Origin of the sequence: Lederbergia galactosidilytica (assembly GCF_017873565.1) — a bacterium.
GTDB lineage: Bacteria > Bacillota > Bacilli > Bacillales > Bacillaceae_C > Lederbergia > Lederbergia galactosidilytica.
In genome coordinates this window covers 1-57,671 of record NZ_JAGGKH010000015.1, presented here as the reverse complement: position 1 = coordinate 57,671, position 57,671 = coordinate 1, and the positions used below count along the sequence as shown (strand labels likewise).

The window sequence follows — 57,671 nt, the reverse complement described above, 5'->3', positions numbered from 1 at the left end:
AGATGGTCGAGGAGTATGGTGGCGGTCCGATTATTACTTGGAAAGATACACGTTTTCAGGAATATGGTTTAACCTCATTATTAAAAGAAAAATGGCCTCAGGAAAAGCTTGAGGTCCATGAATGGAATTATGAAAAAGGCAGAGCCAATATTGATATAGCTGAGACTGCTAATATCGGGATCACAATTAGTGATATCACTCTTGCTGAGTCGGGGACTGTTGTCCAGTTTAGTCATAAAGATCGCGGGAGGTCTGTGAGCTTTTTGCCGTTAAAATCGATCATAATTATTCCCAAAAGCTCGATTGTTCCCCGGATGACCCAGGCAGCACAAATGATTAGAGAAAAAACAAAGAATGGTGAGCATCTAGCTTCTTGTATTAATTTTATCACGGGTCCGAGTAACTCAGCTGATATTGAAATGGATCTAGTCGTTGGCGTTCATGGGCCTGTAAAAGCGGCTTATATTATTGTAGATGATTTATAATTTGTAAATAATAATACCTGACATATAAGCACATTGGATAACCATTGGGACGAGTTCGGTAGATATTAATATAATTTAATAGAAGCATAAGTCACTTCTTTAACCGTAAAAGGGTATCTAATTTGTCGCTACTTCGACTGTTAGATACTCTTTTTACTGTACGGCCAATTTAAAATAGTCTTCATTTCTATTTGCGACGTATCCATTGGGATCTAATAGATGAAAATAAGTCAGGAATTATTTCATAAAACATTTGAAATCCGTTGACTGCTTATGCTATTCTAGACTTAATAAAGTTCTTGGAGAAAGTAGTCGTGATAGTTGTGAAAAAGAGTGGGGGATGACATTGGTTAGAAAAGGTGATGCCAAATTAATACGGGAATTAAACAGATCCATTATTTTGGATATCATTCGGAAACAAGGTCCTATCTCCCGTGCAGAAATTTCCAAGGTCGTACAAATTAGTCCCACAACAGTTGCATCTTGTATCAATGCTTTAATGGAAGATTCGCTAGTTATGGAAAGTGGAACAGGAGTTTCGAGTGGCGGGAGAAAACCAATACTTGTCCAATTAAATCCGAATGACCGCTTTCTTATAGGTGTGGCAGTGAATGCATCAAAAATAACTATTGCGGCATTTAATTTATATGCGACTGTTCAGAAAAAGATTAGCCATTCATTAAGAAATGAAACTTATTCAGATGTTTGCGATTTTTTGATTACACGGCTTAAAGATTTTTTGGCGGGATTTGAACAAAAAGATAATTGTTTAGGAATATCTATCACATTTCAAGGAATTGTTGATGCGAATAAAGGGGTTGTTGTTTATAATCCTAAATTAAATATGTCAAATGTTTCATTGAAAGATAAAATTGAAGCAGCTTTACATATCCCCACATACATAGATAATGACACAAATGGAAGCCTTTTAGCCGAAAAAGGTTATGGACATTATCAACAGGCTAAAAATCTAATCTATGTAACGATTGGTGATGGTGTAGGGGCGAGTATTCTAGTCAATGATGCGATTTATCGAGGCTATCTTGGTGGAGCTGGAGAATTTGGACATACTACGATTAATTTTAATGGACCAGTTTGTGAATGTGGAAATATTGGTTGTTTAGAAAACTATGTAAGTTGGCAGGCGACCCAATCTCGAATTGAAGAAGAACTTTCTCAAGGGAAACAATCGATCCTGTCAGACGTTCTAAAAAAGAAAGGACAACTTACAATCGAAACTTTTCATCAAGCTGTTTTACAACAAGATCCGTTGGCGTTATCCATTATGGATAATATTGCTTTCTATCTTGGGGTAGGACTTGTGAATATTATTAACTTATTTAATCCCGAAAAAATAATAGTTGGTGGAGAGTTAGCTAATAATAATCCTTATTTTATTCAAAAGTTAAATGAATTTGTTTTGAAACATTCTTTGGAAACGCATACCGAAAATTTCGAGATCTTACCAAGTTCCTTTGGTGACGATTCAGAAGTGATTGGCGCCGCATCTGTTTTATTGCATGATCTTTTCCATTCTACAATTCGTTAAAAGCTTTAAGTTAAAATAGGAACACGGCCACTAATAGATAAGTGAATAAAATAGTAGTCCTGAAACTGAATCGAATGGATTATTCCCATATAGCATGTTAAAAAGTAATTTTTTTCAGGGCTTTGAATATTTTTTAACAAGAGAGCTGAGTCAATTTCATAATTACTAAAGGAGCTGAATTGTTAGTCAATGTATTTCCTTAACTTAGTTGATTGGAGCGGAAGGTGACGACACCTGGGGATTAGCGTGACAGGTGAAATTCCGCAGGAATATATAGCGACGAGGAAGCTCACCGCACGCCCCCGGAAAGCGTCCACCTGAAGCGTAAATCAGCGTTGTTCGGATTTGAATACTAAAATCTCTATTATGAAATTGATTCAGCTAAGTAACTATTTTCATAAAACAATTATAAAGATTAATAGTGAGGTGGTATGGTTGATGAAAATTGCGATAGTTGGTATTGGTAAATTGGGACAAAGACATTTAGACAAATGGAAAAAAATAACAAGTGTTGAGGTTGTTGGGGTAGTTGCTAGAAATCAGGATAAACTCCGAGTGGTTGCTGAAAAATACGATGTGAAACCATTTACTAGTTTGGAAGAGTTACTGAATGAGGTGGACGTAGATATAGTAGATGTGTGTACGCCGACCGCTACACATGGTGAATTTGTTAAACAAGCGGCACAGGCAAAGAAACATATAATTTGTGAGAAACCATTGGCTTTAACAAGTAAAGAGGCCGAGGAAATGATTCAGGCATGTGAAGAAAATCAAGTTCAATTACTAGTAGGTCATACACTTCGCTTTTTCCCAGAATACGCGAATGCTAGAACACAAGTTAAAAATGGGAAGATTGGACAACCTGGTGTTGTTCGTCTTACAAGAGGAGTGCCTTTTCCTGCAGGAAGAGAATGGTATGCAGATGAAGAACAAAGTGGTGGCTTATTTTTAGATTTAGGCTCCCATGAATTGGATTGGTTGCAATGGACTTTCGGGGAAGTAACAAGAGTGATGGCCAAGCATGTAAAGCGTGATCAGCAGGATGAACAATTAGAATATGGCTTTGTTACATTAAGAATGGCTGATGGAACGATTGCCTATGTAGAGTTATCATGGGCGGAAACTCAATTTCAAGCTACATATGAATTAGCGGGTGACAAGGGAATGATCACATATGATCATAATGCGACAGTTCCACTTAGCGTAAACATGCGATCGACTGATCATGCTGTGCAAATGCCTAAGAGTTTGATGCATAAAGATCCTTATCAGCGCCAATTTGAGCATTTTCTTGATTGCATTGCTGGGAAAACTGAGCCAATTGTGACAGCAACAGACGCACTTAAAGCGATCGAAATCGCAGAAGCAGCTGTTCAATCTAGTGAAACAGGCCAACCTGTTACTTTAGTGGAAGGGGGACGTTAACATGAAAATTGGAATAATAAGTTTTGCTCATATGCATGCTGCAAGCTATGCCAATTACATTATCAACCATCCTGACGCAGAGTTAGCTTGCATTTGGGATGCAGACGAAGCTCGCGGGCAAGAAATGAGTGAAAAATTTAATTGTAAGTATTTTTCCAATTTGGATGAATTTTTAGGGACAGATATTGAAGCGGTTGTTGTTTGCTCCGAGAATGCCAATCATAAGGAGCATGTTGTAAAAGCCGCCAACGCGAAAAAACATGTTCTTTGCGAAAAACCAATTGCCACAGAAGTAGAAGACGCTAAAGCGATGATTACAGCTTGTGAAGAAGCTGGTGTTATTTTTGAAATTGCTTATCCGGTTCGTTTTGCACCTGGTTTTAAACAAGCGAAAGATTTAATCCAACAAGGTGCCATTGGGGAAATTGTGGCGATTACAGGAATGAACCATGGAAAAATGCCAGGAGGATGGTTTATTGAAAAAGAACTGTCAGGAGGTGGGGCTGCAACCGATCATATTGTTCATATTATGGATATCATTCGCTGGGTAATGGAAGAAGAAGTCAATAGTGTTTATGCAGAAATGGATACTCGTTTTTATGATATTGATGTAGAAGATTGTGGACTTGTTAGCCTAGAACTAGAGTCTGGAATTATCGTGTCCATTGACCATAGTTGGTCAAGACCGCAAACATTCCCAACATGGGGAGACGCAATTATTAAATTCGTCGGAACAAAAGGTAATCTTGAGGTCGATGCTTTTAAGCAATTTGCCCTCTATTATAATGATGAAGCTACTTCAATTACCCAACTTCCCTATGCGGAAGACATGGATGATGGATTAGTCAATGATTTTATCGCATGTGTGAAAGAAGGTAGTGCACCATCTATAACGGGAACAGATGGACTGCGCACTTTAGAGGTTGTCAAAGCTGCTTATCAATCACAGGAGCAAGGCAAAACGGTTTTAGTGGAGAGATAATAAAACGAGACTAATAGATTAAAAACTTTCGAACCTTCTTTTTGCGGGGGGCTCATCTAGAAGAGGTGTTTTCAATGAAAATTGGATTAAGTTCATACAGTTTATCACAAGCAATGAATGCTGGAGAAATGAGTATTTTGGATGCTATCCAATGGGTAGCTGACCAAGGTGGCGAGCATATTGAAATTGTTCCAATGGGGGAATTAGATTTAATAAAAAAGCCTGAACTCATTGAACAAATCAAAGACAAAGCAAATGATGTAGGGATCGATATTTCGCATTATCTCATCGGAGCGAATTTTATCACGGAAAGTCGCGAAGAGTTTGAGGCTGAAGTAGCAAGGGTTAAACAACATGTTGAGATTGCTCATCAATTAGGTGTTAAGCTTATGCGCCATGATGTCGCATGGCGTTCTGGGGACGATGCAACGATTGTCCAATTTGAGAAAGATTTACCTGTTCTTGTAGAAGCGTGCCAAACAATTGCGGATTATGCAAAACAATTTGATATAACAACAAGTATCGAAAATCATGGGCTCTATGTCCAAGCTAGTGATCGTGTTCAACGCTTAATCCATGAGGTAAATCGCGATAATTTCAAAACGACAGTCGATGTTGGAAACTTTATGTGTGTGGATGAAAATTCGGTTGCTGCAGTGAAAAAGAATCTACCATTAGCTTCCTTTGTTCACTTTAAAGATTTTTATTGGCGTCCGTCTTATCAAAATCCTGGAGACGGTTGGTTCCAAACAATCAATGGAAATTTTTTAAGAGGAGCCATTGTCGGGCATGGGGACATTGATATGCGAGAAGTGGCCAAGATTATCAAAGAGTCTGGCTATGATGGTTATATATCTGTTGAATTTGAAGGAATGGAAGATTGCAGAAAAGGTTCGAAAATCGGAATGGACAATGTCCGTCGATTTTTAGAAGAAGCTTAAGGGAGGAATTATAATGTCTAAAATTAAAATTGGTGTGATTGGTGCTGGCTCTATTTCTGAATCTCATTTAAATGCATATGCTAACAATGATAAGGTAGAGTTGTATGCAATTTGTGATTTGAATGAAGAAAGAGCAAAAGCAAAAGCGGAGAAATATGGAGCAAGCAAAACATATGTGGATTATCATGATCTGATGAATGATCAAGAAATTGATGCCGTTAGTATTTGTACTTGGAATAACTCTCATGCTGACATTGCGATTGCAGCCCTAAATAGTGGGAAAAATGTCTTGGTTGAAAAACCTATGACAACAAGCATGGAAAAGGCTTATGAAATGGAAGAAACAGTGAAGAGAACAGGAAAGAAACTACAAGTTGGCTTCGTTCGTCGCTATGCTTCCAATACGCAAGTTTTGAAAAAATTTATTGAAGAAGATGATCTTGGCGAAATATATTATGCGAAAGCAACATGTATTCGTCGACTAGGAAATCCAGGTGGATGGTTCTCTGATGTCGAACGCTCTGGTGGTGGGCCTTTAATTGATATCGGCGTCCATGTGATCGATGTTCTTTGGTATTTAATGGGTTGCCCAAAGGTAAAATCAATCTCTGGAAACACATATAATAAACTAGGAAATAGAAAAAATATTAAAAACCTTTCCTTCTATAAGGCGGCAGATTATGATCCAGACAAAAACACAGTGGAAGATATGGCGAATGCCATGATTCGTTTTGAAAATGGAGCTTCCTTGCTAGTAGATGTCAGTTTTACGCTCCATGCGAAACAAGATGAAATTTCCGTTAAATTATATGGTACAAAAGGTGGCGCAGAAGTGGAACCGAGTCTTGCCATTGTAACTGAAAAGTATGATACGATGTTAAATCTTGCTCCGCAAGTGGATAGTGTTACTTTTGATTTTGTCCAAGCTTTCCAAGCGGAAATCGATCATTTCGTCGATGTTTGTTTAGGTGAGAAGGAAACGCTTAGCCCAGTAGCAGATGGAGTGGAAATGACAAAAATTCTTAGCGGCATCTACGAATCTGCCGAAAAAGGTAAAGAAATTTATTTTGATTAATGGTTAACTAGTAAAGCAATTTCAAGCGGGTATTTATTCTTTGTATGAATAAATACTCGCTTTTTTATAAAGATTTTTACAGAATTGTTTAACGATAATGGACATACAGTAGGAAGAAGTCATATAATAGACTTATATATACATATTTTTAAATAGAATTTAAGGGGGGATAGGCTGTGTCAGTTATGCGCGTCATCACTGGATTGTGGCGAAATAGTACGGAAACAAGTGACAGGGCAAAAGATCCTAAATTGAAAACACGTTATTATAAGATTGGGAAGCGCAAAATATCTGAAACGATTACATCTGTTGTGAACAATAAAATGACGGGGTGGAATCTTACCCATTTCGATTATGATCGTGGCGAGATGCTCATTGAAAAACGGGGAATCCGTCGTAATCAAATCGTCATCACGATTGTCCAGGTGGAACCGTTACGTTGTAGTGTAGATATTGTATCAGCTTATGATGGACTGGGAGATTTAGGTGCCACTTATTTTTTAGTGCAGAAATTCTACGAAGCTTTAAACAAAGAAATTCCGCCTGTACAAAAAAATCAATAGGATTGAATGGCCAGTTCCAATTATACGGGAACTGGCTCTCACTTTATCTGCAACTACTATTAGTTGCAGATAAGGTTATTTTAAGTAAAAGGGCGTGACATACATTGTATATGACAATTGAAGAAACAGCTGATTACTTACAACTTAGCCCAAAGCTAATTGAAAAACTAATTCTCCAGCAGAAAATACGTGCATTACATGACGGTGAACAATACTTAATTTATAAAAATCAATTTGACACCCATTTGGATCAAATGGAAAAGTATAAAAAATTGCTTGCAGAATGGCTGGAAGAACCAATTCCAGAAGATTGGGATGCGAAAGATGAGGATTAATCTTTTTTTAAATGAAAATATGCTATAAGGAGAGGCGATATGATAAAAACAGTTTTATTTGATGTAGATGGTGTTTTGTTAAGTGAGGAACGTTATTTTGATGCATCGGCATTAACTGTGTGGGAAGTTCTATCTAGTGAGCAATATTTAGGATTATCTCCAAACGAATTTAAAACCCAATATACTGACAATGAAATCGATGAAATTCGTGCCCAAGTGTTTGTTCAAGATGAGGTACTTTCATTTTTAAAATCATGTGGGTTAAATGCTAACTGGGATATGATTTATTTAACGGCAGCTTATCAAATTATTCATCTATTAAAACAAATTAAAGCAACAGCGAAAGAGAGAATAACTCAGTGGGTAACCCATGAGATTAATCGGGATGTTTTATTAGAAATGAAAGAAGCTCTCGCTGAGACCAAACTTACTCTCAACTTTGGGGGCTTTCTTAAAGATTTTCAAGGCGCAGATGCCACTAAAGCTGGTTTATTTGCTCATTTAGACAAGATTGCTCAGGAAAAACTAGGAGTCGATTACACCGTTTTTGGAGAGCAGGGGGAGTTGTGGTCAACATGTGAACTTATCTCACAAGAATGGTATGTCGGTGATCAATATGTTCTTCAATCAACTGGACGGTCTTCCGTCCAACTTGGAAAGAAAGGCTTTTTGACTGATGAGAAGGTCTTGGCTGAGCCAGAAGCGATTACGGATTTATTTCAATCCCTTAAGGAAGCAGGTGTACAAATCGGAATTGGCACCGGGCGCCCAGAATTGGAAACAATCGAGCCTTTTCAACATTTAGGTTGGTTAAATCACTTTAATCCAAATAAGATTGTGACAGCAGATGACGTCCTAGCTGCGGAAAAAGTGACGGAAAATCACAAAGGTCTATCCAAGCCACATCCCTTTACATATGTATGGGCTTTGTCTAATAAACAGAAATCGATCCCTGAATGTCTTGCAACTGTCTTCCCTATCGAAAACGGGAAAGAAACATTGATTGTAGGAGATTCTCTAGCTGATTTATTGGCAGCCAGAACAATGGGCTGCAGCTTTGCCGCCGTATTAACAGGTTTATCAGGAGAAAAGGCGAGAGAGCAGTTTGAAGAATATGAAGCAGACTATATTTTGGACAATGTACTAGCGGTGAAGGACCTTGTATTGTCCCTTGTTGAAAAATAAACATTATGTATATTATGAAGGCCATTAAAGGGAAAGATCAGTGAAACTTCGATGATACTAACGCTTTTTAAACCCGAAACCAAGTAGATAGGCAAAAAATGAGTTTTGAGAAAGGTTCTATGAACGCCAAAGACCAGTCGGATTATGAATAACGTGTTCGTAGTAGTGCTTTAGAAACTTTAGAAGACTTAAGAGGCTTGAATCCAAGCACTTTCAAAGATTTGCTGTTCTGGGAAAAATCCATCTAAAGGGACGACAAGATTTAAGATGATAAAATGAAACCCCAATAATGTTGATTGAACAACATTATTGGGGTTTTATATTGTCGCATATTTGTCAAGTCTAGTGAATCAGAACTAATTCGGAACAGCTACTTTCTCATTTGGCAGTTCTAAATACTGGGCATCCTCAAGGCCTTTTAGAGCTTTTAGACCAACAAGTACATCTCCCTCAGCTTTTTTATCAAGTGTAAGAACCATGATCGCTTCTCCGCCAATGTCTGCACGTCCGACTTGCATTGTGCCGATATTAATATCATAATCTCCAAGTGTTGAACCAACACGGCCAATCATGCCAGGGATATCATGATGTTTGATATATAGTAGATTGCTTTCTGGGCGAACATCTACACGATAATCATTCATTTTCACAATTCGCGCACCGTAACCATTTAAGATTGTGGCACCAATATTTGCTTTATGATCTCCACGATGAAGAGTGACTTCAATGTAAGAAGCAAATCCTTTGCTCTTTGGATTTTTTGATACATTGGAAGCAACGCCTTGATCTTTTAAGAGGTGGTGGGCATTAATAAGATTTACTGTATCACCTAGATGATGGGTTAAGATCCCCTTCAAGATATTGCGTGTAAGCAGGTCTGTACTCTCCATTGCGATTTCACCAGCATAAGAAATTTCCACTCGTTCTGGAGCTTGTTTTAGTAGTTGAATGGCAAGAATTCCCATTTGTTCAGCTAAATCAATATAAGGTTGCAACTTTTTCTGGGTTTCTCCAGAAATTTGTGGCATGTTGACCGCATGGCGGATTGATTGAGTTTCAAAAATATCAATAATCTCCTCACTAACCTCATGGGCCACTTTTTCTTGTGCTTCTACCGTAGATGCACCTAAGTGAGGAGTGACCACTACATGGGGATGTTCAAGTAACTCTGTATTTGATGCTGGTTCTGTTTCAAATACATCAATCGCTGCTCCAGCAACTTGGCCAGAATTGAGGGCACGTACGAGAGCATTTTCGTCAATAATTCCACCACGCGCACAGTTAATAATGCGAACACCTGGCTTTGTTTTTGCCAAATATTCATCGTTAATCAGGCCTTTTGTTTCTTTAATTAAAGGGGTGTGGACCGTGATAAAATCAGCTTCTTGAGCAATTTCATCTAGAGAAGCCTTCGAGATTCCCATTTGATGGGCACGATCTTCTGTTAAGTATGGATCATATCCGAGAATGTTCATGCCAAAGCTAAGGGCACGATTGGCAACCTCTGTACCAATTTTTCCCATTCCAATGACACCGAGTGTTTTCTCGTACATTTCTACACCTTTAAATTTATTTCTTTCCCATTTACCTTCTGATGTTGAAGCATGGGCAGCAGGGATATTACGTGCAAGAGATAACATCATCGCCATCGTTAGTTCTGCTGCAGAGATGGTGTTAGCGCCAGGAGCGTTAATCACAATGATCCCTTTTTTCGTCGCTGCTTGAATATCGATATTATCAACACCAACTCCTGCACGGGCAATGACACGTAAGTTATCGGCATTTTCAAGGATATCTTCTGTTACTTGTGTTTGACTGCGGACAATAAGAGCATCATATTCGCCAATTATTCCTTTTAGTTCCTCTGGAGGGAGGCCTGGTTTTTTATCCACAGCAAAATTAGGATGTTCATATAGAGCGGTTAAACCTGTGTCACTAATTGCATCTGATACTAAAATTTTGTACATATTCTCTAATCCTCCTAGCTTTGTATTTTCACAAATGGTCTGTAAAAGATCTTTAGAAAAATGAAAACGCCCCCATAACAGACGCGTGCGCCTTGTTATGAGGGACGTAAGATCGTGGTGCCACCCTCGTTTACTGTATGAATAGACATAGACTCCTGTGTAGACAGGCGCTAGCGCTTTTCTATACAGCCTCGGGAAAGATAACGGTTAAGACCGGGCATCTGCCAGTTCAGAAGTGCTGGGCGATTTTGAGAAAAAGACATCGGTTTTCACCAACCACCGATTCTCTATAAGAATTTTCCTCAAGCCGTCTTCGTCTTCACTGTTCATATGTAAAGCATGCTGTCAAAATGGACGAATATTTACTGATTAAAACTTTTATCGTCCGCGTAAACTCTCATAAATTATACCTAAAATGCTTATGCTTTTCTAGTTTGAAAATATTTTGAATAAATATACAATGTATTTTACCATAGAACCAAAATGTTTCAAGAGGATTTTTACATACTCTGTTTTTTTTCGATAAATTTCAGCATGAACGGTGCAAGAATTCGCCAAATACAATATAGTATAGATAAGGATCATTGGAAGGGAGAAATGACTTTGATACGATTTGGTGTTATTGGAACAAATTGGATTACTGATTCAATGATTGAAGCAGCTCTACAAGTTGAAGGATTTCAATTAACAGCTGTTTATTCTCGAACGGAAGAGAAAGCTAAAGAATTTGCAGACAAATATGGGATTGGGCACGTTTTTACAGATACAGAAGAAATGGCAGCTAGTGATGTACTTGATGCTGTATACATTGCAAGCCCGAATTCATTTCATGCAAAACATTCTTTGACGTTTTTGAATCAAGGAAAACATGTTTTATGTGAGAAGCCAATCGCTTCTAATCCTGAGGAATTGGAGGAGATGATTCAGGCGGCCACAAGAAATCAGGTTGTTTTAATGGAAGCATTGAAAACAACTTTATTACCGACCTTTAAAGCAATCCAAGAAAATTTACATAAAATTGGTCAAGCGAGAAGATATGATGCAAGTTATTGTAAATATTCTTCTCGGTATGATCGTTATCGGGAGGGGACTGTGTTAAATGCCTTTAATCCTACATTTTCGAATGGCTCATTAATGGATTTAGGTGTGTACTGTTTATATCCTCTAGTTGTGTTGTTTGGCGAGCCTAAATCGGTTAAAGCGAATGCTGTGATGTTGGATTCTGGTGTTGATGGGTCAGGTAGTTTGCTTTTGCAATATGACGATTTTGAAGCAGTTGTAACACATTCGAAAATAATCAATGCTTATCGCCCTTCAGAAATTCAAGGGGAAGAGGGAACGATTATAATAGACGAAATATCGACACCTAGCAAGGTTATGATAAGGTATCGTGATGGACGTGAAGAAATGTTGGGTCAAGCACTAGAACATCCTTCCATGTATTATGAGGTTGAAGAATTTATTCAGCTGATTCAAAATGGAGAGCTGGAATCGAAGGTAAACTCTCATAAAAATTCGATGATCACAGCACGTATTATGGTAGAAGCTAGAAAACAAGTGGGGCTTTTATATCCAGCAGACCAGCGATAATGTTTCTTTCATTTAAAGAAAGTTGGTGATTAGAATGAATAGGGAAGAAATGCTAATTCAGAAATGCTATTTTGAAAATTTTTTAGATGACGAGCATCGTGGATCTCCTATTACGGTATTAGGTGAATATTTCTTTCAAGAGCAAAAGAAAAACCAAGCTGATTTATCGGAGATTCGCCTAGCACAGGGTGAAATCTATTTTCATGCCCAAGATTATGAAGCAGCCATTTTCAAATGGGAAAATATCCAAAATGAATGGCAACCATGGGCACGAAAGAATATGGCGGACGCCTATTTTGAATTAGAGCTTCATGATACCGCAGAGGAAATCTATCAATCGATTAAAACAGACTCGCTCTTATTAAATACGGAAATAGCACTACAGCTTTTTGGTTTATATATACTTCAAAGAAATAATGCAGAAGCAAAGCAGATGATTTTAAATGCCGTCCTCCTAAACCCGGATTATCCGAATGTCACTAAATTAGCGCGAGCTTTTTTTGAGGAACAGGAGGATTGGGCAAATGCTGTTGAATTAGCCGTAAATGAGGCGATACGGACGAAAGAGAAGGAATGGTTTCATATTCTCCAGTCTTATGTGGAGAGTGGACATGTATATTATGAGCCACCCTATTTTATCCCTGTGCTAGAAACGGCTTCTTTAGTAGATGTAAAAAGCTTTGATAACTTGAGCTATTTATTATGGAAATGGTTTGAAAAACAGGATGCTTTATTTGATTGGCTAAGTGATTTTAATACATTAGTATTAAGCTTAAATATATCTCAAGAACATAGGTTGGAAAAACTATCAAGTGTATTCCAGGAAACATATGAAATATTAATGGGAAGTTCCTATCCTTTTCACAATGTTGAAAAATTAATGCCAACTTATTTGGAAGCTTGGCTAAAATTAGCACGAGCAGCTGATGCTGCTTTTGTGTATTCTGCTATTTTGACATGGAACGACCATTTCCCTGGAAATATTAATCAGAATATCGTTGACCGAGCACAAGCAACGATTGGGAAAACTAAATATGGGATAAATTTAACTGGCACGATTCAAGCTTTAGTAGCTGATGTGCAAAAGTGGGCTAGAAAAAATGAAATCGAGTTTGAAGAATGGGACGCAAATCCCGATAATACGGAACAGTGGCTTGCATATGGGAAAAACTGTATTGATTTCTTTATCAAACAACTAGAAATATTAAAGATTGATATGTCGGGGTTAATTGAAAGGGAAAAGGCCATTTGCGGTAGATTGCATGGTTCAACCAATCAATTGAAGGACATAGAAGATGAAAAAGCGGATGAGATTCGTCAGGATTTTTTAGCAATAGAAAAAGATATAACAGAGAAAATGAAAACATCAATTCCGCAAATCATTAGAAAATCCGCTGATCTAATTAAGGAAGATACAGAATTTCGAACCATTCATCTTGATTTAAATAAGGAAATGAATCAACGAATTGATGATTATATTCAAAGTACGATTATGCCGATCTATGCTTCAGCTTTAAAAGAATGGATTGAAAGTGCAAAGCAAAAGTTAGAGGAATCCCAAACACATTTAAAAGAATGGGAAAATGGATTCAATGAATATCTAGAAGAGCAGCCAATTGAGCTCCAATGCGATTTTCAAGTGATTGCAGATTGGCGGAGAGATGCGGAACGAATGACCATTCCAATGCAAATTGATAATGAGAATATTTTCTTGCGGAGAACGCCTTCTCAAGTATTATTAAAAGGGGCCGGAAAGATATTAGGTGGACTAACAAAAAATAATGCGGTTTTAGCAAAATCATATCGTAATTTTATTGAAAATGAAAATTACGATGAGGTTAGTGAATCCATTGCAACGAAGTTCTTTTATCAATTTCAATTATTTGAGAAAAGTATTGGAAGAGATGTTCATCTTTTCTTTCGCGATCCATTAGAAACGCTAGAAGGTCGTGTGAAAGAAATTGAAACAAACATTCAAGAAAACCAGCTGAAGTTGGAAAAGCTAGAAAATAATCCCGATTTCTTTCTAGGTCCATTGAAGCTTTTTCAATTACAACTGAATCAATATAAGTGGTTAAATGATGTGGATTTGCATCAACCAGAATTTGACTAAAGTCAAGTATACAGAATGATAGGGAGGAAATAGAATGAGAATTGCGCTCATTGCTCATGATAAAAAGAAAGAGGATATGATTCGTTTTACTACAGCATATAAACTAATTCTTGAGAAGCATGAACTATATGCAACAGGGACAACAGGGTTAAAAATCATGGAAGCAACAGGACTAACAGTGAATCGATTCCAATCAGGCCCACTTGGTGGCGATCAACAAATTGGAGCGTGCATCGCTGAAGACAAAATGGATCTAATTATCTTTTTACGTGATCCATTAACAGCACAGCCTCATGAACCTGATGTCTCTGCATTAATGCGTCTCTGTGATGTATATGGTGTCCCACTTGCAACCAATATGGGAACGGCAGAGGTATTGATAAGGGGAGTGGATCAAGGGCTTTTAGGCTGGCGTTAATATAGTTAACTATTGAAATCCGTCCAAAGCTTAGGGCGGATTCCTTTTTTGTATTTGGATAATCGCGGAGAGACTTTAAAAGATTAGCGATCATAACAAAGAATATGTGAAATTCCTTTATAAGCATAGTTTTACTTAAAGGCCCTAGTAGTTGAATTTCAAAATGTGTGCCTATCCTGAAGTGGATTTCATATTCTATTTGGGTATTGAAAACCATATCGCTAATTTACACTATTTTCCAATCTTTCTTTTTTTGAGTTGACTTCGAAAATTTCATAAACTGTCAATTGTAGCCAATGACGACCATTTCTGAAAATGATATACTAGGAATAGATTTAACTCAGAAGTTATATCCGGAGGAGATGGAAGGTTGAAATCAAATTTTAAAAATGCAACGAAGATTGTTCCTCTAGTCATTGGTTTGAGTTTAATTGTAGGCCTTACAATTTGGTCCGTTTTTGCGATAAATAAAGGAGAGGTTATTCCTTTTTCTTCAATAGAAAAAGTAATTCAAGCACAGAGTGGTGATGTCGTTACACTTAAGGAAACGGCAGATGGGACCATTTATATAAAAACACCGGAGGGAAAATATGTATCTCATTTTCGCCCAAATAGTCCGAAGGTGGAAGAATTAGTAGAAAAATATAATGTTCAATATAAATACTCAACAGGTTCTCAAGCGGGCAATTGGATTTTTGGTGGTTTATTAATTGTGTTGCTTGGTGCTGGCTTACTCATTCAGAGAAAAGGTGGTTTTGCCGGTGCGAAAATGAAGCATGGTACAGCCAAACCTATGCCCCTTCCTTCTGTTACGCTGAATGATATTGGCGGATTACCTGAAGAGATGAAGGATGAAATTCATCAGACTTTAGCAATCGTTAAGGAACCTGAACGTTCTAAAAAATTAGGGATTAAGCCACCAAAGGGTATTTTACTTTATGGTCCACCAGGAACAGGAAAAACGCTTCTCGCCCAAGCAATGGCTCATGAATTGGGTGCAAGTTTCTTTACAGCAAGTGGTTCTGCCTTTACAGAATTATTTGTTGGAGTTGGGGCTTCAAGGATCAGAGGTTTATTTGAGAATGCGCGAAAGTCTACACCTGCAGTTATTTTTATTGATGAAGTCGATGCTCTCGCTGGAAAAAGAAAGCAGCATGGAGGAGAAGAGGCGGAAAAGACATTGACAGAATTGCTTGTTCAACTGGATGGTGGACATACGAATGAAGGGATTTTATTCATAGCTGCAACGAACCGTAAGGATATGCTAGATGATGCTTTTCTACGTCCAGGTCGAATTGACTTTAGCTTTCAAGTTCCATTGCCAGATATGAAAGGGAGAAAAGAAATCATTGATATTCATACGAAGGGGAAACAACTTTCTGAAGAGGTCGTTGCTTCATTAGACTTGTTAGCAGATAGTACCTCGGGGTTCTCAGGTGCTGAAATTAGTTCGCTATTTGAATCAGCTAGTAGAAAAGCTGTAAGAGAAGGACGAGAATTAGTCGGAATGGCTGATCTTGATTATGCAATTGATCGCACGATTCTTGGGTCAACCTCACGAGCATTGAACGATCCGGATACAAAGCGAAGGGTGGCGATTCATGAGGCAGGCCATGCTCTAATTCAAGCTCTAACCAAGCCAAACACCGTTCGTAAAGCAACGATTATTCCTCGAGGACAAGCACTAGGGTATGTGGCACCAATCCAGAAGGAAATGCATTTATCTACAACAAGTGAATTGCTTGATCAAGTCAGTATGATTCTAGCAGGTGGTGTGGCGGAACGACTTTATTTAGGTGAACATAGTATCGGTGTTAGTGGTGATGTACAACAAGCAAAAAAACTGTTAGAAGACATGGTTGAAACAGGAATGCTTGAAGATGGATTCACCCTAACATTTGATAAACAAGATAAAGATGCTAAAATGCAAGAACTATATGGCAAAGCTTTAGAGAAAACGGAACTGATGCTAAAAGCCCATAAAAATGAGTATGAATGTTTAGTAGATGTTTTATTGAAAAAAGAAACACTTGATGGAGAAGAAGTCCAAGCCATCGTAACAGGCAAAAACTTAGAAGTTTCATATGTTTAACGTAATGAAAAGCGCAAGGCGCCTGTCTATCGGCGACAAGCAAATGTTCTGAACCAAAGAAAGGTGTAATGTCCTTTCAATGGTTCAGGTTATTTGACCTCGAGCCGATGGCGCCTGAAGCTAGACAGTGAAAAGCGCAAGGCGCCTGTCTATCGGCGACAAGCAAATGTTCTGAACCAAAGAAAGGTGTAATGTCCTTTCAATGGTTCAGGTTATTTGACCTCGAGCCGATGGCGCCTGAAGCTAGACAATGAAAAGCGCAAGGCGCCTGTCTATCGGCGACAAGCAAATATTGACCAATAAATGTCAGCAAACATGTTAAGTTGAAAATAAACGCTGGTCTTTATACGAAAAAAGGTATGCAAAAAATCCGATCAAAATGGACTTTTGCATGCCTTTTTAAGCTTTCCCACAAAAAAAGGGACAAGGAGAAAAAGCCCCTCCATGGAATACAACTGCGGATTGAAAGACAGGCTACTTCCAGCTAATATGCATGACAGCTTTACATGAACAGAGGTTTTGAAAGGTTTTATATATTTCGAAACGCGTTAATTGGAGTGGCGACACCTACGGAACTAGCTTGCAGCTTGAGCCCCTCGAAGCGGCTCAAACCACGCAATACGGAAAGCATCCAGCCAGAAGGGTAATTGACACCTACCTATATGACCTTTACCTTGTTTCAAATGTTACGTAAGAGGGAAGATAATCGTAACTTTCGTCCAATTCCCTACCTTACTTTCGATGGAAAATTGTCCATGGTGAGCTTCTACAATGCGCCTGCTAATTGCTAGTCCAAGTCCAGTCCCAGAAGAGTTTTCATGAACCTTGTAAAAAGGGGTAGTAAGTTTCGAAAGATATTTTTCCTCAATACCAGGACCATGGTCCATCACCGTTATTGTAAGAAGATGACCATTTATCTTCCCATTTAACAGAATTGAACTGTTTCCCCCATATTTAATCGCATTATCAATCAAGTTAATAAATACTTGTTTTACACGGTTGCGATCTGCATAAAGTTTAAATGTAGCGGGGAGTTCTAAGGTAAACTCCAATGATCGTTTTTTTAATTGTTTTTCAAACTGCTTCTTAACTTCTTCAAACAAAGGGAGAAGAAGAAAGGATGATGGTTGAATTTTTAAAGAATCATTATTTATTCTAGAAAAGTCTAGCAATTCTTCAACCAATTTGATCAAACGGGCGGTTTCTTTAGTAATAATCTGCAGACCTGTCTCTGTTTCTTTCACATCTTTTAAATCCCCGGATAACAAAGTTTCACTCCAGCCTTTAATACTTGTAAGCGGGGTTCTTAATTCATGTGATATTGTGGATAGAAATTGATTCTTCATTTTTTCATGTTGCAATAATTCTTGAGCCATATTATTAAAAGAATGTGCCAAAATGCCAAGCTCCCCAATGTAATCCTCTTTGATTCCTTTCTCAAAATCCCCTTTAGCAAACTGTTTGGAGGCCTCAGTTATTTGTGTCAGAGGTGTTGTAATTTGTTTGGCGAGAGTACGACTTAATAGCATGACAACTAAAATGATGGCTAATCCGATTAAAAGCGCGATTGCTCCTTGTTTTTTTACGACTTTGTCGATATTACTTAACGATACAACATAGCGGAAATACATGGTTGTTTCTTCATCATATTTAAGGGGAACTACTGAAGCCATAACTCTCTCATCAGTGGCCATATTTTTACCTGTCCATATGGCTGGCTCTGCTGATGTTGCAGATTGCAATATCTCTCGGTGAATAGATTCAGATTGAGAAAAGCCAGTTGAAGAAGCAAGAATATTGCCGGCTGGAGAAACAATTTGCATTTCAGCGTTCGGCATTTGAAATTCATTCATTATTTTGGGGATCGTATTATGCAAAGTGAATGGGGAAAGATCCATAAACTTTGTCGCAAAATTAGCTGAGTTTTTCGCATGGGATATCAATACGTCTTCTGTGTTTTTATAATAGTATTGATAGATGCTAATAAAGAAGACAGCCTCTAATAGAACAACAGTAACTGTCACGATAAGTAAATGCTGCAATAAGAGACGCTTGCGAATGCTTGTATGTCTTTTCATTATTTTGCCCATACATATCCATATCCCCAAACCGTTTGGATGAATTCTGGTGTGGAAGGATTATCTTCGATTTTTTGCCGAATTCTCCTTATATTTACATCGACAATTTTTGTATCCCCAGGAAAATTAAGCCCCCAAACTTCATCTAGAATATCGTTACGGTTGACTGGTTTGCCTTTGGCTAAATCGAGAATAGACATAATTTCATATTCAGTTGGTGATAATTCGACTTTTTTTCCATCTTTCAGTAGGCTGTGCTGTTGGCGATTCAAACTGAGTCCCTTTATCTCAGGCTGCTGAATATGGATCCGTCGCAAGAGGGATTGAATGCGAGCGATTAGTTCATTAGGGCTAAATGGTTTAGAAATATAATCATCAGCCCCATTTAATAAACCATGAACCTTATCTTCCTCTAATGTTTTGGCCGTGAGCATAATGATCCCAATTTGTTGATTCTTTTCTCTGATTATCTTAGCTACCTGAATACCATCCATACCTGGTAACATGATATCCAATAAGATGAGAGAAATATCAGGATGTTCAGCTAGCAAGTCTAAGCCTGCTTCCCCACTACCTGCTTCTATTACGTTGAATCCATATCTTTTTAAGTTGACAACAATAAATCCTCTAATATTTTCTTCGTCTTCAACAATTAAAATTTTTTTCATTCATGATTCCCCTAATCGTTTTTCTAGTACATATTCACAAAAGGATATAATAGCTTCAGTTGTGTGAAATCATTCCGTAAAGCTTCATTTTTGTATAATCTCAAATAAATTCCACCGAGATCGATCTTTTGTCTTAGTCCAATAATTATAGGAACTAGTTTCTCCCAATTTTACCCAGTTATCGACAGGGAGGGTAACTTTATCAGTAATATGAATATCAAACAAAACCTCATCTGTTTCTGCTTGAATAATTTCCACCTGGTGTTCGTTATGACTAACAATGATTTTCACCTTTCCCCATTCAAAAGGTAAGTTTAGTCTGTAACGATATTGGTAATTTATATAATTTCTTGCTATGGCTTCTGGTTCCCAGTCATGATTGAGTTGGTAATAGGTTGTGATATAAGGCGTATCAACATAGGCGAGAGGCTCATCCATATATGGTTCCTCCAAAATCGCATACTCCAGTATCCCATCTCCATTTGTATCTTTACTCTCAGAAGTGGAAGCTTTGAATGTGGCTAGATCAATATGCGGAAAAACATTGAACAGTCGCCCCTCATTTACCGAAATTACGAACGTGGCAGCGGAATGGGCACCAACACCTACATCAAACATTAAACCTTTTTGATTAGGGCTAATATAGCCACTTTGAATCTTGTAATATCCATTAATAAAAGGATCTAGTTCTAATTGGTCTAATGGTTTTAACTGATCTTGAGCGAAATGATATAAACTAATTGTGTTAGACTGTTCTCTATTATGATTAATGAGAACAAGTTCAACTTCATTTGTATCAGAAAATTGGTCAACGAGAAAATAGCTATATGCCTCATTCAACAGTAGGACAGGCTCTTTTTTTGAAAAAAGATCAAAAACAAGTAAGCCTTTATCTTCAGCTTCTTCTGAATAGGCAAATCCTGCAATTATTTCCTTTTTACCATCTCCATTAAAATCAGCAAGTTGAAGATCATGGAGAACAGTACCTTCACCAGAAATATCCGCAATTTTTTCCCATTCACCGTCTTTCTTTTTTAATATAACGCCTTCAGCCAAACTTGGCTTTTGTCTAGATTTGTAAAAAACGACAGCTTCTTCAAGATGATCGTCATCTAAATCAACTAATAAGATTGGATTATTATGTTGTTCACTATTTAAGGGTGTTAAAAGTTTTGCATTATCGGGGATATATTTCGACAAGGCTTTCTTAAGTTCCGCTTTTTGTCCTGGAAGCTCGGGCGGTGCTAAAAGGGCAGAGCTTGACTCAAAAACAGAACAGCCACTTAATAGTAAGGATAGAACAATGATAATGAGGTTATTTAAATAAAACTTCAAAACGAAAACTCCCTTTTATTCCGAATCAATTGGCAATAAGCCCTCTGTAAGAATTCGAGGGGAAATTAGGATTATAGGTGGGGATCATCTCAATATAAACCCTTATATCAATCCATAAACATAAAAGTAATAATGTCGATTTTAATCGCAATGTGCATTTTAATTGTTGTGCGACCACCCATTTTATTATACCTTCTCAAAGGTTTGAAATGATAGCAAATTAGTTACAATCTAATTGGAAGAATTGTAACTTTTATGTAACACTTTTCGACAGTATTCATATTAAGATTATAGTAGACTTTTGTCGAGGGGCTGTCGAATTGGTACATAAAAGGAAAAAAAGAAGACTTAATCGCTTGGGGAAAATTACGGTCACGATCCTCGCTCTACTACTATTAATGTTAATTGTTTTTATTTCAGAACAAATTGGGGAAAAGAGAGCGCAGGCGATCAAAAATCAACATGTGGCTATTCAGCAAAATAAGCAGTCAAAGGAAGAAGAAAACTTAACAACTACCGATATTCAAATCGATAAAAAACGAATTGACGATGAAAGCCAAGTTTCAGAGGATATAAAGAAAAAAAGTTCATTTACTACGGCTTTAGAAACCGGGAAAGTTGTCTATTTAACGTTTGATGATGGTCCAGATCCGCTAGCAACTACTGAAATAATTAGCCTACTTCATAAATACAATGCAAAAGCTACATTCTTTATGCTAGAACCTAATATGGCAAACAATCCAGAATTAGTTCAAAAAATGCTTGAAGAAGGTCATGTCCTAGGAGTACATGGGGTTTCCCATGAAGTATCGAAGGTCTATCAATCGCCCCAAAGCTTTGTTGCAGAAATGGAGCAGGCGATTGGTTTTATCGAGGATACAACAGGTGTTGAAACGAAAATGGTGCGCGCTCCTTATGGCTCAAAACCATATATTACACCTCCATTTAAACTAGCTTCAGATCAAGCTGATTATCGATTATGGGATTGGAATATTGATTCTGTTGATTGGAAATCCACAAATGGCGAATACGTTCAAAATGTTATAAACCAGGTAAATCAATTGGTAGGAAAAGAGCCTCTTGTAGTTTTACTCCATGAGAAACCAACAACTGCCGCCCATTTAGAAAAATTATTAAAATACTTCCAAGAAAATAATTATGAAATGAAGGCCATTGATGAAACAATGGAACCATTGCAATTTAAATAAAAAGGGGATGATTGAGTAATAGTGTAACTACTTTGTCACAATGGTCTTCTGTGCATATTTATAAAAGATTTTTCATGAGATTTAGAAGTTTAGGAGAAAGGTTTGACAAGTATGAGAGATGTACAGCATGAGAAAAAAAGGAAATTTCCAGTCATTATATTATCGACTTTGTTGGTACTTTGTCTTTTTCTTGGTGGAATGGTGATCAAAGTAAAATCAGCAGAAGGATATGAGGTCAAAACCTCCATTGCAATGGCGCAGCCTATTCAAGCTTCACCTTTGGAAAAACATACATTCACCTCATCACAACTTAATGAATCGATCCAAATAAAAAAAGAAATTGAATTAGAAAAAAAGCAACAAGCAGAGGCCCTAGAACAATTACAAAAAGACAATGAGGCCAAGATTGTTTACTTAACATTTGATGATGGACCTTCTCCTTATGCAGATCAGCTTCTTGATCTCTTAAATAAATATCATATGGAAGCGACTTTTTTTATGCTAGGTCCGAAAATGAAGAATTATCCTGCTATTGTCCAAAGAATGGTAGAGGAAGGATTTGCTGTCGGAATGCATGGGATGACCCATAATGTAAAGCAAATCTATCAATCTCCTAAAGCCCCTTTAAAAGAAATGCAGGAGGCGCAAAAAATTATTCAAGATTTAACAGGAGTCCATTCAAATTTGATTCGTTTACCATATGGCAGTGTTCCTTATTTAACGATGGATATGAGGTATCATTTAGACCAAGCTGATTTTAAAATTTGGGATTGGAATATAGATAGTGAAGATTGGGCATTAAAGGATAGGCGTTTTGTTAATAAGGTAATTCAAGAAATGGAAAACCTGAGTAGAGCAGGAGAGTCACCGATTATTTTATTACATGATAAGCCCGAGACCATTCAATATCTTCCACAATTATTAAACTATCTGCAAAAAAACAATTACCAAACTAAGGTGTTAACAGATGATCAAATACCTTACACATTTCAATGTAATGGACGTTGCTATTCCATTAATTAGTCATAAAGGGGATCGAAAACGGAATGAAGTGGTTTAAGAAAATAGCTGCATTCGGATTCATGATAGGTGTTATTTATTTTATCGGTTCCTTAATCATTCAACATAATGAACAAAAACGAATTGATGAAATCACCCAAGCTATGGAAGAATCGGCTCAAATTGAAAAATTATTTGCGAACAATCAACAGAAATTAAGCAATACTGAATTAGAGGAATTAAAGTTATATAATCAGTTAACCTCCTATCAAGTGGATCATAATAAAGACATAAAGAAAACAGCTGAAGAAGCACTTAGTTCAATTGAAAAACAACAAAAACATTTAGAGAAAAGTAAAGAGAATTTTAGTAAAGCTTATGAGATGATCGCATCTATCCAACCAATTAGTAAAAAAGTACGAGATAAGAAGCAAGCAAAGAGTATATTATCTTTAGAAAAGATTAATGAGGAGCGGTATCAGTTATACTTAACTTATTCGGAAGATTATAATTCTCTATTTGCACTAAATAAAAATTTATATCAGCAACTAGAAAAACAGGATTTTAATGAAAAAGCATTAGATGAACAAATCAAAGAGATTAATCAGCTTTATAAAAAATTGCATTCACAAGAAAAGCAATTCAATCAATATACTACCCAGTTTAATAATGAGAAAAAGCATTATTATCAGCTTATCAACAGAATATGACTTTGCTAGATGGCTGATACCTACGATTGCAGAGTAAAGCTCGAAGCCTTAGATGAAATAAATGGCTTCGTTTTTTTTTAGGCAGGAAGTAATCAATAATTTTCTACTATAGAAGATACATCGTATATAACTTTGCTTTATTGTACGATCCATTTTTAGGTATGGTGGCTGAAAAGTTGAACATTGTTATAAGAGAAATTCGGAATTGAAGATGTAACACTCCCGTGGAAAGAGCTAGGAGAAAGCTCAAATTAGCTTAACCATTAATAGTTTCGGTAAGACTGGGAAGGATCTTATGCCTACTATAGGAAATGGTAGTGTTATAGAAGGGGAGTACATCCGCAAAAAAGTAGGCAGAAAAGGAATAAGTAAAAATTCAACTTGTTCAAGAATGAGGAGTTTTCAGGGAAAGGTACCTAAACAATTCCTGTTGAGGTCATATAAGTTTGAAAAACCGGAACAATTTGATATAAAGGTAGGATTCATAACTATATTTTAGCGAAGTATATGGCCAGAGTGGGTTATAGCCACCAAAATAGTTCGTTTTAATCTTTTGTGAAAAATTATGCCCTAGCCTCTATATCTTGGAGGGCCAGGGCAATGGATAATTTTATCTTAACCTATTCCCGACGAATGAACTAGTGAATACAACCATTAGGGCTAGATTTTATGTTGTAGAAGAAAGCACAGGATGAACTTGTACACCGACCGCCGTCATTTTTAAGCAATCCACTGTATAATCTGGGAATTTACTTTTTAAATGTAAGGCCACTTTTTCTCCATTTCCTTTTCCAACAAGTGAGATCGTAGTAGGGCCAGCTCCACTAATTACAGTACCGTAGGCACCAGTTGATTTCGCTTCAAAACGAATCTTTTCGTAGTTTGGAATAAGCCCGGCCCGGTATGGTTCATGAAACAAATCTTGTTCCATCAATTTACCAGCCTGTTCATAATCACCTGAAAGCAAAGCAACGAATACGATATTGGCAATAGAACTGGCTGCAGCAGCTTCGTTGCGAGTGAATTGTTCTGGTAAAACCTGTCGCGCATCATCTGTTTTTAATTCGAATTCGGGAATAGAGACGACAAATTCTACTTGCTGATCGATCTTACGGAACCATTCTATTTCCCCATTAGCTAGTTGGGAAGTAATGACGAATCCTCCAAGCAATGCAGCAGCTACATTGTCTGGGTGTCCTTCGATCTCAGTGGCGATTGCTAATTTTTCCTGTTCAGATAAAGATAGACAGCATAGTTGATTCGCTAACTCAATTCCCGACACGATAGCAGAAGCACTACTCCCAAGTCCACGTGCTAATGGAATATCACTTTCTACGATCACTTTACAAGCAGGTAATGAAGCATGATAAGCTTCAGCTGTTTTTAAAGCAGATTGGTAGATTAAATGTTCGTGTGGATCTGAAACAGGGGGGAGATGAACTGAGTGATGTTCGAATTCCCAGTGATCCGCTTCTTCAACAGTTAAAGTTAAATACTTACTAACTGCGATACCAACTGAATCAAAGCCAGGGCCAACATTTGCGCTGCTGGCCGGGACAGTTATAACACACTTATTCATTTCCAATAAGACCTTTAATATATTCTAAAACTTGACCTTCATCATTTGGTAGCACTGTTGTATCAATATTGATTTCACCAATGGCTGTTTGTGGATCTTTTAAGCCATTTCCAGTCAAGACAGCGACAACTTTAGCACCTTGTGAAATATTGCCTTTTTTATGTTGCTGTAAAATGCCAGCAATCGAAGCACATGAAGCAGGCTCCGCAAATACTCCCTCTGTTTTAGCAAGCAATGTAAAGGCCTCAAGAATTTCAGCATCTGATACAGATTGGATCATCCCTTGTGATTCATCACGTGCTGCTTCAGCAAGCTGCCAACTAGCAGGGTTGCCAATACGAATGGCGGTAGCCACAGTTTCAGGTTCAGCAATTGGTTTTCCTTGTACAATAGCGGCTGCACCTTCTGCTTCGAAGCCATACATCTTCGGCAGGCCACTTTGCTTGATTTCATGATATTCTTTAAAACCTTTCCAGTACGCGCTAATATTCCCAGCGTTCCCAACAGGAATCGCCAAAATATCCGGTGCTTGGCCTAATTGATCACAAACTTCAAAAGCAGCGGTTTTCTGGCCCTCTAATCGATAAGGATTAACAGAGTTTACTAATGTTATAGGAGAAGTTTCACTAATCGTACGAACCATATTTAAAGCCTCATCAAAGTTACCTTCAATTTCGACAATTTCGGCTCCATACATCATCGCTTGCGCTAATTTTCCAAGTGCTACTTTACCCTTAGGAATCACAATAATGGCTTTAATGCCTGCTTTTGCGGCATATGCAGCTGCAGCCGCAGAAGTATTTCCAGTTGAGGCACAAATAACTGACTGACTTCCGGCTTCCACAGCTTTAGCTACAGCCATGACCATCCCACGATCTTTAAAAGATCCAGTAGGATTCGCTCCTTCTACTTTTGCATGTAACTCAATTCCAAGCTCTTTAGATAAGTTAGATAGATGAACGAGGGGAGTGTTCCCTTCTTGCAGCGTAAGCGCCGGTGTTTCATCTGTTACTGGTAAATATTCTTTATAGTTTGCTAATAATCCCGGCCAATTCATTTACTTTCCATCTCCTTCAACACGATAATAACTAATCACATCATCCACTACAGGTAAATCTCGTAATTTCATTAAAGCTGTTTGGAAATTCTCCAATGAGACAGTATGTGTCACAATAATAATTTCGGCAAGCTCATCCTTACTTAAAGGCGTTTGTAAAATTTGTTCGAAACTGATTCCGAGCTCATTGAATAAAGAGGTTATTTTAGAAAAAGCCCCAACTTCATCCTTTAAATGGAGACGGAAATAATATTGGCTATAGCGTTGGTCAGCTGTTTTCAGTACACCTTCAAATCTTGGACCGACAAAACTATGTCCATTTACCCCAAGTCTCATGTTTTTAATTATTGCGACAACATCAGACATAACAGCTGTTGCAGTTGGCAAACTTCCTGCTCCTGGCCCATAAAACATTGTCTCTCCAACAGCTTCACCATTCACATAGATTGCATTATACTCATTTTTGACAGCGGTTAATGGATGGCTTTTTGCTAAGAAAGTTGGTTGGACACTTACTTCTAATTGTTGATTTTCAAAATGAGCAAGACCAATTAATTTCATCGTCAATCCGAGTTTCTTACCGTAATTTAGATCTTCCACAGCAACTTGGCTAATGCCATTAACCTCGACATCATCAAGCTCAACATTTGTGAAAAAGGCGAGCCTAGCTAAAATCGCCATTTTTCTAGCGGCATCTAATCCTTCCACATCTGCTGTTGGATCAGCCTCTGCGAAACCAAGGTCCTGTGCTTCTTTTAAAGCTTTCTCATAGGAAAATCCATCTTCATCCATTTTTGTGAGGATATAATTTGTTGTCCCATTAACAATCCCCATTAATTTCTGAATTCTATCTGAGACAAGTCCGTCCGATAGTCCCCTTAAAATCGGCACACCACCGGCGACACTAGCTTCATAGAAAAGATCACAACTATTTTCCGTAGCTATTTGTTGAAGCTTAGGACCATACAAAGCAATCAAATCTTTATTAGCTGTTGCTACATGTTTTTTGGCATTTAGAGCGTCGGTAATATGTTGACGGGCTTCTTCCACTCCGCCCATCACTTCAATAATAATATCAATCTCAGGATCCTGCAAAATTTTATCAGGGTCTGTCGTTAATTCAATATCTGCAATTTGAACATCGCGATCCTTCTCTATGTCACGAACTAATACAGTTTTTACTTTTACATCACAGCCAACTTGGTGAAAAAGTTCTTCTTGATGATTTTGAATCAATTGAATCACACCAGAACCAACCGTGCCTAAACCAAAAAGACCAATAGAAACACTATTCTTCAAATTCGTTCACTCCTTAGGTGTCCTTTGTATAAAAACAATTGTCTTTATATGGTAGACATTAATAGTGGAATTGTCAAGGACTTTTTTGACTTTTCTTAGAAAAATAGTTAACCGATTTAGATGAAGAGGATACTAATCTAATGAAAAAATGATTGATCAAAATGTTTAATAAAAACTCAATTTATGAGGGGAATCTATGTTTACTTTCACGCACAATGAATAGAGGAAGATAAAAACAGAGTAGCTATTGACAATATAATTTGTCTTAGTGTACTATTTAATTAATACAGTGATACAGAGTGAGGTGCATTTTATATGCGAGCTTTTTGGGGGCTTTTGAAAAAGGACTTAATCTTGTTGAGGTTCTGGTCCTGCGTTTGGCTAATATGTGTATTTTTGGGGATGGTTGCGGGACTGATTTTAGCAAATAAAATGGGGGATCTTAGTCTTATCGTGCCGATGTATGTCTTCGTAATGTCTGCTCAAATCCTATTTATCCCGATCATGCTTATTTATATATTGAATCTTGAAGGGAAAACGCAAATGTGGCTTTATAATCCACAAAGCAGTTGGAAGTTGATTTTATCAAAATTGGTATCTGTAACTTGTTTCCAGCTTATCTCGCAACTACTTTTACTTGTTTACGGGTTTATTTTTCTACAACTATTAATGTCATCTGATATGGTTGCGACCTCTGAAAATTTGTTACCAATCAACCTAATTGCTTACTTTATTCTCTCGATTTTAGCAGTATCTGTTTATTTTGGTGTGTTGATGATATTTTATTGGACGATTTATCATGCGCTTGCTAAGTTTCCACGAATTCAGCGGTTTCGTTGGCTTGTTCTAGTGGGGATTTGGATCGGCTGGAATACATTAGAAACTTTTGTTGCGAAAATCTTGGGAAAGACACCGATTTTTTCAATCGGGCTCCAAGTGAACCCCGTACCAAGTATGCACTATGATAATGTAGGGAAAAATTGGTCGATTGTTCATAGCCAAGGAGATTTTACTATACCGATTACGATCATCTTCGTATATCTTTTGGTCGCAATTATTCTCCTTTTTGTCTCAAGCCGGCTACTAGATAAAAAGGTGGAGGTGTGAGAGACAATGTCTAAAAAATATGAGGCCACAAAGCCGATTTATTTACAAATTGTTGATCAAGTATGTGGACAGATTGCTAGAGGCGAAATCCGCCCAGGGGAGAAGTTGCCTTCTGTTCGAGAAATGGCCATTCAATCTGGTGTCAATCCAAACACAATTCAACGGTCTTATACCGAAATGGAAAGGATGGGTATTGTGGAAGCAAAGCGGGGACAAGGTTCATTTGTGATAGAGGACGAAGAGATCGTGGGGAGATTGCAACAATCCATGCAAAAGGAAATTATCGAACAATTCGTTGGAAATATGAAGGATTTAGGTTTTTCAAGTTCCCAAATCATCTCTGGATTAGAAAGCTATTTGAAAGAGAGGGATCATCATGACAATTCTCTTTTCTGATGTGACAAAGAGTTATGGAAAAGAAAAAGCATTAGACCAGATTACTCTTGAATTTCAACCCGGAAAAATTTATGGATTACTAGGGCCAAATGGAAGTGGAAAATCAACAACACTAAAATTAATTACAGGGCTAGTCTATCCTAATCAAGGAAAAGTGACCGTATTAGGGGAAAAAGTCACAAGAAAGACAAGTCAGCATGTCGCTTATTTAACGGAATTGGATATGTTCCATGAATCATTCACAGTTGAAAAGATCTTATCTTTCTATGCTTCCCAATTTCCCGATTTTAATCTAGATAAAGCACAGTTGCTTCTACAAGAATTAAAACTAGAGCCGCAGAAAAAGGTTAAAAAGCTTTCGAAAGGAAACCGTGGAAGATTAAAACTTGTGCTTACCTTGGCCCGCACTACTCCAATTATCTTGTTAGATGAGCCTTTTTCAGGATTAGATGCCATGGTAAGAGAAGCGATGGTCACAAGTTTATTAAAATATCTTGATTTTTCTAAACAAACGGTGATTATCGCCACACATGAAATTAATGAAGTGGAATCTTTATTAGATGAGGTTTTAGCTATTTATAACGGTCAGATTGTAGGGCAGGAGCATGTAGAAACTTTGCGTGAGGAATATGGACTATCTGTATTAGAATGGTTCAAAATGAAAATGGAAGAAAAGGGAGTGTAGAGGAGAATGAAGCCAGTTGTCGAATTACAAAATGTCACAAAAGTTATCCGTGGTAGGAAAATAATAGATGATTTAAGCTTTGGAGTGATGCCAGGAGAAGTTTTTGGCTTTCTTGGTCCTAATGGTGCGGGGAAAACGACGACCATTCGAATGATAGTCGGGCTTATCCGTATGAGTGGTGGAGATATTACAATCTATGGGAAAAACATTAAAAAAGAGTTTGAAGAGGCGATTCGTCATGTAGGAGCAATTGTCGAAAATCCAGAAATGTATAAATTTCTTACAGGCTACCAGAACCTGCAACAAGCTGCAAGATTATCGCCAGGAATTGGAAAAGAAAAAATAGATGAGGTCGTAAAGTTAGTTGGATTGACAGAAAGAATCCATGATAAGGTCAAGACTTATTCCTTGGGGATGAGGCAACGCCTAGGAATTGCCCAAAGTCTCTTACATGATCCAAAGGTGTTGATTTTGGATGAACCAACGAATGGTTTAGATCCAGCTGGGATTCGAGAGATTCGTGATTATTTACGCAGTCTCGCGAAAGAAAGAAACCTTGCTGTCATTGTTTCAAGCCATTTACTTTCTGAAATGGAGATGATGTGTGACCGTATCGCCATTATCCAAAAAGGAAAACTGATAGATATGCAGATGGTCAAAGAGGAAGAGTCTGTACAAAAACATACATATATATGTATGATTGACCAACCGCAAAAAGCCAAGGATCTTCTAGAGAAAAAAGACTATCTGATTCAAGTTCAGCAAGGAGGTTTCAGCGTGCAACTCGAGAAAGAGCAAGTGCCTGAGGTCATTAATTATTTGGTGCATCATGATTTGCTAATCTATGAAATGAAAAAACAAGCTATTTCATTGGAAGATCGATTTCTTGAAATTACAAATCAGAAGGCGGTGAAGGCGAATGCCTAAACTCATACAAAATGAATGGATCAAGATTTTTAAACAAACTAGTACATATATTATGATTGGTTTTTTGGTGCTAGTTATGATCGGGTGGGGCGGAATTGCTAAATACTTAGATTCACAAATGGCTTCCGTCAGTGATAATTGGAAGGAAGAGCTCCAAACTCAAGTAAATGAAAACAAAGAAATGTTGGCAAATCCAGATGGGACGGTAATGGCTCCTTCGCTAAAAGGGTATCTTCAGCAAGAAATCGCAATGGGGGAGTACCGAATTGAACATAATATTCCCCCGGAGCAATCTTCATCCGTGTGGACATTTATCAGTGATTCAGTACAACTTATTAGTTTAGTAGGTTTGCTCGTAATTGTGATTGCATCAGGCATTGTGGCCAATGAATTCAGTCGAGGAACAATAAAGAACTTATTAATTAAGCCGTATAAACGTTGGAAAATTTTATTATCTAAATATATCACCACGGTTTTATTTCTAGCCTTCATGCTAGTGATTCTCTTTGTTGGTGCATCTGTGATTGGGTTAGTTTTATTTGGAACTGGAGATGCAGCTCAACAAACTCATTTAGCTTATACAAATGGAGCGGTTGTGGAACAAAACCTACTTCTATATTTGATTAAAACATATTTATTAAACTCTTTAAGTGTCTTCATGTTAACGACAATGGCCTTTATGATTTCTGCCGTTTTTCGTGTCAGTGGTCTTGCGATCGGCATCTCGATTTTCCTGCTTATGTCAGGTGGGACGATCACAAACCTTTTGGCAAGTAAATTTGAATGGCCAAAATACAGCTTATTCGCAAACACAAACCTTATGCAATATATAGATGGAACCCCGTTAATCGAGGGGATGACGATGTCTTTTTCAATTACGATGATGATCATTTATTTTGGGCTATTTATGCTCCTAGCTTTTGGCTTTTTTACGAAGCGGGATATTGCGAATTAAAAATAAATGAACCTTGATGAAAAAGCACCTTTTTCAAGGTAGGCATCGGTAATTGTTTCGTTTAGAAGGTTTTACTGTACCGTTCTTTTGGATACAGAATCAGATTTTCCTCAATTTCAATTACTTACACGTTGAAACGGATGCATTATTATTCAACAAAAAAGGTATAAATTCCTCATTTATAAGGGATTTATGCCTTTTTTTGATTGTCTCCCTATTAAAAATAGTTATTGAAGCGGAAGGAAAAGACCCCGATGTGTGGTTTGCGACTCTCTACAAGATAATAGCGATGAAGCAGCTCAAGAGATACATAATGGAGAAGGTTCTTTCTTTAAATAGCATGGGAAATAAATTGTTCTGTTTATTTAATTATGGCATATGTAAAGAATCTTCACACTAAATTCACAAAATATAGAATAAACTTTATTTAAAATATAGAGGATGTTTAAAGATTTCGGTAAAAATGACACATCGAGCTAAAGGATCTTCGACTAAGGGCCGACTCGTCTTGTGTCGAACGTAGAAGTCAATACACATGCGCAAGTATGCCTCGAACTTTCGACGTACAGGATGTACTAGTGTTGAGTGTCTGTGATTGACGTCAGCACCTTTAGCCGGCTTGGTCCTTTTTATCCTCATTTTTGAACACGAAAATATAGTAAATTCAATATCTTTTGACTTAGGAGGGGATCTAAATGGCGAGAATCTTATTAAATAATGTGTCAAAGCAATACGGAAAATTCAAGGAATTTGCGGTCAAAGATTTTAATTTGGATATTGAAGATCAAGAATTTTTAGTATTCCTAGGTCCATCGGGATGTGGAAAATCGACGACGCTTAGAATGATTGCAGGATTAGAAGATATCTCGAGTGGAGAAGTTTATATCGGCGATACGCTTGTTAATGACATACCTCCGAAAGATCGTGATATTTCTATGGTATTTCAGAATTATGCCCTATACCCAAATCTAAGTGTTTATGAAAATATCGCATTCGGCCTTCGTATTAAAAAGGTTCCTAAGTTTGAAATTGAGGATGCCGTAAAACAAGCAGCTCGTGTCTTGGAGATTGGCAGTTTTCTCGATCGAAAACCAAGAGAACTAAGTGGTGGACAAAGACAAAGGGTTGCTTTAGGAAGAGCGATTGTCCGCCAGCCGCAAGCCTTTTTAATGGATGAACCATTGTCCAACCTAGATGCAAAATTGCGTGTGCAAATGAGAGCGGAAATTATTCGTCTTCATAAATCAATGGGTGTTACAACGATTTATGTTACCCATGATCAAATTGAAGCAATGACAATGGGTGATCGAATCGTTGTGATGAATAATGGCGTGATTCAGCAAGTGGATACACCAGAAAATATTTATAACCGGCCGCAAAATATCTTCGTGGCAAAATTTATCGGGAATCAGCCAATGAATTTATTCCAAGGTACGGTTCGTGAAGTGGACGGTCAATTACGCTTTTTTACAAGTGCATTTAATTTACATTTAACAGATGAGCAAGCTGAGATGATACGAAATAATCGTCTTGAAAATTATGAAGTTGTAATGGGGATTAGACCAGAACATATGGGATTTGAGCGGGAGTTGTTTGACACATATCCGAATGCGGTCATTGAGGGATTCTTGCAGTTCAATGAATTTATTGGGTCAGACCATTATTACCATTTAGATTCATACGGAAAAGAGCAATTCACAGTAAGAGCTCATCCAAGATTCCGATATGATGAAGGGGAAAAAGTAAAAGTCGCCGTTGATATGGGAAAGGCCTTATTCTTTCACCGGAATAGTGGAGAATTATTGACGGATTGAATGGAGGGATATTATGAAACAACCATTTAATATATCGAGTAAATGGCCCTATTCCTTTGTCGTATTCATACTGCTTCTAAGCACGATCTTACCAGTATCTGCAGAGGAAGAAACAGATTTAATAGACTTATCAAGATTTGTCGAACCATTTTATTATGAAGTTATGCAAAATTGGCAAGAGGAAGGAATTCAGTTGGGAACAGATGAAATCGATATAAAGGCGAAGGACTACGTAAAAAAATCAGAAGAGGCTTCCCTAACTATTGATTCATATGCGGGTAAGGAAGAAGTCGTTTTGTTGGAAGAAGCTGCAGGTTGGCTAGAATATGAAGTAGATATAGCGAATGAAGGATTATACGAACTGGCGATGGATTATATACCTTTATCACAGGAAAGTGGTGGAAGTCGTCAATCCCTCATTTTAAGCATATCTATCAATGGAGAAATTCCTTATAAAGAAGCACGTTCTGTGGAGTTCAGAAGGCAATACAAGGACAAAGATCCTCAATTTGATGATGAAGGCAATCAAATCAGATCACTAGTGGAAGAGATTTCTGATTGGACGACTGCTTATTTTCGTGATCCTGGCGCAAGTGTGAAACCGCTTCAATTCCATTTGGAGCAGGGGAAAAACACGATCCGTATTCAGCCGCAGAGAGAGGTTGCTGCGCTTGAATCGTTTTCGATTCAACCACCTACAAACTATCCTTCTTATAAAGATGTAAAAGCGGAATATCCAACGAGCAACACAGGTTCCGAACATGTGATTAAGCTTGAAGCAGAAGACTTTATTGCAAAAAATTCAACATCTATTCAAGTGCAATATGATCGGGATTCTTTCACAACACCTAAATCATTGAAAAAAGTGAAGTTTAATACATTAGGAGGAACTAGCTGGCAAGATGGCGGGCAAGCTGTTACATGGGAATTCGAGGTTCCTGAAACAGGTACGTATAAAATTGGCTTTCGCGGTTTACAAAACTACCGAAAAAGCTTGGCTACATTTAGAAGCATCTATATTGATGATGAATTACCGTTTTCAGAAATGAAGGATTTCAAAATCCCGTATGCGTCAAAATGGCAGGAAGTTATCATTCAGGATGAAAATGCTGAGCCATTTGAATTTTATTTGGAAAAAGGGAACCATACGCTAACTTTTGAGGCAACATATGAACCATTTATGCCGATCATTAGCCAAATAGAAGAAGTGTCAGATCAAATTAAGGCAGTATCACAAGAACTACGTCTTGCTTCTGGAGGCAGAATTAATAAAGGGAAAGCCGTTGTGGATGAATTCAGGGTTTGGAATGTGAAGAAAGAGTTGCCAGGACTACTTGAACAGCTTGAAGAGATGCATGATCAATTAGCTAACATGGCAGAACAAACAATTGAAATCAATGGAGGCAGGAATAATGTTTCCCAAGCTTTTGAATCTACAGTCCAAGATTTAGCGAAATTGCTGGAAAAACCAAATGAAATCCCTAATAAGCAAGTTGTGATTGGAACAATGCAAGAGAAAGTAGATCAACAACGTCAAGAATTAATGGACAGTCCACTTGAGATTGATAATCTTTATCTTGTATCGGAAAAAAGTGAATTTCCACGGATGACAGCCAATGCCTTTGAAAAAATGCAAGGTACATTTAATTCTTTGGTCTATTCCTTTTCCGATCAAAATCAATTAGGCGAGCAAAAAGTAGAGGAACTCAATGTTTGGATGATGTGGGGAAGGGATTATGCAGAGGAGTTACAACAATTAGCTGATCAATATTTTACACCTGAACATGGTATTAAGGTTAATGTGAATTTGATCCAAGATAAAAATCTTCTAATCTTAGCCAAAGCAGCGGGGATTATGCCTGATGTAGCCCTGGGTGTTCCAAGTGATATGCCGTTTGAAATGGCGTTACGTGGAGCTGCAAAGGATATATCGGAATTACCCGAATCTGAACAATTGTTAGAGCAATATGCACCAGGTGCTCTACTCCCCTATTATTATGACGGTAGTTATTATGGAATTCCTGAAACGATTAATTTTAAAGTATTATTTTATCGTAAAGATATCTTGGAACAACTTGACCTTGAAGTTCCCGAAACTTGGGATGATGTATATGACATGATTCCTACATTGTTGCAAAATCAGTATAACTTTTTCGCTGATCCGAAAGACTTTTCTTATATGTTATACCAAAATGGGGCAGAACTTTATACTCCTGATGGACTATCTACAGGGCTAGATCAAACAGAGGCATATCGAGGATTTAAGGAATGGACTGATCTATTCAATTTACATGGATTAGATAACCAAGTGCAAAGTTTCTATCAACAATTTAGAAAAGGGACAATGCCAATAGGAATCGCTGATTTTAATCAATATATGCAATTACTTGTAGCTGCACCAGAAATCTTGGATTCTTGGGGAATCGCTCCTATTCCTGGTCATTTGAATGAAGACGGTGAGATTGTCCGCTGGGCAGGTGGTACAGGAATGGATACAACAAGTATGATGCTGTTCAATGATACGCCAGATGAAAAACAAGAGCTTGCCTGGGAATTTATAAAATGGTATACCTCACCAGAAATCCAAACAGAATATGGACTTAATCTTGAGCAATTCAGAGGCGAGACATTTAGATGGAATTCAGCAAATGTTGAAGCATTTAGTAAGATGCCTTGGAGGAAGAATGATTTAGCAGCGATATTAGAACAATGGAAATGGGTTAAGGATCTTCCTAATGTACCGGGAAGTTATATGACGACAAGACAGTTAGACTTTTCTTGGAATCAGACCGTTTTGGAAAATGGTAACCCAAGAATTGAGTTAGAAAAAGCTGTTAAAGACATTAATCGTGAACTAAAAAGAAAACAAATTGAGTTTAATATAATTGATGAGAATGGAAGCGTTTTACATCCGCTGGATTATCTTGAAGTAACAGAGCCATGGGAAGGAGTGAAGCAAGTTGAATAGCGATGTACAAACGAAGAATGGAAATGTGGGGCATGCTGGGCAGGGGACTTCCAATCCAGTCATATTCAAAATGAAAAATAAAATGACAAAACTAATCGCTGATATTTGGAAATTCCGTCTCTCTTATTTATTTATTGCCCCATTTATGATTTTGTTTATTATTTTTATCGTAATTCCGGTAATCGCAGCAATTGGCTTGAGCTTTACCTATTTCAACTCCATAGAATTTCCTGAATGGACGGGATGGCTAAACTATCAAACTTTATTTTCGCAAGATATTGTCTTTTTACAGAATGTCTTACCAAATACGTTTAAGTTTGCTTTGTTTGTTGGTCCAGTGGGCTTTATTCTCGGCTTTTTATTAGCCTGGTTTATTGCTCAACTTCCCAATACCCTACGAATGATTTTTGCGCTTGCTATGTATGCTCCTTCCCTAGCAGCAGGAGTCGCAATGGCTGTCGTCTGGCAAGTAATGTTCTCGGGTGACCGTACTGGGTATATTAATAGCTTTTTGCTAAAATATGGCTTTTTAACGGAACCGATTATTTTTCTGCAAGACCAAGATTGGCTTTTAAATATTATGATTGTCGTTTCGATTTGGTCTAGTATGGGCATCGGTTTTCTCGCATTATTAGCGGGCCTCCTCAATGTGGACCAGGAATTGTATGATGCTGGGAAAATGGATGGAGTTTCTAGTCGTCTGCAGGAAATATGGTATATTACTTTGCCTTCCTTGAAACCACAATTACTATTTGCTGGGGTTATGTCGATTGTTCATACTTTGCAATCAGGTGAATTAGGAGTGCAATTATCGGGCACAAACCCGACACCGAATTATGCGGGTCAGGTAATGATTAGTCATATTGAGGATTATGGTTTTATTCGATTTGAATTAGGGTATGCCAGTGCGGTCTCTGTCATATTATTAATCCTCATGTTTTTACTAAGCCGAGTGTTCTTTTATCTCTTTGGTGAAAAGGAGGGGGCTTAGAGTGAAATTGCAAACCTATTTCAAAGATTTGGGGTCAGAAACATGGATCAAGCTAAAAAACTTTGGTGCGGAAATGAAAAGATTGGATGCAACACAGGTAATCATTTTATTTTTCCTAACTTTGTTGGCATTTTTCATGCTTCTTCCCATCGTATATATTCTAAATCATGCATTTAAACCATTACATGAGTTGTTTCTTTTTCCACCTACATTTATCGTTCAGGATCCCACATTTCAAAACTTTGTGGAGTTAATGTCGATGACACAGAGTACATTTGTGCCAGTATCAAGATATATTTTTAATAGTGTGATTGTGACTGTCGCGGCAACAGCAGCCATGGTGTTTACAAGTTCATTATGTGCCTACGCATTATCCAAACATAAGTTTCCAGGAGTAAATCTAGTATTTTCGTTAATCATGCTCTCACTTTTGTTTGTACCAACTGTTTTGCAAATACCCCGCTATGTGGTCGTGCAAAATTTAGGGATTATGAATTCTTATTGGGGGCACGTATTGCCGATGGTTGCAATGCCTGTAGGTGTATTTTTAATGAAGCAGTTTATGGATCAAGTACCTAACGAGATTATGGAGGCTGCTAAAATTGATGGAGCCTCTGAGTTTCGCATGTTTTTGCAAATTGTCATACCAATTGTAACACCAGCGATTGCAACGATTGCAATCATCTCTTTTCAATCGGCTTGGGGAAATGTTGAGACATCCCAATTATTTATGCAGGATGAATCGATGAAAACATTGCCTTATTATATGCAATCCCTTACTGCGAATTTGGCAAACACAGTCGCAAGGCAAGGGGCAGCGGCAGCAGGGGCATTGATTATGTTTTTACCGCAGCTGATTATCTTTCTATTTTTCCAAAAAAAGGTCATCGCCACCATGGCCCATTCTGGAATCAAATAAGGCAAGGAGGAGGTACTGTAATGAAAATGTTCCGGAGAATACGGCAGGCCATATTCGCCTCTATCAGCCTTACAATCTTGTTTCTGTCATCGACAATTACGGCCAATGCAGAAGTCCCCTATGACACATTCAGTGTGGATGGCTTCAATCAAACGATATTTACACAACCCGCCTATGAACCAAGCGAGGTATTGGCTAGAGATATATATGTGACTGATGAAAATGGCGAAAATGTTTATTCATCATTGAAACAACCTCAAGATTTATTTATTGATGATAACGATGAAATTTATATTGCCGATACAGGTAATAATCGTATTATTCATTTAGATAAGGAGGGCAATTTGCTTAGGGAATTAACCCTTCCTGAAAGTCCGCTTAATCAACCATCAGGGCTTTTTATTGACACAAATGGGGATATTTATATCGCCGATACTGGTAATAAGAGAGTGTTACGGTTAGATCGTGAAGGCAAGCTTATAAAGGAATTTGGTCAACCAGAGTCAAAATATATTGACGATAAATTTGTCTATGAACCAACGAATATTATTGTTGACCGGAGAGGATTTATTTTTATCGTTTCACGAGGAACCTATCAAGGGATTATTCAATTAGACCCTGAAGGAGAATTCTTTGGATTTTATGGAACGAATATTACAGAAGCTTCGATTATGGATAGGGTGCGAAATATCTTCTATACCGAGGAACAATTAAGAAGGCAAGTTCGCCTGTTACCAAACCCGATTCGTAATATTGATATTGACCATAATGGATTTATTTACACTGTCTCTCGAGATGTAACAGAACAAATAAAGAAAATAAATATTCGCGGCGAAAATCAATGGAAAGAATTCTCTTTTGGCGACAATATTAATTTAAACTTTTTACGAAGTAGATCTGTCGCGAAGAGTGATGAGGAAGGACCGCCTAAGACGGAAATAACGGATGTAACGGTTGATAATAACGGAATCGTAACGGTTATTGATAAGGCTAGTGCGATTATTGCTCAATTTAATCAGGAGGGTGAGCTACTCTTTTTCTGGGGGGCACCCGTAACCTCAGGTTCACCACAAGTTGGGGTGACTAAAAGTCCAGTTGCACTAGATACAAACAGTGAAAATAAAATTTTCATTTTAGATGATGCACTCAATCTAGTTCAAGTGTTGAAACCGACTGATTTTGGCCATGATATTCAGATGGCTTATATTTTGACTCAAGAAGGAAGATACGTAGAAAGTGAGGAATATTGGCAGAAAATTATGAGGCAAAATGCCTTGTTTTCACCAGCGTATGCCGGGCTTGCTCGTGCTGCTTATTCCCGTGAAGATTATGAGGAGGCTTTGCAGTTATATGAGCTAGCAGGTGATGAGCAAGGCTATTCCGATTCTTTCTGGCAAATAAGATTAAGTTGGTTTCAAAAGAATTTTGCCTATTTTGCGAATGCATTTCTTGTCATTGGGGTTGGATCTGTAATTGGATCACGTTATCGAATGAAAAGAAAGGTTAAAAAGAAAAAAAGTATTTCATTAAGTTCGTGGAAAAATATTCAATTACTAAAGGATCTTAAGCATGCTTTTTACATTCTCAAGCATCCGCTGGATGGAATGGCAGATATTCGCTATAGCAATAAAGGAAACTATGTAAGTGCCTTCATCATTCTTGGTTTGGTCATTGTCGTTGCCTTAACTAGAGTTTATTTTACTAGCTTTACTTTTCAACCTGTGCCTGTAGGTAGTCTGAATGCAGGGTCTATTCTACTCGTTGGTGCCGTTATTTGGATTTCCTGGGTAATTTGTCATTATCTCATTGGAGCCATCCGCTATGGTCAAGCTCGTTTCCGTGATGTGTTTGTTGGGAGCGCCTATTCTTTATTACCAATCTTTTTACTGGGGCTACCTTTAGCACTTTTATCAAATATCATGACATTAAGCGAGTCTTCTATCTATGGCTTTTTTACAGCTCTCATGGTGATCTGGTGTGCAGCATTATTCTTCTGGATGGTGCAGGCATTGCAAAACTACTCTGTTGGAGAAACGATTATTAATATTTTATTATCGTTATTTTCGATGGTGATGCTATGGGTGTTAATTTTTATCATTGTTGGTCTTTCTTCCGAAACTATTGACTTTATTTATACACTTTACCAGGAGGTGACAATGTGAAGAGAAAAGCTGTGATTATTATAGTTTTAGCTTTTTTATCTATGTTGAGTACCGTCACGGTCTTGGCGAATACTGATTCTGCAGAAGGTAATACCGAAGAGGGAAATCTTGAGGAGAATTCAACAGATGAAACCGCAGCAGATGATCAGAGTGAAGACGATAATAACAAGGGGAATGGTATAAAACTCGATCCCCCAGATGAAAACAAATTTGAAAAAGTAGCTGAAAATACCAATTTGATTTTGCGAGCTGATCCAGAGAGTGGGCATTTTATTGTCGACAATAAAAAAACAGGAAAAAGTTTAAGGTCCTTTCCAAATCCAGAAGGATGGGATGAAGGGAACACATCTGATTCATGGCAAATACATTTGCAATCCCCCTTTATGTTTTCTTATGTAGAGTTTAATGTTCGGAAAGATGTTGTGAAGGAATCTAGCTTTCATAGTCAAGGGGGCACAGTTGACTTTAAAAAGCTGGAGAATGGTTTCCAAGTAACGTATGAAATGCCCAATATCGGGTTTGTGATCCCGATAGAAGTTCAACTTGAAGAGGATTATGTGGAAACAAAGGTGCTAGCAGATGAGATTATTGATATTAAAGAATTCCCGGAAGGTGATGATCAAGGGAAAAAAGATCCAAAAAGTCGACTAGTTTCATTGCGTTTATTCCCTTTCTTAGGTGCGGAAACGTCTAAAAAGGAAGACGGATATGTTTTTCTTCCGGACGGTCCCGGAGCCTTAGTAGAGTTTCAACAAGATCGGGCAAATACGAATAACTTATATACTGAGAGAGTTTATGGGGATGATTGGTCATTTTCTTCTAACTCCAACTTTTCAACTCGACAACCGGTACGTATGCCTACTTTTGGGATAAAATCTGAAAACCAAACCTTTTTGGGGTTAATTGAAGAGGGAGATGTATATGCGAATATTGTGTCGGCTCCTTCTGAAACACTAACACAATATAATTGGGCAACGGCTGAGCATTTATTCAGATTTAAGTTTTTTCAGCCTACGAATCGCAAGAAACTTGAAGGATATTTTACCTATTCAGAGGAAATGCAAAGAGAGGAACGGACTGTCCGATATTATATGCTCGCTGGCGAAGATCCAAGTTATGTGGATATGGCAAAAAGATATCGTCAATATTTAATGGAAGAAAAAGGGTTAACTCGCTCAGAGGCCAAAGAGAATATCTCTTTACATTTAGCGCTAATTGGGGGAGGAACGAAAAAAGGCTTTATTAGGGATTCATATCTCCCTCTTACGACCGCAGAGCAAGCAGGACAAATTGTCAAAGAGTTAAATACTTCCGGTGTGGAAGATATGTCCATTCATTATTATGGTTGGCAAAGAGGGGGATATGAAAACTACGGTGGTCATTTCCCAGTTGCGAAGAAACTTGGTGGAAACGACGAAATGAAAAAGTTCGTAGATTTTGCTCATACTAAAGGATTCCAGGTTTATTTGGATGCAAGCTCCTATACGTATAATAATACGAATAAAGACGGTTTTCGCCCAAAACGGGATGCTCTCCGTGATTTAAGTTCGACTGTAATTAAGGAATATTCATATAGAGGGGAGAAATACTTAGTTAGTCCAAAGTTTATGGAAAAAACGATATTACAAGATATAGAGGAAGCAAAGGAACTAAAGGTAGACGGGTATTTATATGGTGATGGAATTGGTTCCATTCTTTCAACAGATTATAATAATAAATATTTTGCTAATCGCAGAGAAACGAAGGAATTACAAGAGAGAGTCATAGAAAAGACTGCCGTAGAACTTAATAAAGTGTATATCTCTGAAGGGAATTTCTATGGTCTTAAAAATGTTCAACATCTTTCTGAAATGGATGATGATTATTCCTATGATTTATTTGTAGACCAGAAAATTCCTTTTGCTCAAATAGCGCTTCATGGATTGATTTCTTATTCCTTCCAATACGGCAATATGGGAGGAAGTACGGAGAATCGTTTTTTACAAGGGATTGAGTATGGAGCACTTCCTTCCTTTATTCTGACGTATGAACAATCACAGAAATTAATGGAATCCACTTCACTAAGAAGATTTTACAGCGCCAATTATAAAGATTGGGAAAAGGAAATTGCCGCACAGTACCAAAGTTATAATGAAGCTCTTGCTGATGTGCAGGACCAATTTATTGTTGACCATCAGATGATCGCGAACGATGTATTTGAAACACGCTATGAAAATGGCAAAAGAATTATTGTTAATTACAATAAGACACCTTATAACAAGGACGGAATTGCGATAGAGGCAGAGGACTTCATCATCCTTGAAGGAGGCAGATAACATGAAAAAAAGGAGGATAAACGCAAAAGTCGCTCGTAATTTGGAAGGGACATTATTTATCGCCCCTTGGATGTTAGGATTTTTGATTTTCCTTGCTTTTCCATTAGGATTTTCCTTGTTTATGAGTTTTCATCAAGTGAAAATCCTTCCGACTGGGATGAAATATGAGTTTAACGGCATCAAATATTATCGGGAGATATTATTCAATAGCTCTGAGTTTTATGATGAGCTTATTCCATATTTTCAAGAGATTATCTTAATGGTCCCTATTATTATTATTTTCTCCTTATTAATTGCCATATTGCTTAATCAAAAACTTTATGGTCGTTTCTTATTTCGAACGATCTTTTTCCTCCCTGTCATTTTTACAACGGGGTATCTCTTAACAGAATTTGTTAATCAAGGGGAAGGAAGTTTAGGATTTTTAGAAAGATTTTCTCTTGGAGAATATTTAGACACATTTTTAGGTAACAGTACTTGGGGGAATTCAGTTAAGACGATCTTAAATCGCTTTGTTCTTGTTTTATGGTATTCAGGTGTGCAAATCTTAATTTTCTTAGCAGGGCGGCAAACGATCAGTAATTCCGCTTATGAGTCAGCTCGAATTGATGGAGCAAACCCATGGGAGGTTTTCTGGAAAATTACATTACCAGCTATGACCCCTTTTATTTTCTTGAATCTAATTTATACGGTCGTCGATATGTTCACTTTTCCCTTCAACCCAATTATCGATTTAATTGGTACAGGGAATTATGGTTATAGTAGTGCGCTTGCATGGGTTTATTTCTTGATTATCTTCATATTCCTAATGATCGTGATGTTCATTTTCGTTCGGATTAATAAAAGACAAAGGGCAGCAACCCGTTAAGGAGGGAAGGAAATGAATATTAGTACAGATACGATGAAAAAGTATCGCAAGCCAAGTAATAAACATTATTTGCAAAGAGGGCTAACCTCCGCTAAATATATTATTTTGGGGAAGGAAATTAATGAGGGACTCCTCTTTAAGGCTTTTCTCTATACAATATTTATTGCAACTTCTTATATCTATTTAAATCCGATTCTAAAAATGATCGTCAATATGGTCATGAGCGAAAAAGATTTGATTGATCCAACGATTACTTGGATTCCATCAGAATTCTATTTGGGGCATATACACCAGGCATGGAAGGCCTTACATTATGGGCAGGCTTTTTCCATTAGCATGATTGTAGCCTTGAGTTCCGCGATATTTCATTGTGTAACTTGTGCCTTAGCTGGCTATGCCTTAGCTCGTTTAGAGTTTCCTTTTAAAAAGTTGGTATTTGGGTTATTAATTACAGCTTTTATTATTCCACCACAAGTCACGGTATTACCAACTATTATTGGTTACACAAAATTAGGAATTAATGATAGTTTTCTTACATTAATTGTTCCATCTATTTTAGGCTTTGGAGTAAAGGGATCCCTGTTTGTGATTATCTTCCGACAATTCTTTCTTACTCAACCAAGGGAATTGGAGGAGGCGGCTAAAATCGATGGTGCCAGTGCGTTTCGATTCTTTTTAAAAGTCATGCTTCCATTAGCAAAACCGGCACTCTTAGTTGTATTCTTATTCTCCTTTGTTTGGACTTGGAATGATACCTATTTACCAAAAATGTTTTTGGTAGATACACAATTATTACCACTTGCCAGTGAAATGTTATCGTTAGATCGAGTGATAGAAAGTTTTGTGGAATCTCAGCAAATGTCTTCTGATGAAGCGGGAGCAGTTAAAATGGCAGCTAGTTTTCTTGCCATCCTCCCACCATTACTGATTTTCTTAATCTTCCAACGTCATTTTGTCGAAGGCGTAGAACGAACAGGATTAGTGGAATAAAGCAAGCTGAAGGCCAGTAAAGCAACGTACAAACCTTTTGGTTAAGGATATAGGATGAGCCTGAAAAGCAAATAAATGGTGAATTAAGCAAGCAGGTACCGAAAGATTGTTATCGCTGGGTGCTGGAGCTGGACAAATGCAAAGCGAAGTGGTTGCCTAGGCGCGACAAGCAAATGTTCTGGATCTAGGAAGGGGGTTTTCCCTTCCAGAGTTCCAGGTTATTAAACGGGTAACGAAATGAAATTGACAACATTGTAAACAAATGGTAATTTATAAAATAGGTAGAAGTTTAAGTATCTTTGGAAAATTTAAATGAACAGATCACTTTTTCGCTTAGTATCTTTATGACTGCCACCCTAGCGTTTTAGTGAGTACAGAATGTTCTTCTTTGCCATCGAAAAAGGGATGGCTTGCAGTTTTTAACAGATAAGAAAGGATAAAGTCTTACGATGGATGAGATCCATATGCGATAGACAGCATCAGGTTAGATCGGAAAACGCTGTCATAAACCTTTCTTTAGATCAGAATCAAGAGATAGTGGCATCTTAGCCAATAGATATTATACGGATGGCATATGTTTCTTATGGTGATTTTCTTTTTTTGTGAATAAAGATGGCCTTTATTAACTTCTTAAAAACAAAAAAAGGATGGGTGAAAAAATGGATATTTTAATTGTTGAAGATGAAAAGTCAATTCGAGAGGTCTTACAATCATATTTTCTAAAAGAAGGTTGGCAAGTTTATATCGCTAGCGACGGATTGGAAGCGCTTCATAAAATAGAGAGGTTTAAATTAGATGTTGTTTTATTAGATCTTATGATCCCTAAAATGTCTGGTGAAGATGTATGTAAAAGGATTCGAGAAACATCAAAGGTTCCGATTATGATTATTTCTTCCAAATCTCGTGAGGAAGATATGATTAATGGATTAAATATTGGGGCAGATGATTATATTGTTAAGCCCTTCAGGATTAAAGAAGTTTTGGCCCGAATTAACGCTTTATTACGAAGGATGGATATGTTTAAGAAACAGGATGATCCGATTCTGCGCTTGAATCAAAATGGATTAGTTATTAACTTTGAAACCCAAGAGGTTTTGGTTAATCAAAAAGCTGTAAAACTAACATCAACTGAATTTAAAATATTAGATGCATTGGTAAAAAAACCACGGAAAATTTTTAGTCGTCAGGATTTATCTTATATCGTACAAGGTTATCGATATATTGGTGATGGAAGAACAATGGATGCACATATCAAAAATTTGCGCAAAAAGATCGAGCATGATCCTAAAAAGCCCGAGTACATTGTGACAAAAATTGGTGCAGGCTATACATTTAATAGTTTCTTGGATAGGGAAGTATGAAGTTTATGAAGGAATTTTTCAAGAAAACGGAAATCTCGATTTTTATGATTCTATTTTTAATGTCTTTCCTCGGTATACTATGCATCTATTACTCTTTATTGTTTTCAACCGACCGCCTCATAACAGAGTATAAACAAAAATACTTTTCCGAAAAGGCCTATCAAATGAGCTTTTTTTTTCGAGCTGGATTACTGGATCCACTTGAAGCTCCAGAGAATGGGGAACGATTTGAACAAATGGCCCAAGAATATGCAACACCAGTCGAATTTGTCGAGGAAGGATCTTTGCAAGTTTTGTATAAAAATAAACTAGACTATTCTGGCTACGAAGATCCTTATATCGTTGAATTACCAATTGTAAAAGATGGAGAAACACTCGGATATTTACATACTATTTTTGATATGAAAGAAGATTTAAGCTCACCAGCCGTTACAACGTTCGAAAAAGGATTAGAAAATAGCCGGATTTATATTCTGGCTTTTGCTATTTTCTCAGCGTTAATCCTAAGTCTCATTATAGCGAAAAATTACGCTGAACCAATGAAAGCTTCTGCTCGATATGCGGAGAAAATATTAAAGGGAAACCGAGAAGAATTTGTTCCAAGAATTGGTACGGAAGAAACGAAACAATTAATTGATAGCATTAATAATCTATTAATCGAATTTAATAATGTAGAAAATTGGCGTAAACAAATGATGGAAGATTTAACGCATGAATTACGTACACCGCTTACATCGGTATTAACTCGCTTGGAAGCGATTATTGATGGTGTATATCCGAAGACTGAAAAAAATTTACAGGATATATATGAGGAAGTTGAGAGGTTTTCAAGATTAGTGAGTGATCTTCAACAACTTTCAGAGGCAGAAGGGGCTCGCTTTAAGTTAAAGATTCGGAAAGTGAGTGTTGATCACCTGGTGAGGGGTGTATATGAGGGTTTTTTGTTCATAGCTAAACAAAGAAAGATTAAGATGCACTTTAATCCACCTAATATGCCTTGTACAGCCTATATAGATCCAGACCGAATGATTCAAGTTATCACAAATATTCTCTCAAATGCTCTTAAGTATACAGCACCAGGCGGCGATATTTGGTTATCAATCGAAATTCAAGAAGATAGTTTTATCTTTTATTGTCAAGATAGTGGGATAGGCATTTCGGAAGATGAATTAAATTTGGTGTTCAATCGTTTTTATCGCATCGATAAATCACGTTCTCGTGATTATGGTGGTTCAGGTATTGGTCTAAGTATATCGAAAGCACTTGTACATGCACATGGAGGACAAATTGGTGTAAAAAGTAAATTTGAAAAAGGTTCGATATTTTGGGTGGAAATCCCGATAGATAATCAGCTTGTTTCATTAGATGGGCAGAAAAAAAGTACGGAGGATATTCATGGGGCTATTTAACAACATCCGCAAGCTTCATCAAAATGCAATTATATTTATTTATCCAATTGTTTATGATTTGCTCGCATTATCTTTGGGCTTATATCTTATGGGGTTTAACGGTCAAACGATGTTTTCGAGCAAACTTATTTTAGAAATGGGCTTCCCATCTGTTAGCCATATTTCGAATATCCCTTTGTTAGCTAATCAAGTATACTTTTTCAATGGTCCTGTTGACATAACTGTATTTACAGGGATAGTTGTGGTGAGTTTGATTGTAATTGGGGCATTTCTTCAAGGAGGATATATTCATTCCTTATATGCGATTGGGAAGAATGGAAAGTATTCTTCAGTTGAATTTGTAAAGTATGGTAAGAAAAATTGGTTGCAATTTATTCTTCTCGGAGTCATTATGTATTTTCTTAAAATTAGTTTAACAGCTTTTCTCGTCATTTTCTTTTCTACTATCGGCGGTTTTGTCGCTTTAATTGCTCTACTAGTTTTGCGAATCGTGTTTATTTATCTGGAGTTTACTATTGTACTAGATAAGCTACCTATTCCGGAGGCTTTGAAAAAAAGTCGCCACTATTTTGCAAAATCGTTTTTACCAACTTCGATAACGGTTGTGATAATGTATATCATCAGTTTGTCCTTAAGTATCATCCTTCATAAAATCTGGTCTCCAATTTTTGTGATTGTGATGATTTTATTCTATGCCTATATTATGACACTGATCCAAATGGTGTTCATGACGATTTTGAGCCGAGCTCGAAAAGAAAAAAATAATAGCTTGGCATAACAAATGAAGAGGCTGGGACATAACTAAAATGCCAAGCCTCAAAAGCGAACAATGCATTACCTTAGCGGAGGAAATATACGTAGACTTGCGGGGAGTAAGAGTTCGACAAGACCCCGGCAGCTCAAGCAAGAGGAGGCTTGACACTAGGGAATGCAGGCTAAGTTCGTGCCGTCCTGGCGGCAGGCTCAAAGCGCAACTTCCTGTTGCTTCACCTACACTAGTACTTCCTGGTACGTCGCAACGCCTGCATGACCCACATCCTCTAGGCCTTCGGAAAGCGAAGTATATTTCCGGAGTGGGTTATTTTTACGCTAGTAGTTCGGACTTTTCATTAGCGAAAACACTTTTGTCCAGCCTCTTTTCTTGAGGTGTTTTTCCCTTTTCTATATGTGGTTGTCTAAATTTTTCATTTACCGGTAACATCTTCACACAAAATTCACAAGCTTTTCGATATGATAATGTTAGCGCTTACTTAATAAGATGGTTATGGAGGTTTGCGACAATCATATAAGGAGGAAGAGAGATGAAGAAAATAGTTAAGTGCATATCCTTTTTATTTATCATTGGGTTTTTGTTTGTCATCACAGGAGCATGTAGCAAAACGTCAGCACCAACAGATGGGGAGGATCAGGAGAATGTAACCATTCGCTGGGCACACCAGTGGGATGAGGAACATTTTGAAGAAAACTATGGAGAGTTATTAAGAGAAAAATTTCCGAATGTAACGATTGAAGTACAACAGGCTGGGACAGACCATCCTGAAACTCTAGAAAACATAATTGCCGCGGATAAAACCCCTGATGTGGTGACAATGGGACTTTTAACACATACAAATTTTTTAGATGATTTAGGATTAGCTTATAATATGGATGAATTAATAGACAAAGAAGGATTTGATTTAAGTCGTTTAGAGCCATCTGTCGTAGAATACGCACGTAAGAATGATCCGAATAATGAAAAAGGTTTGTATATTATCCCCAATAGCCGTCCAACATGGTCTTTGCATTATAACAAAGACGTCTTTGATGTTTTTGGTGTTGACTATCCCGAAGATGGAATGACATGGGAAGAAGTCGTTGAACTTGCTAAAAAGGTAACAGGAGAGAGAAATGGAACAGAATATCGTGGATTAGACCTAGATGTTCCGTACGATGCGTTTACACAATTTAGTCAGCAATCGGTTGATCCTGAAACAGAAGAAGTGATTATTACAGAATCTGAAGCCTTTAAAAGGTATGTGGGTATGATAGACGATGCGATATCGATTCCAGGTAACTATCCAACAGAGCCAAAGGGAGATTTATTTATGAACTGGGGCGCTTTGTTCTCTGAAGGAAATATTGCGATGGCTCCAGCTGCGACAAACTGGGGATGGGTAGAGAATAATTATGTTGATATTGCCACATATCCTGTTTGGAAAGGGTATGAGGGGTTGAATCCACAACCGAATGCAGGTGGCTTTGCAATCACAGAACCAAGTGAACATAAAGAAATAGTTTTAGAGATGATTGATTATTTATTATCTGATGAAGTGCAAATGGAGCGTTCAAAGCAGGGTGGAGCCTCTGTTTTGGTGAATCCAGATATTCATAAGGCATTTGCTGAAGAGAAAGAAGAATTGGTAGGAAAAAACCTAGAATCCTTATTCAAAAATGAATATGCAACAGGCCCAGAAAAATCCGCAAAATTAGGTGGCGGCGTACTTTGGACATTACCGGTTGAATTTGCAAACTCTAACAAAGATATTAATGAATTTTTACGCATTATCCAAGAAGAGGAGGAAGAGCTTGTTCGTCAGCAAAAAGAACGTGAATGACCGTGAAATATTCTTTACACCTGTTTAAAGGAATGGGGAGGTAAAAAATGGACAACGAAACAACATTAAGAGCGTTTCACTTACGTTTCGGTTCACAAGAATTAGTAGATTCATTGCTTACTTTTATTGAACAGGTTTTGGTTCCTAGGCGAGTAAATTTATTGCTATTGGAATGTAATACATCTTTTCAATTTGAAGTATATCCAGAGTTATCTGAAGGTACATTAAATAAATATGATGCAAAGGAAATAGCAAGGATTTGCAAAAGAAATGGCATTAGATTAATCCCATTGTTTCAATGTCTTGGTCATCAAGGCTGGGGAGGAGGAAGAAATAGTATACTCAAACACTATCCTCAATTTGATGAAACACCGCATATTCCAACAGATGCAAACTGGCCGGATTTTTTTGCACCGAGTTGGTGTCCCAATCATCCAGAGGTGAATCACCTGGCTTTTGAATTGATCGATGAATTAATTGAAGCCTTTGCATGTGATGGATTTCATGTTGGGATGGATGAAGTAATTGAGCTTGCAGATAACCAATGCCCACGCTGTCACGGCCATGATCGTGCAGACTTATTTGCCAAAGCTGTAACGGATATGCGTAGTCATATTGTAGAAAAGCACGGATTGGAAATGTTTATGTGGGGAGATCGACTGATCAGTAGTGAAGAAACAGGTTATCATAATATGTGGGAATCTGATACATTCGGTACCTATAAAGCTATTGAGCAAATACCAACGGATATTACAATAATGGATTGGCATTATGACCGTCATTCGTCTTATCCTTCGATAAAAATCTTTTTAGAGAAGGGATTTAAGGTGATTCCAGCCTGTTGGTTCAAAACTGATGCAGCTGTCGCTTTTCTAGGGGAAAGCTTACAGACAGCAAAAGAACTAAATGCCCAAAAGCGGATGCCGGGAATGCTCGTTACTTCATGGAATGGTTGGAATAAGCAAGCGTTTGAACAATTTATTACCGATCAACTTGATGGAGAACTGAAGGAGTTGAAGGAAACGCTGGATCAGGTGACAGGTATTTTAAAGTAAATTCCCTTAGCAATGAATGATTTAAACCATTCATTGCTAAGTTTTTTTTGCAGTTTTGGAAATAGAAAAAAAGGCTGGGACATAACTAAAATGCTAAGCCTCAAAAGCGAATATTGCATTACCTTAGCGAAGTATATTTCCGGAGTGGGTTATTTTCACACTAATAGTTCGGACTTTACTTAAGCGAAAACACTTTTGTCCCAGCCTCAGTTTTTTTGCAGTTTTGGAAATAGAAAAAGGTTGAATTTCTTCACTTGAGTTGGGTTCAATGATTTTCACATCTATAGTCACTACCATGCAATAGCTGGTTTGCCTTCAGTAAAATTCAGATTAACCATTGACGATGTATTTTAGAGTGTGATACAGTATAAGAAATTATAAAAATCCTTTAGTTCGATAGAGTGATAATGGATTAAAGAAATAGGATGTGAACTTGTATGTTTTTGCCGGCAGGTAGCAGAGATGAAATGGGTACTTCTATTGATCATCGTTTCCGTGTCACGGAAGTATTCAGAAAAGTAATAACAATGAGAGGATATTCTCTGATTTCCACACCCGTTGTTGAATATGCTGCTACTTTTACAAATCAGTATGTGGATATGAAATTGCAGGATATGATGAAATGGTTTAATCCAGAAGGTGAGATTGAGGTATTACGACCTGACTGGACAACATCGATTGCACGAGCATTATCAAATCAAGCAAAAATTCCTCAAAAATGGGCGTACATAGGATCTATCTTTAAACAATCGATTCCCGGAATTGAATCCCAGCAAATTGGTGTGGAAACCTTGCATTTATCACCTTTAATGGGAGAGAGTGAAAGCTTGTTAATGGCGAGCTCCTTATTAAGAGAATTACAAATGGGAGATTGTCTCATTGAATTAGGCCATACGGAAATTTTTGAAAGTTTAGTCAGGCCTTTAACTTTGTCTGAAGCAGATGAAAAACGACTAAGACAGGCAATGCATGATAAGAAGAAGGATGAGGTTTATCAAATTGCCCTTAACGGGAAAAATGAACAAAGTGCAAAAGAGTTAGCTTCTCTTGTGGATGCTTTCGGTTCATTAGATATTTTATCCGATTATGAAGAACGGTGGAAAGATCGTAAAGACTTGCTAGATATATTAGACCATTTGAAGAAGCTTGCTAGAATCGTAGAACAATCAGGTAATCAGGAAATCTTAATTGATTTGGGTAGAGTGAAAAATCTCCCTTATTATTCGGGTACGATGTTTAGGGGATTTTTGAAAGAAACGGGAGCGGATTGTTTCTCGGGAGGGAGATATGATCGGCTTTATGAGCAGTTCGGTGAGCGAATCTCTGCTGTAGGGCTGGCGTTTGATGTCGATGTTTTGGCTGAACATTTGGTAGAAACGAAAGACTACACTCATATTTGTATTATTGCTTCCGAGGATACGTTAGTGCAGGCGGAGGAATTGAGAATGGAATATAAGGATGCGATTGTAGATATTCAAACACAGCCATTGGAGAATATTAACTATGATCTTGTTTTGGAAATTAGTAAAAAAAATGGAAAAGTCGAGGTGATGGAAAGATGACAAAACCTGTTGTTGCTTTAACAAAGGGGAGGGTTGAGAAGCAATTTATTCAGTTCCTTGAAGAGCGTGGGTTTGATGTTGCGCCTCTATTAGATAAGGGAAGAAAGCTTCAAGTAGAGACGGAGCAATTTTTCGCCTTTTTTGCAAAAGGTATTGATGTAGCGACATATGTAGAACATGGAATTGCGGATCTTGGTATTGTTGGGGAAGATATTTTGCTAGAAGTTCAACCTGATGTCTTTGATTTACTTCCACTCCCATTTGGGCAATGTCGCTTTGCTGTTGCAGGAGAACCTGATTCTAATAAGGCATTAGGTAAGCAAAAGATTGCAACAAAATATCCAAATATTACAACAGACTACTTTCGGAAACAAGGAAAGTCTGTTGACATAGTGAAGTTGGAAGGATCTGTTGAACTTGCCCCACTTTTAGGGCTTGCTGATGATATTGTCGACATTGTGGAAACTGGAAATACACTCAAAGAAAATGGTTTAGTTGTCAAAGAAGAAATGTTCTCCATTTCTGCACGCTGTATTGCCAATCGGAATTCATTGAAACTGAAAAAAGCAATTTTATATCCGTTCATTGAAGCGTTTCGGGTTGAGGAGGTTATCAAATGATTTCGCTTTATACTGCAAAAGAATTTACCAATCAATTTATTTCCAATAAAACAAAAAAGCAGCCGTTTGCTGACTCGACTTTAAAAACAGTTCGCTCCATTATTGAAAATGTTCGACAAAATGGAGATACTGCTTTACAAGAATATATGGAAAAATTTGATGGAGGCGCACCAAAAAATCTTGTTGTTACAGAAGAAGAAAGAAGTGCTGCCTGGGAAGAGGTCCCTGAGAACGTTGTAGAGGCTTTGCAAAAGGCGGCTGAAAATATCCGATCATTTCATTCCAAGCAACTGCAGCAATCACGGATGATGGAAGTGACAGAGGAAGTGATTTCCGGACAATTATTCCGTCCAATTGAGCGGGTAGGCATTTATGTTCCAGGTGGAAAGGCTTGTTATCCATCAAGTGTTTTAATGAATGCTATTCCAGCTGTTTTGGCCGGAGTATCCCATCTAGTTATGGTTACTCCGGCAAAAGCAGGGAAAATTGCGCCAATTTTATCTGTTGCAGCAGATATAGCTGGTGTGCAAACTATTTATAAAGTTGGCGGCGCTCAAGCAATTGCAGCATTAACTTATGGGACAGAGAGTATTCAACCTGTCGATAAAATTGTTGGACCTGGAAACGAATATGTTGCAGCTGCAAAATCACTTGTTTTTGGTGATGTAGGGATTGATATGATAGCAGGTCCATCAGAGGTTGCCATACTAGCAGATGCTACTTCCCGCCCCGAATATGTTGCAGCAGATTTAATTGCCCAAGCAGAGCATGACGAAAAAGCACGTGCCTTTTTATTTACGACTTCAGAACAGCTTTTAAATGAAACATTAATAGAATTGAAAAAACAATGTGCAAGTTTGCCAAGGAGAGAGATTGCTGAAACTTCATTGAAGAATGAAGGTGGGGCGATTTTAGTGGGTTCAATTGATGAAGCTTTTAACCTTGTAAATCAATTGGCACCTGAGCATCTTGAAATTCAAATTGAAAACGCCCTATCATATTTAGGCAAGGTAAAGAATGCGGGTTCTGTATTCATCGGAAATCACACACCAGAATCAGTGGGTGACTATTTCGCAGGACCAAATCATGTTTTACCTACATCTGGAACGGCAAGATTTTCCTCCGGTTTATCAGTAGACGATTTTATTAAGAAAACAACTTATGTATATTACTCGGAGCAAGCTTTGCAAAATGCTGCACCATATATTGAAAGAATAGCAGAAAAAGAAGAACTTGCTGGTCACGGCCGTGCTGTTGCCATCAGAATGAATAATATTAGTGAATAAGCAGGAGTGAAAGAGATGAGAATAGCTTCTAATCAAAGAGAGACGAAAGAAACAAACATTGCTTTGGAATGTCGTTTAGATGATCCCAATCTAGTAGAAATCGAAACAGGTGTAGGCTTTTTTGATCATATGCTAGAGGCATTTGCTAGACATGGACGGATCGGATTAACGGTAAAAGTCGCAGGTGATTTACATATTGATAGTCACCATACTGTTGAAGATACAGGGATTGTATTAGGGAAAGCAGTACGAGAAGCGTTAGGAGATAAGGCAGGAATAGTTCGCTATGGAACCTCTTATGTTCCCATGGATGAGGCATTGGGATTTGTTTCATTAGATATAAGTGGTCGACCTTATCTTCATTTTGAAGGAGATTTTTCCACTCCATCTTTAGGAAATTTTGATACAGAATTAGTAAAGGAATTTTTCCAAGCTTTTGCCTTCAATGCGGGTATCACACTGCATGCGCGCATTCTATATGGAGAAAATACCCATCATAAAATTGAGGCGCTGTTTAAAGCATTAGGTCGGGCGTTAGCAGAGGCGGTTCGCATTGATCCTAATATAAAAGGGGTTATTTCCACGAAGGGTGTACTAGAATAAGCTGAAAATGAGCTATCCGCATGTTTAAGTTATTATGGTATTAAAAATTTGGAAAAGAAAATGGGCTAGTGTTTGGACCTAGCTCCGGCGCCTTATGAATAGCAAATTTCTTGATGCCTGCTTGCTAAGTCAGTAACGTTTGGGAAGAGGCTCATTGCTAAACAAGGTGCTTTTCAAACAAGGGGGAAGAAAATGATTATTTTACCGGCAATGGATCTCATTAATGGGCAATGTGTCAGACTATATCAAGGGGATTTTGAACAAACAACTAAAGTTGGAAGTGCTCCAGAATCTCAGCTAAACACTTTTATAGAAGATGGAGCAAAGATTATTCATATTGTAGATTTAGATGGAGCTCGATCTGGCAGGCCAGAACAACTTGAATTGATTTCAAAACTGGCCAAATCTGCTTCTGTCCCGATTCAAGTTGGCGGCGGGATTCGAACACTAGAAACAATCAAAGCCTATATTGAAGCTGGGGTGTCCAGAATTGTTATTGGGACGGCCGCACTTGAGGATGAGGCGTTTTTAAAAGCAGCACTAGCAGATTATCAAGAGAATATTGTGATTGGCATCGATGCGCGCGATGAAAAAATCGCGACAAGAGGTTGGGAAACTGAAACAGAGGTCGATTATATCGAGTTTGCTCAAAAAATGGAACAGTTAGGTGTCAGAAGGATTGTCTTTACAGATATTTCTAAGGATGGAACGATGCAAGGCCCGAACTTAGAGCAATTGCGAAAAATCCATGAGGCGGTTAGTTGTGACATTGTTGCTTCAGGTGGGATTCGCAATCAAGCTGATTTAGATGTGATAGCTGAAATTGGCATTGAAGAGGCGATCGTTGGAAAAGCGATGTACGAAGGCACAATCAAATTAAGGGGTTGAAAAATATGTCAGCAAAGAAAATAATACCTTGTTTAGATTTTAAAGATGGGAAAGTTGTGAAAGGTGTCCATTTTGAAGGACTTAGAGAAATGGGAGATCCTGTTGAAATGGCCGCATCCTATTGCCAGGCTGGTGCTGATGAACTTGTGTTTCTTGACATTTCGGCAACAACTGAAGAGCGTGATACTCTTGTCGACATGGTCAAAAAGGTTGCTGAAAAGGCGACAGTGCCTTTTACTGTTGGTGGTGGAATTAAATCAATGGAAGATGTTGAACGGATTCTGGCTGCTGGTGCTAACAAGGTAGGAATCAATTCTGCTGCCGTACAAAATCCCAATTTAATTGTAGAGGCTTCAAAAAAATTCGGTTCGAATTCGATTGTGGCTGCAGTTGATGCTAAGCTTGCTACGGACGGAACTTGGCATGTTATGACCCATGGCGGACAAAAGGATACTCGATTAGATGTAATCGCTTGGTCGAAAAAATTAGAACAACTGGGCGCAGGTTCGATTTTACTAACAAGTGTTGATCGCGATGGTGTAAAAGATGGCTATGATCTTAAACTAACAAAAGCAATTGTTGATGCTGTGTCCATTCCTGTTATTGCTTCAGGAGGTTGTGGAAATGCTGAACATATTGTCGAGGTATTTAAACAAACTAATGTAGCTGCTGCCTTAGCCGCCTCCATTTTTCATGAAAACACGACTAGTATACAAGACGTAAAGCAGCTTTGTCTTAACCAGGGAGTGAAAATGAATGAATCCTGACTTTTCAAAAGGTCTAATTCCAGCGATTATTGTCGATGACCAAACAAATGATGTACTAATGCTTGCATATATGGACGAAACGGCATATGAACGAACATTAGAAACGAAGGAAACATGGTTTTATTCCCGTTCCCGTAAGGAATATTGGCATAAAGGGGAAACATCTGGAAATAAACAAATAGTTAAATCCATCCAACTTGATTGTGATCAGGATACGCTTTTAATAAGGGTGGATCCATTGGGTCCTGCTTGCCATACGGGTGAGAAATCTTGCTTCTTTGAGCAAATAACAGGGGAAGTAGCACAATTCTCTACACAAGCTACTGACAGTATTTACGCACGCTTGATGGATGAGATTCAAGAGCGAAAAACGGAGCCAGTTTCTGGTTCTTATACAACCTATCTATTTGAAAAAGGGACAGATAAGATTGCGAAGAAATTCATTGAAGAAGCGGGCGAAGTCATTATTGCCGCGAAAAATCAAGATCAAGCTGAAATCATTAATGAGTGTAGTGATCTTTTTTATCATTGTTTAGTTTTATTAGTGGACCAGGGAGTCAGTCTAGCAGAGGTAGAAGCAGAACTAGAAAAGAGATCTCACAAAAAGGGAAATGCAAAGAAAGAAAGAAAAGAAATAGAAAATTGGTAAAAAATCAAGCTCTCAGCTCATTGAGAGCTTGATTTTTTAGTGCGCCCGGCATGGGCTATAACTTGGTGGTGAAAGTCCACTACAGGCTTGGCAGTAGGAACCGTTAGCTTAAGGCAAGGGTGTCCAC

General features: G+C 37.7%; 48 protein-coding genes (1 of these 48 running past the window's edge). 41 read left to right on the top strand and 7 right to left on the bottom strand.

Annotated elements, in window-relative coordinates; all coding sequences use genetic code 11:
- The 9 genes from J2Z23_RS15515 to J2Z23_RS15475 form a co-directional block, all read left to right on the top strand.
- Positions 1-485 carry the 3' portion of a LutC/YkgG family protein gene (locus J2Z23_RS15515; RefSeq protein WP_057983311.1) on the top strand. It extends 235 nt beyond the left edge of the window, so 485 of the gene's 720 nt are visible here — the last part of the coding sequence; its start codon lies beyond the left edge, outside the window; its stop codon occupies positions 483-485.
- Between the two features lie 340 nt (positions 486-825).
- Positions 826-2,034 carry an ROK family transcriptional regulator gene (locus tag J2Z23_RS15510; RefSeq protein WP_057983309.1) on the top strand — a complete coding sequence of 403 codons (1,209 nt, stop codon included), beginning with the start codon at positions 826-828 and terminating at the stop codon, positions 2,032-2,034.
- Positions 2,035-2,472: 438 nt separating this feature from the next.
- Positions 2,473-3,459: a Gfo/Idh/MocA family protein gene (locus J2Z23_RS15505; protein ID WP_057983307.1), complete on the top strand. Its 987-nt coding sequence runs from the start codon at positions 2,473-2,475 to the stop codon at positions 3,457-3,459.
- 1 nt (position 3,460) lies between these two features.
- Positions 3,461-4,441, top strand: a complete 981-nt coding sequence (locus J2Z23_RS15500) for a Gfo/Idh/MocA family protein (protein WP_209974477.1) — start codon at positions 3,461-3,463, stop codon at positions 4,439-4,441.
- A 74-nt stretch (positions 4,442-4,515) separates the two neighbouring features.
- Positions 4,516-5,382 (top strand): sugar phosphate isomerase/epimerase family protein, encoded by an 867-nt coding sequence (locus J2Z23_RS15495; protein WP_057983297.1) that lies wholly within the window; start codon positions 4,516-4,518, stop codon positions 5,380-5,382.
- A 13-nt stretch (positions 5,383-5,395) separates the two neighbouring features.
- Entirely contained in the window at positions 5,396-6,457 is a 1,062-nt protein-coding gene (locus J2Z23_RS15490) for a Gfo/Idh/MocA family protein (RefSeq protein WP_057983296.1), read from the top strand.
- Positions 6,458-6,633: 176 nt separating this feature from the next.
- On the top strand, positions 6,634-7,020 hold the full coding sequence (locus tag J2Z23_RS15485; RefSeq protein ID WP_057987587.1) for a hypothetical protein: 387 nt from the start codon (positions 6,634-6,636) through the stop codon (positions 7,018-7,020).
- A gap of 104 nt (positions 7,021-7,124) precedes the next feature.
- Positions 7,125-7,355: an excisionase family DNA-binding protein gene (locus tag J2Z23_RS15480; RefSeq protein WP_057987585.1), complete on the top strand. Its 231-nt coding sequence runs from the start codon at positions 7,125-7,127 to the stop codon at positions 7,353-7,355.
- 39 nt (positions 7,356-7,394) lie between these two features.
- Complete coding sequence (locus tag J2Z23_RS15475; RefSeq protein ID WP_209974475.1) at positions 7,395-8,540, top strand: HAD family hydrolase; 1,146 nt, start codon at positions 7,395-7,397, stop codon at positions 8,538-8,540.
- Positions 8,541-8,896: 356 nt separating this feature from the next.
- On the opposite strand, the gene serA is transcribed toward J2Z23_RS15475, so the two are convergent.
- On the bottom strand, positions 8,897-10,507 hold the full coding sequence (serA, locus tag J2Z23_RS15470; RefSeq protein WP_209974473.1) for a phosphoglycerate dehydrogenase: 1,611 nt from the start codon (positions 10,505-10,507) through the stop codon (positions 8,897-8,899).
- A gap of 603 nt (positions 10,508-11,110) precedes the next feature.
- On the opposite strand from serA, the gene J2Z23_RS15465 reads away from it, so the two are divergent.
- The 4 genes from J2Z23_RS15465 (at position 11,111) to J2Z23_RS15450 (ending at position 16,720) form a co-directional block, all read left to right on the top strand.
- A complete protein-coding gene (locus J2Z23_RS15465; protein WP_057987579.1) occupies positions 11,111-12,097 on the top strand; it encodes a Gfo/Idh/MocA family protein in 987 nt (328 codons plus the stop codon).
- Between the two features lie 34 nt (positions 12,098-12,131).
- Positions 12,132-14,210 carry a tetratricopeptide repeat protein gene (locus J2Z23_RS15460; RefSeq protein ID WP_209974471.1) on the top strand — a complete coding sequence of 693 codons (2,079 nt, stop codon included), beginning with the start codon at positions 12,132-12,134 and terminating at the stop codon, positions 14,208-14,210.
- 34 nt (positions 14,211-14,244) lie between these two features.
- Positions 14,245-14,628 (top strand): methylglyoxal synthase, encoded by a 384-nt coding sequence (gene mgsA, locus J2Z23_RS15455; protein ID WP_057987575.1) that lies wholly within the window; start codon positions 14,245-14,247, stop codon positions 14,626-14,628.
- A gap of 370 nt (positions 14,629-14,998) precedes the next feature.
- Positions 14,999-16,720 (top strand): AAA family ATPase, encoded by a 1,722-nt coding sequence (locus J2Z23_RS15450; protein ID WP_209974469.1) that lies wholly within the window; start codon positions 14,999-15,001, stop codon positions 16,718-16,720.
- A gap of 686 nt (positions 16,721-17,406) precedes the next feature.
- Here J2Z23_RS15450 and J2Z23_RS15445 read toward each other — a convergent pair.
- The 3 genes from J2Z23_RS15445 to J2Z23_RS15435 form a co-directional block, all read right to left on the bottom strand.
- The gene (locus tag J2Z23_RS15445) at positions 17,407-18,798 is read right to left on the bottom strand and encodes a sensor histidine kinase (protein WP_165602812.1); all 1,392 of its coding nucleotides are present in this window, start codon (positions 18,796-18,798) and stop codon (positions 17,407-17,409) included.
- Positions 18,798-19,466 (bottom strand): response regulator transcription factor, encoded by a 669-nt coding sequence (locus tag J2Z23_RS15440; protein ID WP_057987569.1) that lies wholly within the window; start codon positions 19,464-19,466, stop codon positions 18,798-18,800. The genes J2Z23_RS15445 and J2Z23_RS15440 overlap by 1 nt, the downstream gene beginning before the upstream one ends.
- A gap of 84 nt (positions 19,467-19,550) precedes the next feature.
- Positions 19,551-20,801 carry a hypothetical protein gene (locus tag J2Z23_RS15435; RefSeq protein WP_209974467.1) on the bottom strand — a complete coding sequence of 417 codons (1,251 nt, stop codon included), beginning with the start codon at positions 20,799-20,801 and terminating at the stop codon, positions 19,551-19,553.
- Positions 20,802-21,157: 356 nt separating this feature from the next.
- On the opposite strand from J2Z23_RS15435, the gene J2Z23_RS15430 reads away from it, so the two are divergent.
- The 3 genes from J2Z23_RS15430 (at position 21,158) to J2Z23_RS15420 (ending at position 23,718) form a co-directional block, all read left to right on the top strand.
- Positions 21,158-22,009, top strand: a complete 852-nt coding sequence (locus J2Z23_RS15430; protein WP_238482800.1) for a polysaccharide deacetylase family protein — start codon at positions 21,158-21,160, stop codon at positions 22,007-22,009.
- A 111-nt stretch (positions 22,010-22,120) separates the two neighbouring features.
- Entirely contained in the window at positions 22,121-23,032 is a 912-nt protein-coding gene (locus tag J2Z23_RS15425) for a polysaccharide deacetylase family protein (protein ID WP_064468223.1), read from the top strand.
- A gap of 23 nt (positions 23,033-23,055) precedes the next feature.
- A complete protein-coding gene (locus J2Z23_RS15420; protein WP_057987560.1) occupies positions 23,056-23,718 on the top strand; it encodes a YkyA family protein in 663 nt (220 codons plus the stop codon).
- A 667-nt stretch (positions 23,719-24,385) separates the two neighbouring features.
- On the opposite strand, the gene thrB is transcribed toward J2Z23_RS15420, so the two are convergent.
- The 3 genes from thrB to J2Z23_RS15405 are packed head-to-tail and all read right to left on the bottom strand — an operon-like array spanning position 24,386 to position 27,653.
- Positions 24,386-25,297 (bottom strand): homoserine kinase, encoded by a 912-nt coding sequence (thrB, locus tag J2Z23_RS15415; protein ID WP_057987596.1) that lies wholly within the window; start codon positions 25,295-25,297, stop codon positions 24,386-24,388.
- On the bottom strand, positions 25,290-26,354 hold the full coding sequence (gene thrC / locus J2Z23_RS15410; RefSeq protein ID WP_057987556.1) for a threonine synthase: 1,065 nt from the start codon (positions 26,352-26,354) through the stop codon (positions 25,290-25,292). Before thrC ends, thrB begins: the two co-directional genes overlap by 8 nt.
- Positions 26,355-27,653, bottom strand: a complete 1,299-nt coding sequence (locus J2Z23_RS15405; RefSeq protein WP_209974465.1) for a homoserine dehydrogenase — start codon at positions 27,651-27,653, stop codon at positions 26,355-26,357.
- A 432-nt stretch (positions 27,654-28,085) separates the two neighbouring features.
- Between J2Z23_RS15405 and J2Z23_RS15400 the strand changes: the two genes are divergently transcribed.
- The 25 genes from J2Z23_RS15400 to hisIE all read left to right on the top strand — a co-directional run bounded on the left by J2Z23_RS15400 (position 28,086) and on the right by hisIE (position 57,544).
- Positions 28,086-28,760: a hypothetical protein gene (locus J2Z23_RS15400; protein ID WP_209974463.1), complete on the top strand. Its 675-nt coding sequence runs from the start codon at positions 28,086-28,088 to the stop codon at positions 28,758-28,760.
- Between the two features lie 6 nt (positions 28,761-28,766).
- A complete protein-coding gene (locus tag J2Z23_RS15395; RefSeq protein WP_209974462.1) occupies positions 28,767-29,156 on the top strand; it encodes a GntR family transcriptional regulator in 390 nt (129 codons plus the stop codon).
- Complete coding sequence (locus J2Z23_RS15390; RefSeq protein WP_209974460.1) at positions 29,137-29,841, top strand: ABC transporter ATP-binding protein; 705 nt, start codon at positions 29,137-29,139, stop codon at positions 29,839-29,841. The genes J2Z23_RS15395 and J2Z23_RS15390 overlap by 20 nt, the downstream gene beginning before the upstream one ends.
- 6 nt (positions 29,842-29,847) lie before the next feature.
- Complete coding sequence (locus J2Z23_RS15385) at positions 29,848-30,768, top strand: ABC transporter ATP-binding protein (protein ID WP_209974457.1); 921 nt, start codon at positions 29,848-29,850, stop codon at positions 30,766-30,768.
- A complete protein-coding gene (locus J2Z23_RS15380) occupies positions 30,761-31,723 on the top strand; it encodes an ABC transporter permease (RefSeq protein ID WP_209974455.1) in 963 nt (320 codons plus the stop codon). Before J2Z23_RS15385 ends, J2Z23_RS15380 begins: the two co-directional genes overlap by 8 nt.
- Before the next feature lie 695 nt (positions 31,724-32,418).
- Complete coding sequence (locus J2Z23_RS15375) at positions 32,419-33,537, top strand: ABC transporter ATP-binding protein (RefSeq protein ID WP_057987542.1); 1,119 nt, start codon at positions 32,419-32,421, stop codon at positions 33,535-33,537.
- A gap of 13 nt (positions 33,538-33,550) precedes the next feature.
- Positions 33,551-36,505 carry an extracellular solute-binding protein gene (locus J2Z23_RS15370; protein WP_057987540.1) on the top strand — a complete coding sequence of 985 codons (2,955 nt, stop codon included), beginning with the start codon at positions 33,551-33,553 and terminating at the stop codon, positions 36,503-36,505.
- Between the two features lie 70 nt (positions 36,506-36,575).
- A complete protein-coding gene (locus J2Z23_RS15365) occupies positions 36,576-37,496 on the top strand; it encodes a carbohydrate ABC transporter permease (protein WP_082881344.1) in 921 nt (306 codons plus the stop codon).
- A gap of 73 nt (positions 37,497-37,569) precedes the next feature.
- Positions 37,570-38,415 (top strand): carbohydrate ABC transporter permease, encoded by an 846-nt coding sequence (locus tag J2Z23_RS15360; RefSeq protein WP_057987592.1) that lies wholly within the window; start codon positions 37,570-37,572, stop codon positions 38,413-38,415.
- 20 nt (positions 38,416-38,435) lie between these two features.
- Positions 38,436-40,577 carry a YIP1 family protein gene (locus tag J2Z23_RS15355; RefSeq protein WP_238456155.1) on the top strand — a complete coding sequence of 714 codons (2,142 nt, stop codon included), beginning with the start codon at positions 38,436-38,438 and terminating at the stop codon, positions 40,575-40,577.
- Entirely contained in the window at positions 40,574-42,892 is a 2,319-nt protein-coding gene (locus tag J2Z23_RS15350) for a DUF5696 domain-containing protein (RefSeq protein WP_338018436.1), read from the top strand. Before J2Z23_RS15355 ends, J2Z23_RS15350 begins: the two co-directional genes overlap by 4 nt.
- 1 nt (position 42,893) lies before the next feature.
- Positions 42,894-43,760 (top strand): carbohydrate ABC transporter permease, encoded by an 867-nt coding sequence (locus J2Z23_RS15345; protein ID WP_057987538.1) that lies wholly within the window; start codon positions 42,894-42,896, stop codon positions 43,758-43,760.
- A gap of 12 nt (positions 43,761-43,772) precedes the next feature.
- Entirely contained in the window at positions 43,773-44,750 is a 978-nt protein-coding gene (locus J2Z23_RS15340; RefSeq protein WP_238482799.1) for a carbohydrate ABC transporter permease, read from the top strand.
- Positions 44,751-45,409: 659 nt separating this feature from the next.
- Positions 45,410-46,111: a response regulator transcription factor gene (locus J2Z23_RS15335; RefSeq protein WP_057987534.1), complete on the top strand. Its 702-nt coding sequence runs from the start codon at positions 45,410-45,412 to the stop codon at positions 46,109-46,111.
- A 5-nt stretch (positions 46,112-46,116) separates the two neighbouring features.
- The gene (locus J2Z23_RS15330; RefSeq protein ID WP_165589649.1) at positions 46,117-47,520 is read left to right on the top strand and encodes a sensor histidine kinase; all 1,404 of its coding nucleotides are present in this window, start codon (positions 46,117-46,119) and stop codon (positions 47,518-47,520) included.
- A complete protein-coding gene (locus J2Z23_RS15325; RefSeq protein ID WP_209974453.1) occupies positions 47,507-48,298 on the top strand; it encodes a hypothetical protein in 792 nt (263 codons plus the stop codon). The genes J2Z23_RS15330 and J2Z23_RS15325 overlap by 14 nt, the downstream gene beginning before the upstream one ends.
- A gap of 523 nt (positions 48,299-48,821) precedes the next feature.
- A complete protein-coding gene (locus tag J2Z23_RS15320; protein ID WP_209974451.1) occupies positions 48,822-50,114 on the top strand; it encodes an ABC transporter substrate-binding protein in 1,293 nt (430 codons plus the stop codon).
- 47 nt (positions 50,115-50,161) lie between these two features.
- Positions 50,162-51,169: a family 20 glycosylhydrolase gene (locus J2Z23_RS15315; protein ID WP_064468228.1), complete on the top strand. Its 1,008-nt coding sequence runs from the start codon at positions 50,162-50,164 to the stop codon at positions 51,167-51,169.
- Positions 51,170-51,606: 437 nt separating this feature from the next.
- Positions 51,607-52,731, top strand: coding sequence for an ATP phosphoribosyltransferase regulatory subunit (locus J2Z23_RS15310; RefSeq protein WP_057987370.1), 1,125 nt, complete (start codon positions 51,607-51,609; stop codon positions 52,729-52,731).
- Positions 52,728-53,351 carry an ATP phosphoribosyltransferase gene (hisG, locus tag J2Z23_RS15305; protein WP_057987372.1) on the top strand — a complete coding sequence of 208 codons (624 nt, stop codon included), beginning with the start codon at positions 52,728-52,730 and terminating at the stop codon, positions 53,349-53,351. The genes J2Z23_RS15310 and hisG overlap by 4 nt, the downstream gene beginning before the upstream one ends.
- Positions 53,348-54,637, top strand: coding sequence for a histidinol dehydrogenase (hisD, locus tag J2Z23_RS15300; RefSeq protein WP_057987375.1), 1,290 nt, complete (start codon positions 53,348-53,350; stop codon positions 54,635-54,637). Before hisG ends, hisD begins: the two co-directional genes overlap by 4 nt.
- A gap of 15 nt (positions 54,638-54,652) precedes the next feature.
- Positions 54,653-55,240, top strand: a complete 588-nt coding sequence (hisB, locus tag J2Z23_RS15295) for an imidazoleglycerol-phosphate dehydratase HisB (protein ID WP_057987376.1) — start codon at positions 54,653-54,655, stop codon at positions 55,238-55,240.
- Between the two features lie 192 nt (positions 55,241-55,432).
- Positions 55,433-56,128 (top strand): 1-(5-phosphoribosyl)-5-[(5-phosphoribosylamino)methylideneamino]imidazole-4-carboxamide isomerase, encoded by a 696-nt coding sequence (gene hisA / locus J2Z23_RS15290; RefSeq protein WP_209974449.1) that lies wholly within the window; start codon positions 55,433-55,435, stop codon positions 56,126-56,128.
- A 5-nt stretch (positions 56,129-56,133) separates the two neighbouring features.
- The gene (gene hisF, locus J2Z23_RS15285) at positions 56,134-56,895 is read left to right on the top strand and encodes an imidazole glycerol phosphate synthase subunit HisF (protein ID WP_057987380.1); all 762 of its coding nucleotides are present in this window, start codon (positions 56,134-56,136) and stop codon (positions 56,893-56,895) included.
- Complete coding sequence (hisIE, locus tag J2Z23_RS15280; RefSeq protein WP_209974447.1) at positions 56,885-57,544, top strand: bifunctional phosphoribosyl-AMP cyclohydrolase/phosphoribosyl-ATP diphosphatase HisIE; 660 nt, start codon at positions 56,885-56,887, stop codon at positions 57,542-57,544. Before hisF ends, hisIE begins: the two co-directional genes overlap by 11 nt.
- Positions 57,545-57,671: the final 127 nt, after the last annotated feature.

What these genes read in the sequence shown, in the direction of transcription:
- J2Z23_RS15460 (WP_209974471.1), top strand. Translation starts at nt 12,132, where the DNA reads ATGAATAGGGAAGAAATGCTAATTCAGAAATGCTATTTTGAAAATTTT.
- hisA (WP_209974449.1), top strand. Translation starts at nt 55,433, where the DNA reads ATGATTATTTTACCGGCAATGGATCTCATTAATGGGCAATGTGTCAGA.
- J2Z23_RS15420 (WP_057987560.1), top strand. Translation starts at nt 23,056, where the DNA reads ATGAAGTGGTTTAAGAAAATAGCTGCATTCGGATTCATGATAGGTGTT.
- J2Z23_RS15335 (WP_057987534.1), top strand. Translation starts at nt 45,410, where the DNA reads ATGGATATTTTAATTGTTGAAGATGAAAAGTCAATTCGAGAGGTCTTA.
- J2Z23_RS15360 (WP_057987592.1), top strand. Translation starts at nt 37,570, where the DNA reads ATGAAAAGATTGGATGCAACACAGGTAATCATTTTATTTTTCCTAACT.
- J2Z23_RS15425 (WP_064468223.1), top strand. Translation starts at nt 22,121, where the DNA reads ATGAGAGATGTACAGCATGAGAAAAAAAGGAAATTTCCAGTCATTATA.
- J2Z23_RS15475 (WP_209974475.1), top strand. Translation starts at nt 7,395, where the DNA reads ATGATAAAAACAGTTTTATTTGATGTAGATGGTGTTTTGTTAAGTGAG.
- J2Z23_RS15330 (WP_165589649.1), top strand. Translation starts at nt 46,117, where the DNA reads ATGAAGGAATTTTTCAAGAAAACGGAAATCTCGATTTTTATGATTCTA.
- serA (WP_209974473.1), bottom strand. Translation starts at nt 10,507, where the DNA reads ATGTACAAAATTTTAGTATCAGATGCAATTAGTGACACAGGTTTAACC.
- J2Z23_RS15395 (WP_209974462.1), top strand. Translation starts at nt 28,767, where the DNA reads ATGTCTAAAAAATATGAGGCCACAAAGCCGATTTATTTACAAATTGTT.
- J2Z23_RS15440 (WP_057987569.1), bottom strand. Translation starts at nt 19,466, where the DNA reads ATGAAAAAAATTTTAATTGTTGAAGACGAAGAAAATATTAGAGGATTT.
- J2Z23_RS15495 (WP_057983297.1), top strand. Translation starts at nt 4,516, where the DNA reads ATGAAAATTGGATTAAGTTCATACAGTTTATCACAAGCAATGAATGCT.
- J2Z23_RS15315 (WP_064468228.1), top strand. Translation starts at nt 50,162, where the DNA reads ATGGACAACGAAACAACATTAAGAGCGTTTCACTTACGTTTCGGTTCA.
- mgsA (WP_057987575.1), top strand. Translation starts at nt 14,245, where the DNA reads ATGAGAATTGCGCTCATTGCTCATGATAAAAAGAAAGAGGATATGATT.
- J2Z23_RS15385 (WP_209974457.1), top strand. Translation starts at nt 29,848, where the DNA reads ATGAAGCCAGTTGTCGAATTACAAAATGTCACAAAAGTTATCCGTGGT.
- J2Z23_RS15380 (WP_209974455.1), top strand. Translation starts at nt 30,761, where the DNA reads ATGCCTAAACTCATACAAAATGAATGGATCAAGATTTTTAAACAAACT.
- J2Z23_RS15390 (WP_209974460.1), top strand. Translation starts at nt 29,137, where the DNA reads ATGACAATTCTCTTTTCTGATGTGACAAAGAGTTATGGAAAAGAAAAA.
- J2Z23_RS15320 (WP_209974451.1), top strand. Translation starts at nt 48,822, where the DNA reads ATGAAGAAAATAGTTAAGTGCATATCCTTTTTATTTATCATTGGGTTT.
- J2Z23_RS15490 (WP_057983296.1), top strand. Translation starts at nt 5,396, where the DNA reads ATGTCTAAAATTAAAATTGGTGTGATTGGTGCTGGCTCTATTTCTGAA.
- hisIE (WP_209974447.1), top strand. Translation starts at nt 56,885, where the DNA reads ATGAATCCTGACTTTTCAAAAGGTCTAATTCCAGCGATTATTGTCGAT.
- hisG (WP_057987372.1), top strand. Translation starts at nt 52,728, where the DNA reads ATGACAAAACCTGTTGTTGCTTTAACAAAGGGGAGGGTTGAGAAGCAA.
- hisB (WP_057987376.1), top strand. Translation starts at nt 54,653, where the DNA reads ATGAGAATAGCTTCTAATCAAAGAGAGACGAAAGAAACAAACATTGCT.
- thrC (WP_057987556.1), bottom strand. Translation starts at nt 26,354, where the DNA reads ATGAATTGGCCGGGATTATTAGCAAACTATAAAGAATATTTACCAGTA.
- J2Z23_RS15355 (WP_238456155.1), top strand. Translation starts at nt 38,436, where the DNA reads ATGAAAATGTTCCGGAGAATACGGCAGGCCATATTCGCCTCTATCAGC.
- thrB (WP_057987596.1), bottom strand. Translation starts at nt 25,297, where the DNA reads ATGAATAAGTGTGTTATAACTGTCCCGGCCAGCAGCGCAAATGTTGGC.
- J2Z23_RS15375 (WP_057987542.1), top strand. Translation starts at nt 32,419, where the DNA reads ATGGCGAGAATCTTATTAAATAATGTGTCAAAGCAATACGGAAAATTC.
- hisF (WP_057987380.1), top strand. Translation starts at nt 56,134, where the DNA reads ATGTCAGCAAAGAAAATAATACCTTGTTTAGATTTTAAAGATGGGAAA.
- J2Z23_RS15325 (WP_209974453.1), top strand. Translation starts at nt 47,507, where the DNA reads ATGGGGCTATTTAACAACATCCGCAAGCTTCATCAAAATGCAATTATA.
- J2Z23_RS15365 (WP_082881344.1), top strand. Translation starts at nt 36,576, where the DNA reads ATGAAAAATAAAATGACAAAACTAATCGCTGATATTTGGAAATTCCGT.
- J2Z23_RS15445 (WP_165602812.1), bottom strand. Translation starts at nt 18,798, where the DNA reads ATGAAAAGACATACAAGCATTCGCAAGCGTCTCTTATTGCAGCATTTA.
- J2Z23_RS15400 (WP_209974463.1), top strand. Translation starts at nt 28,086, where the DNA reads ATGGGGGATCTTAGTCTTATCGTGCCGATGTATGTCTTCGTAATGTCT.
- J2Z23_RS15310 (WP_057987370.1), top strand. Translation starts at nt 51,607, where the DNA reads ATGTTTTTGCCGGCAGGTAGCAGAGATGAAATGGGTACTTCTATTGAT.
- J2Z23_RS15370 (WP_057987540.1), top strand. Translation starts at nt 33,551, where the DNA reads ATGAAACAACCATTTAATATATCGAGTAAATGGCCCTATTCCTTTGTC.
- J2Z23_RS15340 (WP_238482799.1), top strand. Translation starts at nt 43,773, where the DNA reads ATGAATATTAGTACAGATACGATGAAAAAGTATCGCAAGCCAAGTAAT.
- J2Z23_RS15500 (WP_209974477.1), top strand. Translation starts at nt 3,461, where the DNA reads ATGAAAATTGGAATAATAAGTTTTGCTCATATGCATGCTGCAAGCTAT.
- J2Z23_RS15345 (WP_057987538.1), top strand. Translation starts at nt 42,894, where the DNA reads ATGAAAAAAAGGAGGATAAACGCAAAAGTCGCTCGTAATTTGGAAGGG.
- J2Z23_RS15510 (WP_057983309.1), top strand. Translation starts at nt 826, where the DNA reads ATGACATTGGTTAGAAAAGGTGATGCCAAATTAATACGGGAATTAAAC.
- hisD (WP_057987375.1), top strand. Translation starts at nt 53,348, where the DNA reads ATGATTTCGCTTTATACTGCAAAAGAATTTACCAATCAATTTATTTCC.
- J2Z23_RS15505 (WP_057983307.1), top strand. Translation starts at nt 2,473, where the DNA reads ATGAAAATTGCGATAGTTGGTATTGGTAAATTGGGACAAAGACATTTA.